Source organism: Streptomyces adelaidensis (assembly GCF_016598475.1).
Taxonomy (GTDB): Bacteria; Actinomycetota; Actinomycetes; order Streptomycetales; family Streptomycetaceae; genus Streptomyces; species Streptomyces adelaidensis.
On record NZ_JAEMUX010000004.1, the window covers coordinates 57,672 to 115,342 of the forward strand.

The window sequence follows — 57,671 nt, forward strand, 5'->3', positions numbered from 1 at the left end:
GGCTTCGCTGCTTGCAACGGTGTTGTTTACTGCGCGTATAGTTTCATTGTGAGCAACTACAGTCTTGACACAGAAACGTCCAACTCGCAGTCCGGCGGGGTGCAGTCGGTCGACCGCGCCATCAGCGTCCTGGAGATTCTGGCGCACCGCGGGGAGGCGGGGGTCAGCGAGGTGGCGGCCGAGATCGATGTTCACAAGTCCACCGCGTTCCGACTGCTGGGCGCCCTGGAGGCGCGCGGTCTGGTGGAGCAGGCGGGTGAGCGCGGCAAGTACCGTCTCGGGTTCGGCATCGTGCGTCTGGCCGGTGCGGTGACGGGACGTATCGACATCACACAACAGGGCCGCCCGGTCTGCGAGAGCCTGGCCGAGGAGCTCGGCGAGACCGTCAACATCGCCGTGCTCCAGGAGCACTACGCGGTCAACCTCTACCAGGTACGCGGCCCGGGCGCCGTCACGGCGCAGAACTGGGTCGGCCAGCTGACCCCCCTGCACGCCACGTCCAGCGGCAAGATCCTGCTGGCCCACCTGCCCGCCAAGGACCGCACCGCGCTGCTCACCTCGTCCGGCCTGAAGAAGGTCACCTCGCACACCATCACCGCGAAGACCAAGCTGGAGAAGAACCTCGCCGAGGCCCGCGAGCGCGGCTATGCCTGGGCGCGGGAGGAACTGGAGCTGGGCCTCCATGCCATGGCCGCCCCGATCCGCAACAGCGAGGGAACGGTCGTCGCCGCGCTGAGCGCCTCCGGGCCCTCGTACCGGCTGACCGAGGAGCGTCTGCATGAGCTCGCTCCGCTGCTGCTCAAGGGCGCGGAGGAGATCAGCCACCGCTTGGGCCACGTGGGCTGAACCGCCTCCACTACGACTGCCGGGCGCCCAGGCGCTCGTTCACCCAGTCGTGGAAGGCACCGATGTGGTGCTCGCTGGGCACCAGCACACCCCCCTTGGCATACAGCCGGGAGCTCATGCCGGGCTGGGTGCGCTCGCAGGCGTCGAAGTCCTGCCGGTTGACCCGGTCGAAGAGCTCCACGGACCGGCTGACGTCCTTGCCGCCGTCGACGACATGCGGGAGGTAGAGCCAGTCGCACTCGACGATCGTGCGGTCGACGGCCACCGGGTACATACGGTGGAAGATCACATGGTCGGGGACGAGGTTGATGAAGACCTGCGGCTTGACGGTGATCGCGTAGTAGCGGCGGTCCTGGTCCTCGGCGACGCCCGGAATACGGTCCAGCCCCTCGGAACCGTCGACGGTGAACCCCCGCACCTCCTCGCCGAACTCCGCGCCGTGGCCCACGTAGTACTGAGCCGCGTAGCCGTCTGCGAACTCCGGCAGCACCTCGGTGAGTTCCGGGTGGATGGTGGCGCAGTGGTAGCACTCCATGAAGTTCTCGATGATCAGCTTCCAGTTCGCCTTCACGTCGTAGACGATCCGCTTGCCGACCGAGAGGTTGTCGATGTCGTAGCGCTCGATCAAGTCGACGTCCCCGAGGCGGCTGACGATCTCGCCGATCACGTACTCCTCGAAGGAGGGCGGGTTCTCCGCCAGGCAGATCCAGACATAGCCGAGCCATTCACGGACGGCCACACTCACCAGGCCGTATTCGGTGCGGCCGACGTCGGGCATCTTGGTGAGGTTGGGCGCCGCGACGAGCTTGCCGTCCAGCCCGTAGGTCCAGGCGTGGTACGGGCACTGGAAGGCCCGCTTGACCTCGCCGCTCTCCTGCGTGCACAGCTTGGCGCCGCGGTGCCGGCAGACGTTGAAGTAGGCGCGGATCGAGTTGTCCCGGGCCCGGGTGACCAGGATGCTCTCGCGGCCCACGTCGACCGTCCGGAAGGCGCCGGGTTTCGCCAGGTCGGACGAGCGCACGGCGCAGAACCACATGTTCTCGAATATGTGTTCCTGCTCCTGGGCGAAGATCCCCGGGTCCGTGTAGGAGGAGCCGGGGAGGGTGGCGATCAGACTGTCCGGCAGGCTGGTCGAAGTCACAGGGCACTCCTCGGGGAACGTCATGGAGGGGTCATTCACGCGCCGGGAAGAGCGACTCCGGACGGCGTTGTGCAGGGAGCAACGCTGCGCGCCATGGGCAACGGCAGCATGGGGTGCCCGATGGGCGGTGTCAAGGTGTGGCGGGGTCAAGATGTGCGGGGTCAGGTGTGCGGGGTCAGGCTGTGGCGGCGGCGAGCTGCTTGCGCCAGCGGGTGAACAGCCTCGGCTGGTTCATCCCGAGCACGGCGACGGGATGCCCCGCGCGCCGGTAGACGGCCAGGATGTCGCGGTCGCCCGCGGCGCCCTCCTCGATCGTCACGCTGTCGGCGCCGGCCGCGTGACCGGCAAACTGGATCTTCACGCCGTACTGGTCGGACCAGAAGTACGGCGGCCGGGGCACGCCCGGTTCCACCGCACCCCCCGCCAGCAGCGTCGCGACGGCCGCGTCGGGCCGTTCGCGCGCGCCGGTCCAGTGTTCGACGCGGCGATGGGCGCCGACGCGGGGGTCGTACCAGTTGGCGCAGTCACCGACCGCGACCACGCCGGCCAGGCTGGTGCGGCCGTCCGCACCGCACTTGACGCCGTTGTCGAGGGTGACGCCGGAGCCCTCCAGCCAATCGACGCAGGGCCGTGCGCCCACCCCGACGACGACGATGTCGGCGGGGACGCTGCGGCCGTCCTCCAGCAGGACGGCGTCCACGCGGTGCTCCCCGCTCAGCCCCTTGACGCCCACACCGCACAACAGCCGTACGCCGTGGTCGGTGTGGAGAGCGGAGACGATGCCGCCCATGGTTTCGCCGAGCGGGCCGGCGAGGGGCGTCGGGGCCACCTCGACGATTGTCACGTCGAGCCCGAGGGCGTAGGCGGTGGAGGCGACCTCGGCGCCGACGAACCCGCCGCCGATCACCACCAGCCGGCCGCCCCCGGCGAGTTCGTCCCGCAGGGCGCGGGCGTCGTCCAGGGTGCGCAGGACGTGCACTCCGGCCAGGCCTTCGGCGCCGGGCAGGGTGCGTGCCGCGGCGCCGGTCGCGATGACGATGCCGTCGGCGCGGACCTCCCGGCCGTCGGCGAGCCGGACGGCGCGGTCCGTGCGGTCGAGTGCGGTGGCGCGGACGCCGAGCAGCCACTCGGCCCGCAGGTCCTCGTCGTCGGACTCCAGCGCCAGCTCCGCCTCACCGATGGTGCCGGCGAGGAACTCCTTGGACAGCGGGGGCCTGTCGTACGGACGGTGGAGCTCGTCGCCGATGACGACCAGCCGCCCGTCGTAGCCCTGCTTGCGCAGTGAGCGCGCCGCCGACAGCCCGGCCAGCGAGGCTCCCACCACGGCCAGCGTCCTCACGCGTGACCCCCGGCGAGCCTGGCCGCGATGCACGGCGGCAGGTTGGGGGCGTCCGTGGACACCCGCACATAGACCATGCCGTCCTCGACCGCGACCTCATGGGTGCGGACAGGGAGCTTGGCCGGCGGGGAGTCGACGGCACCGGTCCTCAGGTCGAACTTCGAAGCATGCAGCGGGCATTCCACCTCACGGCCCTCCAGCCAGCCATCGGCGAGCGAGGCGTCCTGGTGGGTGCAGGTGTCGTCAATGGCGAAGATCTCGCCGTCGTCGGTGTGGAACACCGAGACCGGCGGATCGATGTCGAGCCGGTATGCCTCGCCTCGCGGGAGATCCGTGAGACGGCACGCGGGAATCATCATGACACCTCGGTGCGTATAACGAAACGGATTGCGGTAAGCGCAACAACAGTTTGAGGTTCGCCCCGAACCCTTGTCAAGGCATCCAGGAGACGGGGCGACGCATCATTTGTGGTTGCTCATCACGCAATGGGCAGCATGATGAGCAACAGCACATGCAGGGGCGGGCTGGGGTCAGAACCCGCGGTCGATCCACTCCTGGAGATGCGGGGCCTCCGCGCCGATGGTCGTCGCCTCCCCGTGCCCGGTATGGACGACGGTGTCCCCCGGCAGGGTCAGCAGCCGGTCCCGGAGGGAACCGACGATCGTCGGGAAGTCGCTGTACGACCTGCCCGTCGCCCCAGGGCCGCCCGCGAAGAGGGTGTCACCGCTGAAGAGGGCCGCCAGGTCCGGCGCGTACAGGCACACCGCGCCGGGGGCGTGGCCGGGGGTGTGCAGCACGGTCAGCTCGACACCGGCCACCGTGAGGACCTGGCCGTCGGTCAGGTCGCCGTCGGGCATCCGTTCGGGATGGGTCTGCTTCCACAGCGGCAGGTCGTCGCCGTGGAGCAGGATCGGGGCGCCGGTGCGCGCCGCGAGTTCGGGGGCGGCGTCGATGTGGTCGTTGTGGGCGTGGGTGCACACGACGGCCCGCAGGGTGCGACCGCCGAGGGCTTCGGCGATGGTGTCGGCGTCGTGGGCGGCGTCGATGACGATCACCTCGTGGTCGTCGCCGACGATCCACACGTTGTTGTCGACGTCCCAGGTGCCGCCGTCCAGCGAGAACGTCCCCGAGGTGACGAGATGCTCGATACGGGCGCCGGCCATCAGAGGACCACCACCGAGCGCAGCACGTCGCCGCCGTGCATCCGCTCGAAGGCCTTCTCGACGTCGTTGAGGGCGATGGTCTCGGTGACGAACGCGTCCAGGTCGAGGCGCCCCTGGAGATAGAGGTCGATGAGCATCGGGAAGTCCCGGCTCGGCAGGCAGTCGCCGTACCAGGAGGATTTCAGCGTGCCGCCCCGCCCGAAGACGTCCAGCAGCGGCAGCTCCAGCTTCATCTCCGGGGTGGGGACGCCGACGAGGACGACCGTGCCGGCGAGGTCGCGGGCGTAGAAGGCCTGCTTGTACGTCTCCGGGCGGCCGACCGCCTCGATGACGACATCGGCGCCGAAACCGCCGGTCAGCTCGCGGATCGCCTCGACCGCGTCGGTGTCCTTGGAGTTGACGGTGTGGGTCGCGCCCAGCTTCTTCGCGGTGGCCAGCTTGTGGTCGTCGATGTCCACGGCGATGATCTTCGCCGCGCCCGCCAGGCTCGACCCGACGACCGCCGAGGCCCCGACGCCGCCGCAGCCGATGACGGCCACGGTGTCGCCCCGGCCGACGTTGCCGGTGTTGATGGCCGCGCCGATGCCCGCCATCACCCCGCACCCCAGCAGCCCGGCGACCGCCGCCGACGCGGCCCGGTCGACCTTCGTGCACTGCCCCGCCGCGACCAGCGTCTTCTCCGCGAACGCGCCGATACCCAGCGCCGGTGACAGCTCGGTGCCGTCGAGCAAGGTCATCTTCTGCTTGGCGTTGTGGGTGTCGAAGCAGTACCAGGGCCGCCCGCGCAGACAAGCCCGGCACTGTCCGCACACCGCGCGCCAGTTGAGGATGACGAAGTCGCCGGGTGCCACGTCGGTGACGCCCTCGCCGACCGACTCCACGACCCCGGCGGCCTCGTGGCCGAGCAGGAAGGGGAAGTCGTCGTTGATGCCGCCCTCGCGATAGTGCAGATCGGTGTGGCAGACCCCGCAGGCCTCGACCTTCACCAGCGCCTCGCCAGGGCCCGGGTCGGGCACGATGATCGTCTCCAGGCTGACGGGGGCGCCCTTCCCCCGCGCGACGACAGCACGGACCTGATGAGTCATGGCCACTCCTCGATGGGTACGAACCGGAGTCCGACGTTGCTTATTACGGCACGCATCTCATGTGCCGCAACAAGCATCGGGCAGGGCGGACCCGTGGTCAAGGACGGGACGCGAGCGGATGCCCTGCGGGTGGGGCGCCGGGGGCGGCCCCGGCATCCGCCACCCGCCGGCGACGGGCCTCAGGCCGCGCAGGGCAGGCCGCTACGCTGGGATCATGCCCGCCACCCGCCGCACGGCCCGCCAGGCCGACCTGCTGGAACGACTCGTCGCACTGGTCACGACGGAGGGGTTCGCGGAGCTGACCCTCGACGACCTCGCCGAGCGGCTGCACTGTTCGAAGACGACGCTCTACCAGCTCGCCCGCAGCAAGCAGGGGCTGGTCGTGGAGGCGGTCAAGCACTACTTCCGGGGGGCGACCGAGGCGGTCGAGAAGCGGGTGGCGCAGACCGTCGCCCCGTCGGACCGTGTCCGGGCGTACCTGACGGCGGTGGCCGAGCAACTGCGTCCGCTCTCCCGCCGGTTCCTCGACGACGTGGCGGAGTTCCCGCCCGCCCGCGAGGTGTACGAGGCCAACACGAGGATGGCCGCGGAGCGGGTGCGGCAGCTGATCTCCGAGGGTGTCTCCGGCGGCGCCTTCCGGGACGTGCACACCGCCTTCGTCGGAGAGGTCGCCGCCGCCACGATGCGCCAGATCCAGCAGGGCGAACTGAAGGCGCGCACCGGGTTGACCGACGCGGAGGCGTACGAGCAGCTCGCCTCACTGATCGTGCACGCCGTCTCGTCCTGATATCCGGCGATCACCCCGGCCTTCTCGGCTCCCCGGGCCACCGCACCGAAGCCGACCACCTCTTCGCCGTACTGAAAATGATACGCTTGTACGTACCGCAGTATCGCTTCTAGTATCAAAGCATGGAGGTTGCCGTGCCTGCCACTCGCGCCCTGCCGACCGAGGAAGCCGTCGAGCTCATCCAGCTCACGCGCACGCTCGCCGCCAAGGAGCTCACCCCTCGGGTCGCCGACGCGGAGGCGGACGAGACGTTTCCCCGGGACGTCTTCCGCACCCTCGGGCGCAGCGGCCTGCTCGGGCTGCCCTTCGCCGAGGAGTGCGGCGGGGCGGGCCAGCCGTACGAGGTCTATCTCCAGGTGCTGGAGGAGGTCGCCGCGGTCTGGTCGAGCGTCGCCGTGGGCATCTCCGTGCATGCCCTGTCCTGCTTCCCGCTGGCGCGCTTCGGCACGGAGGAGCAGCGGCGCCGGTGGCTGCCGGACATGATCGGTGGCGAACTGCTCGGCGCGTACTGCCTGTCCGAGCCGCACGCCGGCTCCGACCCGGCGGCCATGCTGACCCGCGCGGTCCGTGACGGCGACGAATACGTCCTCAACGGTGCCAAGGCCTGGACGACGCACGGCGGTCACGCCGACTTCTACACGGTGATGGCCCGCACCTCCGACGAGCGCGGCCGCGGCATCTCCTGCTTCCTGGTCCCGGCGGACACCCCGGGGCTCAGCGCCGATCCGCCGGAGCGGAAGATGGGGCTGACCGGCTCGGCGACGGCCACCATGCGACTGGACGACGTCCGGGTGCCGGTCGAGCGGCGGATCGGGGCGGAGGGGGAGGGCCTGAAGATCGCGCTCGCCTCGCTGGACTGCGGCCGCCTCGGCATAGCCGCTGTCGCCACCGGGCTCGCCCAGGGCGCCCTCGACCACGCGGTGCGTTACGCCCGCGAGCGGGAGACCTTCGGCAGGCCGATCATCGAGCACCAGGGCCTGGCGTTCCTGCTGGCCGACATGGGCGCCGCGATCGAGTCGGCGCGGGCCACCGCGCTGTCCGCCGCGCGGCTGAAGGACCTCGGCCTCCCCTTCACGCTGGAGGCGTCGATCGCCAAGCTCGTGGCCACGGACAACGCCATGAAGGTCACCACGGACGCGGTACAGGTCCTCGGTGGATACGGGTACACCCGCGACTTCCCCGTCGAGCGCTATATGCGCGAGGCCAAGGTCATGCAGATCTTCGAAGGCACCAACCAGATCCAGCGGATGGTCATCTCCCGCGCGCTGGACCGGAACGACGGCGGTGCGCTCACCGTCCTCGGCAAGGGCTGACGAGGCGCGCGCCGTTGGAGGAGGCACGGGCTCGGCCCGAAAGGGTGAAGACCACCTGGCCTGCGGGAAGCCCCGCCCGCGTGCCGGCTCGGGGGCCGGGGTCAGACCGGCCGGGGTGTGAGGCGTTTGTGGCCCCTGCGGTCGTAGTAGCTCGTCATCGCGAAGCCGAAGACGAGGGCGAGGGCGGTACCGAGGGCGATCATGAGCCAGGAGCGGGTGAGGCCGGCGTCGCCGCGCGCGTCGAAGTAGAGGATGGCGCGCACGCCGTCGCTGAGCTGGCGCATGGGCTCGAAGTGGGACAGGAAGCGGTAGAAGTCGGGCACCGCCTGGAGGGGGACGGTGGCGCCGGACGACGGCAGGCCGAGGACGATGAAGACGAACATGGACACCAGCTGCCCGATCCCGCCGAAGGCCGCGTTGATGGCCTGCACACCGAGGCCGACGGCGAGGGACGCGCAGTAGGAGTAGATCCACAGCAGCGGCAGATGCGAGGCGTCCATGTCGAGGACGCCGACGCAGCACGCCATCACCAGTGAGGCGCTGAGGAGGGTGATGCCGGCGGTCATGGCCATCTTCAGCAGCAGCGTCTGGTTCCGGGTGATCGGCACCGTCGGGCGGCGGGTGTGCCAGGGGCCGATCTCGTTGTCGGCGTAGCCGAGGGCGGTGTCGACGCCGTTGCTGATGACGTTGCCGCCCATGAAGCCGGCCAGGACGAGCAGCAGCGTGTAGTAGAAGGCGCTCAAACCGAGGCCGCTGTGGGTGCCGATGGGGTGGCCGACCTCCGTGACGACCTCCACGGGGTCGGCGAGCAGCAGCCGGGAGGTGGAGTCGGCACCGGTGGCGGCCCGCGTGAGCCGCTCGCCGAGGTCCTGGGACGCCTGGTGCGCCGCCTTGGTGGTGATCTGGCCCGCCAGGGAGGAGCCGAGGCTGCCCTTGCCGGGGTTGGTGAGCGTGGTCATCGTCGGCCGCTCGGTGGCCCCGGTCGTGGTCAGCGCGGTGACGGCGTCGGTGAAGTCGGCCGGGACGACGAGTGCGCCGTACACCTTGCCGGAGTCCAGCTGGTCCTGGGCCTGTGCGCGGGTGAGGGTACGCCACTCGGCCTTGCCGCCCGCGCTGTCGGCGGCGATGGCGGCGGTGACCTGGGTGCCCAGGTTCTCGCCCTGGCCGGCGGGCGGCTTGCCGGTGTCACCGTTGACCAGGGCGATGGGCAGGTCCCGCAGGTCACGGTTGGGGTTGACGATGCCGCCCATGTAGAGCAGGGACAGCAGCAGCGCGAGCAGTCCCGTCAGGACGGCGGGTACCAGCCACAGCTGGAGGTGGGACAGCAGCGCGATGGCGCGGGCCTCGGAAACCGTGTCGGGACCGGTATCAGGACCGGTATCAGGACCGGTGTCGGTCATGGTGCTCCGTGGGTCCGGGCGGTGCGGGGGCCGCACTGCGTGGGATGGCGGCCGTGCCGCGACCACGGCACGGCCGCACGGGACACCAGCATGCGACGTTCCCGGGGGAAAGGCGCGCGCTGTTCCCTTCCGCTCCCCCCGTTGCAGTACGGCGTGCCGTCGGCGGCCATGACAAGCCAAAGGGGCAGCAGGCGCAGGCAGCCCCCCGCCTACTCTTGGCCCATGGACAGTGGATCTCGTGACACCTCCGCCCCGGGCACCGCCAATCCGCTGAGCCGGCTCTCGCTGGAGCAGCTGCGGCGGCGTACGAGCATGAAGTGGCGGACGTACCCGGACGACGTACTGCCGCTGTGGGTCGCCGAGATGGACACGCCCCTCGCCGAGCCGGTCGCGCGGGCGATCGTGGACGCGGTGGCACTCGGGGACACCGGTTACCCGGCCGGGACCGATTACGCCGAGGCGCTGGCCGGGTTCGCGAGCGGGCGGTGGGGCTGGGACGGCCTCGCGGTGAAGCGTACGGCGATCGTTCCGGACGTCATGCTGGGCATCGTCGAAATGCTCAAGCTGGTCTCCGGACCGGGCGATCCGGTCATCGTCAACTCCCCCGTGTATCCGCCGTTCTACCAGTTCATCCAGAACCTGGGCCGTCCCGTGGTCGAGGCGCCGCTGGGGCCGGACGGCCGGATCGACTTCGAGGTGCTGGAGGCCGCGTTCGGGCGCGTCACTGACGGCCGGAAGCGCCCGGTCCACCTGCTGTGCAGCCCGCACAACCCGACCGGCACACTGCACACCGCCGAGGAGCTGGCGGAGGTGGCGAGGCTGGCGCGGTCGTACGGCGTCCGGGTCGTCGCCGACGAGATCCACGCTCCGATCGTGGCCTCGGGCGCGACGTTCGTGCCGTATCTGAGCGTCCCCGGCGCGGAGGACGGGCTGTCGCTGATGTCGGCGTCCAAGGCGTGGAACCTGGCCGGGCTGAAGGCCGCGCTGGCCGTCGCCGGGCCCGACGCGGCCGCCGACCTCGCCCGCCTTCCCGAAGAGGTCGGCCACGGCCCCAGCCATGTCGGTGTCATCGCCCACACCGCCGCGCTGCGGCACGGCGGCGACTGGCTCGACGCCCTGCTCGCCGGGCTCGACGACAACCGACGGCTGCTGGCGGACCTGCTGGCCGCCCACCTGCCCGCCGTACGCTGCGCACCGGCCCAGGCCACCTACCTCGCCTGGCTGGACTGCCGGTCTCTGGGCGCGGACGGTGATCCGGCGACCCTCTTTCTGGACCGGGGCCGCGTCGCCCTGAACTCCGGCGCCGATTTCGGGACCGGCGGCGCGGGCTTCGTCCGGATGAACCTGGCGACCTCCCCCGAGCTGATCACCGAGGCGGTACACCGGATGGCCGCCGCTCTCGACTGACTCGTCGCGAGAATGCCTTCCGAACAGCCATACCTCAACCGGTCGACCGGTGGTGAACTCGACATCACCGTCATCCCCTCCCGAGCCGCGCCCGCAGCCGCCGCGTCGCCGAGTCCATGTGCGCGTGCATGGCGGCCCGTGCCGCCCGGGGGTTCTTGTCCCGCACGGCCTTCAGTACGGCGTCGTGCTCGCCGAGCCGTCCCTCGCCCGGCTTGCGGATGTTCTGCCGGATCCATACGGCGACCAGGGTCTCCAGCCGGGCCTGGAGACCGGCCAGGGCGCTGTTGTGGGAGGCCTGGGCCAGGGCGCGGTGAAAGGCCAGGTCGGCCTCCAGACAGCGCTCCGGGTCGTCGTGTTCGGCGGCCATCCGGGCCAGATGGGCCTCGAGGGCGGTGACGTCGTTGTCCGTCCGGCGCAGCGCGGCGAGTTCCGCGAGGTCGACCTCCACGCGCGCGCGAGCCCCCAGGAGTTCGTCCATGGTGTGGTCGCCCAGCATCAGTCCCCACTCCAGGACCTGCGGCAATAGGTCGGAGGGAGCGCCCCGGACAAAGGTGCCGTCGCCCTGCCGAATCTCCAGGAGTCCGAGCAGCGAGAGGGACTTGAGGGCCTCGCGGACCGCCGAGCGGCCCACCCCGAAGGTCGCCGCGAGCTCCCGCTCCGGCGGCAGCCGGTCACCGGCCCTGAGCCGGCCCGACGTCAGCAGATGGTCCAGCAGGCGGCGCGCCACCTCCACCGCGGGCGCCTGCGGCTCTTGTCGTTCGATGCAAGCCCGGCCATGCCCGCGGCCTCCCCTGTCTGGTCGTCCACCGGCGCGGCAGAACCGGCGCGCTCGGTCGACACGGTAACCGTCCGGGGCCCTCGTACCCTGTCGGCCTCGATCAATGGTTGGCAGGTAGACCAGTTGCGCCATCGTCGTCGAAACCAACGGACAGCACCAGTGCCGTCGCACCGACGGAGGAAGCCGCGAAATCCGGTGCTCCCGACGCGGCAGACGAGCAGACTGCCGAGGGGCGGTACGGCGCACATGAGATAGTCGATCGGCCCGCGCGCGGCTTCGGACGCCGGCGGTTTTCGGTCCCTGAGGTGGCGGTGCGGCTGTGCGTGAGGTGCCCGCGAAGAGGTCGTCCGCTCGCGGCGGACGATGATGGGGGGACCGGGAAAGGGGAGTGCCCGCGCCTTTCCACTCTCAACGTATAGCGCACCAGGGGGCTTGCGGCAAGGCCCCGGTCGTGGCGCACAATCACAGGCCGAGGCCACTACCTGCGGAAATGGGAGATTCACGAAGTGCGTGCCGGACCTGATGACAAGAACCCTCCGACGACCGGCGCATTCGACCTTCCCGACCGTCTCGCCGCCAAGGCCGACCCCCTGCTGATCGCTCGGGACGAGCGGCATTTCGCGGCCATCGCGGCGAGCCTCGAGGAGGCGATCGCCGAACTGTCCGACCGCCTCGATGCCGAGCGCCGGGCGCCGGGCGGCGCCGGCCGGGAGGCCATGGAGCGGGACATCGAGATCCACCGGCTGTCCGCCCGGCTGCGCGCCCTGCGCCGCTTCGGGCTGGACCTGTGCCTCGGGCACGTGGTCGGCGCGGACGACGCCGAGCCCATGTACATCGGACGGCTCGGCCTCACGGACAGCGCGGGCCGCCGGCTGCTCATCGACTGGCGCTCCCCCGCAGCCGAGCCGTTCTTCGCGGCGACGCACGCCAACCCGATGGGTCTGGCGAGCCGCCGCAGGTACCGCTGGACCCGCGGCCGGATCAGCGACTACTGGGACGAGGTGTTCACCGCCGACGGGCTCGAACAGCACGCCGCGCTCGACGACCAGTCCGCCTTCATCGCCAGTCTGGGCAGCAACCGGTCGGCCCGGATGCGCGATGTGCTCTCCACCATCCAGTCCGACCAGGACGCCATCATCCGCGCGGGATCCCGCGGCGCCCTCGTCGTCGACGGTGGTCCGGGCACGGGCAAGACCGTCGTCGCCCTGCACCGCTCCGCCTACCTCCTCTACTCCGACCCGCGCCTCGGTCACCGTCGGGGCGGCGTGCTGTTCGTCGGTCCGCACCAGCCCTACCTGGCCTACGTCGCCGATGTCCTCCCCAGCCTCGGCGAGGAGGGCGTGCAGACCTGCACCCTGCGGGACCTGGTCGCCGAGGGAGCCGGCGCGGCGATCGAGGCCGACCCGGAGGTGGCCCTCCTGAAGTCGTCCGCGAACATGGTGAAGGCGATCGAGAAGGCCGTCAGGTTCTACGAGGAGCCGCCCGCCAAGGGCATGACGGTCACGACCCCCTGGTCCGACATCCGGCTGAGCGCCGAGGACTGGGCCGAGGCCTTCGAAGCGGCGGAACCCGGTACGTCGCACAACGACGCGCGCGAGCAGATCTGGGAGGAGCTGGTCACGCTCCTCATGGACAAGCACGAGGGCGACGACGCCCCGCCCGCGCTGTTGCGCAAGTCGCTGCAGAACAACAGGGAACTGGTCGGCACCCTCAACCGCGCGTGGCCGCTGCTCGAAGCCGCCGATCTCGTCGGGGACCTGTGGTCGGTACCCGCCTACCTGCGGATGTGCGCCCCCTGGCTCGACCCCGACGACGTACGGAAGCTGCAGCGCGCGGAGCCGCAGGCCTGGACGGTGTCCGACCTGCCGCTCCTGGACGCGGCCCGGCAGCGGCTCGGCGACCCCGAGGCGTCACGACGTGAGCGTCGGCGCAAGGCCACCGTCGCCGCCGAACGCGAGCGCATGGCCGGTGTCATCGACAACATCATCGACGCCGATCCCGACGGCGAGGGCGCGGTGACGATGCTGCACGGCCAGGACCTGCGGGACACCCTCGTCGACGAGAGCGCACTGCCCACCGTCACACCGGACCTGCTCGCCGGTCCGTTCGCGCATGTCGTCGTGGACGAGGCACAGGAACTCACCGACGCACAGTGGCAGATGCTGCTGCTCCGCTGCCCGTCGCGGAGCTTCACCATCGTCGGGGACCGCGCCCAGGCCAGGCACGGGTTCACCGAGTCGTGGCAGGAACGGCTCAAGCGCGTCGGGCTCGACCGGATCGACGTGGCCTCCCTGAGCGTCAACTACCGGACGCCCGAAGAGATCATGGCGGAGGCCGAGCCGGTCATCCGGGCCGCGCTCCCGGACGCCAACGTCCCGACCTCCATCCGCAGCGGCGACGTCCCCGTCGTCCACGGATCAGTCGCGGAGCTGGACTCGGTCCTCGACACCTGGCTCGCCGGCCATGCCGACGGGATCGCCTGCGTCATCGGCGACCCCACGTTCCGGGCGACGACCCGCGTCCGGTCGCTGACCCCGGAGCTGTCGAAGGGGCTCGAATTCGACCTGGTCGTCCTCGTCGACCCGGAGAAGTTCGGCGAGGGCATCGAAGGGGCGGTCGACCGCTATGTGGCCATGACCCGGGCGACCCAGCGACTCGTCATCCTGACGAGTGGCTGATCGATCTCCTGAGTTCCTGATGAGGGCGGCTGCCGAACCCGGCAGCCGCCCTCGTCGTTTCCGGGGAGGCCGACGAGGCCCAGGTCGTCGGCGGAGGAGCGGGAAACGGTTACCCAACTTCGCCCAGTTCGACCGTCCCGTACGCAAAAGGCTATCCATGCACGACCATTGACCGGGCATCGCCCTCCTCACTAGCGTGGAATACGTTTACTAAACATGGCCTGTTCACGCTCCCCTCCCCGCAGAGCCGAAAGGAACGTCCGCCGTGGCCGAAGCAGTCCAGCGCAGATCCCTTCTCAAGATGGCCGCAGGCACCACAGCCGCGGGATGGCTGTGGCAGGGCGGCACCGCCCGGGCCGCCGATGCCTCGACCGCTTCCGGGGAGGGCGTTGCCGGCGGGCGCGGGCCGCTCGACACGCTCGTGCTCGGGAACACCGCGTCGGAGAGCGCGCACCGGCTGACCGCCACCCGCTCCGAGGTCGTCGCGGGCGGCCTCGACAAGGCCGGGCGCGTGCTCAACGCCCCCGAGACAGCGGGCTGTTGGGGCGGCACGCTGGCGGCGACGATGGCCTGCGGGGCCAAGGGCGCCACGTACGTCACCATCAAGCTGTGGGGCTCGGAGAGCGGCGCGGAGCTCGGCCGGCTCCAGCTCTTCGCCGAGGGCAGGCAGGTCGGCCACTACCACTTGGGCGCCGTGGACCCCCTCGACATCGCGAGCGACGATCCGCGTACCCCGGAGCGGTTCTTCTTCCACACGCTGCCGCTGCCCCTCGACCTCACCGAGGGCAAGAGGTCGCTCTCCCTGGAGATCCGGTCCATGGGGCGGATCGCCGGGTACGCGGCGACGGCCGACGCCTACTACAAGGCCATGGAGGGCCCGAGCCGCACGGTCTACCGTCTCTACACGCACGACGAGCCCTACTTCGACCCCGCCGCCGACGACGTCACCGGGACGCTGCCGGCCGCGCCGACCCGTACCTCCCCCGGCACCGCGATCATCGGCACGATCAACGACCGCATCCTGGCCAGGGCCGCGGCCGAGGCGGGCCGGACCAGCGCCCAACTCGACCTCTGGTACCTGGAGTTCCTCGCCCGCGCCTACGCCATGCCGGCGACGGCCGCGTACGGGAACGTCGCGGTGCCGCCGCAGATCGCCCGGAGCCTGGACGGCGTCCACTGGAGGTACCTCGCCGACCCGGCCGTGATGACGGGCTCCAGCCAGCAGTGGATGGGGCTCGGCCGGTCCGGTCTGGTCATGCTGGCGCTCGCGGACGTCCTGGAACCGCTGCTCGACGAGCCGGTCATCGGGTCGCCGTACGGTCTGGGCAACCCGGGCTTCGAGTTCGGCACGACCGGCTGGAAGTCCTCCACCTGGTCCGGCAGCGGTACCGCCTCCCGGGACACCACCGTCCACCGCACCGGGCACGCCGCCGCGAAGGTGACGATCCCGGTCTCGGGCACGGTCGGCTACAGCACCTCGGCGAAGATCCCGGTGGATCAGGGCACGTACACGTACGGAGCCTGGATCAGGACCGACGGCGTCGGCACCGACAGCGCCTATCTGGACGTCCTGTTCCACGACGCGAACGGCACCCTGGTCGGCACGGACAACAAGGCCCACGCCTCGGCCGGCACCCACGACTGGGAGCAGGTGACGGCCGCCCTCACCACACCAGCCACGGCCACACACGTCGTCATCAGCGTCCGGCTGTCGGGCGCGGGCACCGCCTGGTTCGACGACCTGACCTTGGTGGCACCCGCCGGCTCGTCGTACGCGCCCGTCGTGCGCCGGGACGCCTGGGCGAAGATGCTCCTCGACAGCCGCGAGTTCTGGCGGCGGAACTTCCCGCAGTACACCAACCAGGCCATCATCTGCGCCATCGGCCTCTATCTCGCCGACCGCGGCCTGGCCTGGCTCGGCTCCGACAAGGCCTGGGGCGAGGAGAAGGCCCGCGACTACCTCTACCAGTCCGTCGGCCTGGTCCCGTGGCTCGGCCCGGAGGACGCGGACGGCACACCGACCGCGCCACTGGGCGGCTCCTACTACCAGGTCACCAAGAAGGGCATATCCAAGGAGCTCGGCTACGCCGGCAGTTACGGCGAACTCCAGGAGTGGCTGTCACTGGTGTACGACGCGGTGACGGGCATAGGCGGCGTCGAGGACAGCACCCTGCGCGACCATCTGATCAAGATGGCCAAGGCGCGGATGGTCTTCCGCCACCCGTCCGTGGACCGCGACGGCTACCGGGCGATGCGCCTGGAGACCATGGTCGGCTGGCGTGACAGCGAGTACCCCGGCAAGGTCGCCTACGACGAGGACGCCAAGTGGGACGGCCACGCGATGAAGATGGCCGCGCTGATCAAGGACCCGGACCTCACAGCGTACGCGCGGCAGTCCCTCGCGGACGGCCAGGCGTTCCAGTCCCTCGCGGACACGCACGCGGCGGCGGTCTCCGCCCGCACCAACCTCAACCTGGTGAGCGCCGCGGACGACTACGCCTACATCAGCGGCGCCACCGGCAGCGGCGCGCGGCTCCCCATGACGCCCGGCGCGCCCGACTTCGTCTTCGCCGACGAGGAGAACGGCCTGGTCGCGGTCAAGCACGGCGAGGAGATCCTGTACGCGTCCCTGTACTGGCGGGCCCGCTGGGGCATCAACCGGCTCGCCCGCGTCCACCACATCAGCGCGGCGGGCGTGGAGCGTTCGGCCACGGTCTGGCAGGACGTGAAGTACGTCCCGGACGGGCGCGCCTTCACCGAACCCGACTGGGTCAACTGGGAGTTCACGGTCGGCGACCTCGACATCCCGGACGGCGGTTTCGACCCGCCCGGCGACGTCCTGCGCCAGGCGTTCGCCGGCCAGGTGCTGCCCCTGGCCAAGGCCCCGGCCGACATGCCGGAGCGCGCGCCGGGCGTGGAGACCCCGTACGCCGGACGCGCCTCCTTCTACCGCTGCGTGTACGGCCCGTACCTCATCGCCATGAACACCACCGAGGACCGCGTCCACACCCTCAGCACGAAAGGCTTCGGCGCGTCGACGAACCTGGCGAGCGGGGCGAAGGTGGGCGGGAACGCGGAGTTGCGTGTGAAGCCGGGGACGACCGTGGTGTTGCGGCGCGAGCGCTGAGGTGCCGGGGAACCGGACATCACTCGATGACGATGACCGATCCGCGCGCGGACCGTTCCCAGAGGTTCAGTCCCGCGCGGAGGAGTTCTCCCATCGCCGCCATCTCCTCGTCCGTGCAGGCTTCGTCGCCGCCGAAGATCTTCTCGTAGGCGTCGTCGTGGATCGGTCCCTGCGCGGGGAGCGAGGAGCCGGCCGGCCGGCTGTGGGAGAGATCGTCGAAGAAGTTCCACGCGTCCAGCAACAGCCCGGCCGGCACCGGGCCTCGGCGCGGGCCCTCGGCCCACTCCCGCACGGCTTCCAGATCGAGAGTGGCCTCCTCGTCCTGGACGAACGGCCGGCCATTGCGCTCACAGTGCTTCTGAAGCCCCTTGGTGTCCGGGGAGGCGAGCAGTCGTCCGTGGTCGTCGACGACGAACTCATCGGGGGCGTCGCCTTTTCCGGGCCGCCAGATCAGGACGAGGTAGCCGCTCCCGCCGGCGATGCGGTACGGGTAGTGATCAGTCATCGTGGGGCTCCCCCAGTGCCGTGGCGGCGGCGTGGGCGGCGCGGGGTCGGTCGAGCAGGTCTGTGCTGTCCGACCACTGGTCGACGCTTCCGACCAGTGGCGCTCCGCGGAGGTCCGGGTCGGTGACGGTACGGGCGAGGGCCTGGGCGAAGCGGTCGGCGCGCAGAACATGGCGATCACTCCTGACAACAGGACGCTGTACGTGGCGAACATCCACGACAACACCGTCACACCGGTCGACCTGGAAGCACGGAAGGCGGGGGCGGAGATCCCGGTCGGCCCCCGCCCGTTCAACGTCGTCGCCGCGCCGGACGGGAAGACGGTGTACGTGTCCAACTCCGGTGGCTCGACGGTGACCCCGATCGACACGGAGACGAACGACACCGAGCCGACGCTCCTGGTCTCCGGCCAGGCGTACGGCCTCGGCCTCTCACCCGACGGGCGGACCCTGTGGGTGAGCCCCAGCACCGGGGACCACGTCACGCCCGTCGACACGGTGACCGGCGCCCCGGGGACGAAGGTCACCGTCGGCAGGTCCGCCTTCGATGTCGGCCTGGACTGGAACGGCTCCACGGCCTACGTCACCACGGCCGACGGCAACAGGCTGGTGCCGGTCGACACCGCGTCCGGCGCCGCTGGGGCCCCGCTGACCACCGGCGCCTATCCGCTGGCGGTCGCGCTGACGCCCGTACCGGTTAAGTGATCAGCTGGCGGTACGCCGGATCCGTCCGGCGTACCGCTTCTCCAGCTCCAGGTTGCCCTCGAAGCCGCCGGGCACGTTGGCGGAGACGTACACCGGGGGGCGGTCGCCGGAGGCGAGGAGTTGGGCGGCGGCCTCGGCGATGGTCATCTGGATGAGCAGGACGCCGGTGAGGGTGGACAGGGCGCAGACCGCGCCGCCGCCGGGGAGTTCGAGGAGGGCGTCGCCGCGCGGGGCCGCGTTGTCGAGGACGACGTCGGCGAGGTCGGCGAGCTTCTTGCCGCTGGGGTGGGTGGCGGGCACGGAGCCGGTGTGGGCGAGGGAGGTGATGGCGAGGAGGCGGTGGCCGCGCTCCTTGGCGTGCAGGGCCATCTCGACGATGACGTTGTTGACGCCGGAGTTGGAGATGATGACGAAGAGGTCATGGGGGCGGGGGTCGGCGAGTTCGTAGAGGCGGACCGCTATGCCGGGCTCGCGTTCCAGGAGCGGGTCGTCGAGGCCGCTGGGGTGGTCGCCGCCGTACAGGACGAGGTCGGCCATCTGGAGGCGGTTGGTGGGGACGAAGCCGCCCGCGCGGCCGGCGAGTTCGAGAACCATGGCCTGGGAGTGGCCGGTACCGAAGGCCTGGACCACGCCGTCCTCGCGGACGCAGTCGGCGATCAGTTCGGCGGCGGCGCTCACCTCGGCGCGCGCGGTCTCGGTGAGGCGGGTCAGGACGGCCAGGCCCTCGCGCGCGAAGCGGTCGGCGCTCAGCCGCTCGGGCACGGACTCATTGGCGGACTCGACGGACACCTGAGACTCCCCACTGGTGGATTGAACCACCTCACATACACCTATCAGTGAATCACTGAATCACAGGCCCGGCATCAAGGGCAATGGCGCAGTTCACCCCCGGATGCGGAAGCGAAGCCCGGTCCTGGTATTCAGCTGCTGCCCCAACGGGTGGCTGGTACCTTCTTTGCATGCCCACGACCGATGTCACCACCCTGATCCGCACCGAGTTGCCCCGGCTGGCCGGCTCCCTGCGGAAGGTCGGCGAGCTGATCCTGGAGGATCCGGCCGCCGTCACCCACTGCTCGGCCGCGGAGCTGGGCCGCCGCACCGGCACCTCCCAGGCCACCGTCACCCGGTTCTGCCGTGCCATCGGCCTCGACTCCTACCAGCACCTGCTGATCGAGCTGGCCCAGGAGCGGGGCCGGGGCGAGTCCTCCGAGTGGGGCAGCGCCGAGATCGGGCCGGACATCTCCCCCGACGACAGCCTGGAGCGGGTCGTCCAGGTCGTGGGCACCTCCGATCTGCGGGCCATCCAGCAGACCATCGACCGGATCGACCTCGACTCGATGGAGCGCGCCGCCCAGGCCGTGGCCCGCGCCCGGCGCGTCGACGTGTACGGCGTCGGCGGCAGCGGCGCGGTGGCGCAGGAGACGGAGACCCGGCTGTTCCGCATCGGCTGCGCGGTGCGCGGCTGGACCGAGGTGCACGCGGCCACCACCTCCGCCGCCCTGCTCACCCCGGCGGACGTGGCGATCGGCATCTCCCACTCCGGCGCCACCCGCGAGACGATCGAGCCGTTCGAGCTGGCCAAGGAGCGCGGCGCCACCACCATCGCGCTCACCGCCGACCCGCGCTCGCCACTGGCCCGCGCCGCCGACGTACGGCTGATCGCCTCCTCCTCGGAGACCAGCTTCCGCACCGGCGGCATCGGCGCGCGCCACTCGGTGCTGATGCTCATCGACTGCCTCTACGTGCGCGTCGGCCAGCTCTCCTACCAGCGGGCGAGCGCCTCCCTGGCGCTGACCGACCACATCGCCGGAGCACACGCGGTGAAGTCCCGCCGGACCCGCTGAGCCGACCGGCACCGCTCTCCCAGCCGACCCCGATTGCATGGATGAACCAACCAAGATTCCTACGGATGGTTGATTGAACCACCCCTCGGTGCCAGGATGGGGCTCCGCCGAGTACTCGTAGGAGCCCCATGCGTGTCATCTCTGTCGAGTCGACCGAGCTCTTCGTCGGGACGGAGGACCAGCCGCGTCAGGTGGTCGCCGTCGAGGTCGGGCACGAACCGGGCCGGGCGGTCCGGCTGAGCGTGGAGGGCGAGGGCGTCCGCAGCGTCGGGGAGGCCGGGGAGACCGTCGTCACCGTCGGTGCGGACGGGACCGTACGCGCCGAGATACCCGTGGTCAGCGATGGTCTCGCCGTCGGCGACCGCCGTGAGATCACGGTCACCGCCGTCGACGGGGACGGGGACGCGGATGGGGGGCAACTGGCCCGGCAGACCGCCGAGTTCACGGTCGCCGAGCCCGGCTGGACCATGTTCATGGTCAGCCACTTCCACTACGACCCCGTCTGGTGGAACACCCAGGCCGCCTACACCGAGACCTGGGACGTCGCCGACGATCCCGCCCTCACCGGGCTGCCCGCCCGGACCTTCGACTCGCGCGGCCAGTCCGGCATGAGTCTGGTGCGGGCCCACTGCGACCTGGCCCGGCGCGACCCGGCGTACACCTTCGTGCTCGCCGAGGTCGACTACCTCAAGCCGTACTGGGACGCCTTCCCCGAGGAGCGGGCCTTCCTGCGCCAGCTCATCCGCACCGGGCGGGTCGAGATCATGGGCGGCACCTACAACGAGCCCAACACCAACCTCACCGGTGCCGAGGCGACCATCCGCAACGCGCTGTACGGCGACGGCTTCCAGCGCGGGATCATCGGGGCCTCACCGGAGACGGCCTGGCAGCTGGACGCGTTCGGGCACGACCCGCAGTTCCCGGGGCTCATGGCGGACGCGGGCGTCACCTCCAGCTCGTGGGCGCGCGGGCCCTTCCACCAGTGGGGGCCGACCCTGTCGGTGTTCGGCGAGGAGCCCCGCGACCCCCAACGCATGCAGTTCCCGGCCGAGTTCAGCTGGATCGCCCCCTCCGGGCGCGGGCTGCTGACCGCGTACATGGTCAACCACTACGGTGCCGGCTGGGCCATCGACAACGCGCCCACGCTGCCCGAGGCGGAGGCCGCCGCGCTCAAGCTCTTCCGGGGGCTGAAGAAGGTCGCGCTCACCCGCAACGTGCTGCTGCCGGTCGGCGGCGACTACGCCCCGCCGTGCCGCTGGGTGATGGGCATCCACCGCGACTGGAACGCCCGTTACGTCTGGCCGCGCTTCATCAGCGGCATCCCCCGGGACTTCTTCGCCGCCGTACGCGGCGAGCTGGAGCGGGAGGGGCGCACCGCGTCCCCGCAGACCCGGGACATGAACCCGGTCTACACCGGCAAGGACGTCTCCTACATCGACACCAAGCAGGCCCAGCGGTACGGCGAGGCGCTGCTCGCCGACGCCGAGGCCTGGGCGACCCTCGCCTCCCTCACCGCCGGACACTCCTATCCGGACGCGGCGCTCGACAAGGCGTGGCGGCAGCTGATCTACGGCGCCCACCACGACGCGATCACCGGCTCCGAGTCGGACCAGGTCTACATCGACCTGCTCACCGGCTGGCGGGAGCTGTACGACCTGGCCCAGGCCGTGCACGCCGACGCCACCCAGGCCCTCGCCGACCGGGTCGTCGCCCTGCCGGGCGACAGCCCCGACCTGGTCGTCTTCAACTCCGCGACCTGGCGGCGGGGGGACGTACTGACCGTCGCCGACCCCGGCCTGGTCCCGCTGGACCACACCGGGCTGCCGCTGCCGGCCGTGCGCGAGGACGGCGAACTGCGGGTCGTCGTACCGGACGTGCCCGGCATGGGCCTCAAGGCGCTCTCCCTCGCGGAGGGTTCGGTCGCCGGCTGGACGGCCGGTGAGGGAGCCACGATCCGCAACGAGTTCTACGAGGTGACGGTCGACCCCGCGCGCGGCGGCGGCGTCAGCAGCCTGCGCGCGCTCACCGAGGCCGGCGGCGGCCGGGAGTTGCTGCGCGCCGGGGACATCGGCAACGAGCTGGTGGTGCAGGAGGAGTATCCGAGGCATCCGCGCTTCGGCGAGGGCCCCTGGCACCTCACCCCCACGGGTACGACCGCCGCCCGCAGCCGGGACGTGACAGCTGACATCGATGTCGAGCACTCGGCGGCCGGCTCCCGTATCACCGTCCGCGCCGACCTGGGCCTTTTCCGGTACACCCAGCGGCTCACGCTGTGGGCGGGCGTCGACCGGCTGGACGTGACGACGACCGTCGACGGCTACGACGGCGCCGACCGGCTGATCCGGGTGCGCTGGCCCTCCGACGTACGCGGCGGGCTGCCGGTGCACGAGGTCGCGGACGCGGTGATCGGGCGCGGCTTCGGCTTCGTGGAGGTGGACAGCGAGCAGTTCCCGTGGACGCTGGACAACCCCGCGAACACCTGGTTCGGGCTCGGCTCCACGGCCCGCGTCGCCGTCCACGACGACACCGGGGCGCTGCTCGGGCACCGGTCGATCGGCGTCGCCGAGCTGGTCTTCAGCGGCTGGGACACCGCCGGCGAACTGGGCACCCCGCTCGCCGCGGCCCTGGTGCGCACGGGCGTCACGGCCACCTCGACGATCGCGGGCGGCCCGCGCTACGGCGACCTGGAGATCGACTCCAACCTGCCCGACATCCGGATCGCCGTCGGCGGCCCGGAACGCAACACCCTGGTCGCCGAGGCCCTCGGCTGGGACCCGGCCGCCGCCCGCGAACTGCGCCGCCAGCTCGCCGAGAACGGCCTCGCCGCCGTCTGGGTGGCCCCCCGCGCCTCGCTCCGCGAGGAATGGGTGCCCGGCGCCGACCTGCGCGACCTGGAGCGGCTGCCGCTGCTCGTGGTCGCGGGCGCCCGCCCCGAGGACGACGCCAAGGCCGTGGACGCGCTGATCTCCGACCTGGACGACGCGACCGTGCGGGCCACGGCGGCGGGGGGTGGCGAGGCGCTGCCGCCGGGTGACGCCTGGGACGGGCGGGGCTTCGCGATCCTCAACCGGGGCACGCCGGGCTGCGTGGTCACCTCCTCCGGCGACCTCTACATGTCGTTGATGCGGTCCTGCACCGGCTGGCCCTCCGGCATCTGGGTCGACCCGCCCCGGCGCACCGCCCCCGACGGCTCCGGCTTCCAGTTGCAACGTTGGTCGCACACCTTCGAGTACGCGGTCGTCGCGGGAGAGGGCGACTGGCGCGATCTGGGCTGGCCGCGCGCCGGACACGCCTTCAACCGCCCGCTCACGGCCCGGCTGCGGGAGCCCGAACATCCGCTGACCGCACGGCTGCGGGGGCCCGCCGGGACGCCGGCCGACCTGCCGAGGACCGTGGCCCTGCTGGCGCTGGAGCCCGAGGGCCGGGTGCTGCTGGACGCGCTGAAGCCGGCCGGGTCCCCTCTGGCCCGGGGCGGTACGGCCCCGGCGGACCCCGCGCGCGGGGTGGTCGTACGGGCGCACGAGGTGGACGGACGGCCGGTGCGGGCGCGGCTGACGGGGCCCTCGGCATGGGCGGAGGGCGGTCGGGCGGACGTACTGGAGCGGCCCGGCGAGGCCCTGGCGCCCGGCGCGGACGGTGTGCTGGAGCTGGACCTGACGGGTTTCGAGGTGGCCACCGTGCTGGCCTCGCCGGTCGGCGGACGGCCCGCCGAGGGGCCCGGCGTGGCCGCGTACGAGCCCGCGCAGCCGGTGCACACCCGGTACTGGCTGCACAACTCCGGGCCCGCGCCCCGGGGGAACATGCCCGTGGCCGTCTATCTCTCGCCGGCCGCGCTCACCGCCGACGGCCCGGTCACCGCGACGGTCCGCGTCTCCTCCGAGCTGACCGACACGCCCGTGTCGGGCACGGTCGCCCTGGACGTGCCGTCCGGCTGGACCGCCGAGCCAGCCGAACTGACGTACGCGCTCGGCCCCGGGGGCTTCACGCTCACCGAGGTCACCGTGACGCCCCCGCCGGACCCGCTGCCCGGCCGGTACCGGCTCGCCGCGCGGCTGACCTACGGCGGGCAGTCGTTCGAGGACGTGGTCGCGCTGGACGTGCCGGGCGGGGCGGTGGAGGGCGAGCCCGACGGGCGGACCGGGCCGAGTCTCGTGCTGGAACTGGGCGCCGCCCGGGTCGAGGTGCGCCGGGGTGAGCGTGTGCGCGTACCTGTCCAGGTCCGGAACACGACCCGGGGGCCGGTGAGCGGAACGCTCTGGGCGCTGTCGTCCTGGGGGACGTGGGCCGGCGTCGGACCCGGCTGCCAGGGGTTCACCCTCGCGGCCGGGGAGAGCGCGGACCACCTGGTCGAGGTGGACGGCTCTGCGGTGGAGCCGGGCTCGTACTGGCTGATGGCGAAGGCAGGCTGGCACGGCTGTGTGGCCTACACGGAGGCGGTCGTACTGGAGGTGACGCGATGAACTCCCCGGGCGAGCCCTCCGCGCCGGGCCGGCACGCGGTGCTGGTGGGTGGTGAAGTCATCCCCGAGGAGCGCGTGGAGGCCGTGTTGGAGGCGGTGCCCGCGCGGGATCGGGAGGCGCGGCCGCAGGGGCGGGCTCGGGCGGAGCGGCAGCGGCGGCGGTGGGCCACGCAGGTCGTGGTCGCCGACGAGCTGGCGCGCCGGGCCTGCGCCGCGCGCGGTCTCGCGCCGCCGGCCGGGGCGGCCCCGGCCGGGGCGCTCGCGGTGTCCGGGACCGAGGTCGCCGACCTGGGCAGCATCATCGCCGTGGCCCTCGCTCACTCCCCCGCCGCCCGGGCCCTGCTCGCGGCCCTGGAGACCGAGCAGAGGGTGCCGGAGATGGCCGTACGGGCCTACTACGAGCGCAATCCGGACCGTTTCCTCACCGCGGAGGCGCTGCGGCGGGGCGTCGATCCGTACGGCGGGGCGGGGCCGGGGGACTTCCTGCCGTACGACGAGATCCATGACGACGTGGTGCGGGAGTTGCGGCGGGCGATGGGCCGGCAGGCCTTCTTCGACTGGCTGGACCGGGCGCGGGCCGACGTGGAGTACGCGCCGGGGCACGAGCATCCGGGCGACCCGTCCCACCCTGACCACGAGCACCGGCACTGAACGCGCCGGAAACGGCCCGGAACCGAAAAGCAACACGGCAAGGCATTGACCTCCGATGAATTCTGGTCCACATTTTCATCAATCGGAGTCCTAGTTGGTGATTTGAACCAGCAGCCCGGCCCCCAGCAGCGTGGTCGGCGGCTGACTCATCGCAGGAGGCAACATGCGTGCGAGAAGACTGACCGGATGCGTGGCGGGCGTCATCGCCCTCACCCTGACCGCCGCCGGCTGCGGCCTGTCGGGCGGCGGCTCCGACAGCGGGGACGCCACCGCCGGCGGCTGCAAGGTCGACGAGGGCAACGTCGGTTCGGGGAAGATCACCGGGGACGTCAAGGGGAAGATCACCTTCCAGACGACCAATCTGAAGAAGGACTTCGGGGACTACTTCAACGGCATCATCAAGGCCTTCGAGAAGGCCCACCCCGACACCACCGTGAAGTGGGTCGACGACCCGGGCGACGCCACCTTCACCCAGCGCCTCGTCGCGGACGCGCAGGGCTGCACGCTGCCGGACGTGGTGAACATCAACGTCAACACGGCGATCGCGCTCACCAAGAGCGGTTATCTCCTGGACCTGGACAAGAAGGCCCCGGACGCGGGGAAGCCGTTCACCGAGTCGATGTGGAAGTCGAGCATGTACGCGGACTCCACCGACACCAAGGTGCACAGTGTGCTGCCCTGGTACTCCGGCGGCATCGCGCAGACCTTCAACATCGATCTGATGAAGAAGGCGGGCCTGGATCCCGCCAAACCTCCGACGACCGTGCTCGGCCTGTTCGACGACGCCCAGAAGATAGCCGAGGCCTCGGACGGCAAGTACTACGCCTTCCTCGCCAACCCGCAGCTGCGCATCCCGGCCGACTGGCAGCAGATGGACATCCAGGTCCTGACCCCCGACGGCAAGAAGTTCACCTTCGCCGACGACCCGAAGACCACGCAGTGGGTCGAGGCCATGACGAAGCTCTACAAGAGCGGCGGCATGCCCCGCGACTCGCTCTCCTCCACCCAGGACCCGGCCAACGTCTACGGTCAGGGCAAGCTGGTCTACGGCCCCACCAACCCCAACTTCCTGCGCTTCATCCAGCAGAACAACCCGAGCGTCTACAAGGAGACCGGGGTCGCCCGCTTCATGCTGGACGACCTGGGCCACACCGTGGGCGCCCCGCAGTACATCGGGGTCGCGTCCACCAGCGAGAACGCCGCCACCGCGCTGTCCTTCGCCCAGTTCCTGACCAACGCGAAGAACCAGCTGGAGTGGGCGAAGGACCCCAACGTGGTCATCTTCCCCTCCACCACGGAATCGTTGAACGACCCGTTCTTCCAGTCGGTCGAGGGCAGTGACCCCTTCGCCGAGGCCCGCAAGATCGTGGCCAGCGACCGCAAGACCGCCACAGCCGACGAGATCGCCCTCACCCCCGGTGAGCTGAACGCCATCTCGGCCCAGATCCAGCTGGCCATGCAGGGCAAGAAGAGCGCCCAGGACGCCCTCGACGAGGCCCAGAAGAAGGCCAACGAGCTGATCGAGCAGGGCAGCTGACCCTATGACCACCCTCTCTCCCCCCACCAAGGGATCGGGGGTCGCGGTTCCCCGCGACCCCCGTCCCGGGGAACCGAACGGCGGGCGCCGCCTGCTGCGGGCCATCAGGCCGGGCCCCTCCGCCGACGCGGGCGGCGCCGCGCTCTACCGCCGCTGGTGGCTGCCGTGGCTGTGGATGTCACCGGCGATCATCGGCGTCACCGTCTTCGGCGTGTACCCCTTCCTCAACACGCTGCTGCTGTCCTTCACCGACGCCAAGCCGCTCGGCGGCGCCGCGTCCTTCGTGGGCCTGGACAACTACACGCGGATGCTGGGCGACTCCGACTTCTGGCTCGCCACCCGCAACAGCGTGCTGTACGCGCTGATCGTGGTCCCTCTGATGGTGCTGCTGCCGCTGACGCTGGCCGTGCTGGTGGAGAAGAACCTGCCCGGCATCGGCTTCTTCCGCTCCGCCTTCTACACCCCGGTCCTCGCCTCCAGCGTGGTCGTCGGCCTGAGCTGGCAGTGGCTGCTCAGCGATCAGGGCCTGGTCAACACCTGGCTGCAGAAGGCCCACATCATCCGCGAGGCCATCCCCTTCCTCTCGGACTCCTGGCTGATCCTGATCTGCGCGATGGGCCTGACCCTGTGGAAGGGCCTCGGCTGGTACATGATCTTCTACCTGGCCGCGCTGGGGAACGTGGCCAAGGAACTGCACGAGGCCGCCTCGGTCGACGGCGCGGGCGCGATCCGCCGCTTCTGGCACATCACCATGCCCGGCGTGCGCACCTCGATGATGCTCGTCGGCACCCTCACCGGTATCGGCTCGCTGCGGGTGTTCACCGAGATCTACATGCTCGGCGGCTCCACCGGCGGCCCCGGCGGCGCCGACCGCACCCTCCCCTTCTACATCCGGGACGTCGCCCTCGACCCGCTCACCGGCAACGCCGGGTACGGCTCGGCCGTCAGCGTCGCCCTCTTCGTACTCACCCTGGGCCTCACGCTGCTCGCGCAGCGCCTGACGAAGGAGGACGAGTCATGACGACGGCCGTGACCGACCCGGCCTCCGCCGCTTCCGAGGCCTCGGAGGCCGCCGAGGCTCCCCCGGCGAAACGGCGGCGCCTGATGCCGCGCTGGCGGGACTACGGCCGGCCGCGCGAACTCATCGTCCGCTACCTGCTGTTGCTCTTCGTCCTCGGCATCACCATCGGCCCGCTGGTGTGGCAGCTGCTGTCGTCGCTGAAGGGCGTCGGCGAGGACGTGTTCGGCCCGAACGCCTCTCTCTTCCCCAGCGATCCGACCCTGCGCGCCTACCGCGAGGTGTTCGCCCAGGTCCCGGTGTGGACGTACATCCGCAACAGTGTGGCCGTCGCCCTGCTGTCGATCACGAGTCAGCTGGTCTTCTCCACGCTCGCCGGCTACATGCTCTCCAAGCCCAGCTGGAAGGGCAAAAAGCTGGTCTGGGTGCTGTTGATGGCGTCCATGATGTTCCCCTTCGAGTCGATCATGGTGTCGCTGTTCCTCAGCATCCGTGACCTCGGCCTGGTCGACAACGTGGTCGGTGTCTGGCTGCCCGGCTTCGTCGCCGCCATCAACGTCCTCATCATGCGGGCCGCGTTCCTCGCCGTGCCGCGCGAGATCGAGGACGCGGCGATGCTGGACGGGGCGGGCGAGTGGAAGCGGTTCCGGTATCTGTATCTGCCGTCCGCGTGGGGAGCGATCCTCGTCGTCACCATCAACACCTTCATCAGCGCCTGGGACGACTTCCTCTGGCCCCTGATCGTGCTGCGCACGGAGGACCACTTCACCCTCACCCTGGGCCTCTCCCGGCTGCAGTCCTCCTCCTTCGGCTACGACCAGCGGATCGTCATGGCGGGCTCGGTGATCTCCGTGATCCCGGTGCTGGTGCTGTTCGTGATCACACAGCGGTGGTTCTACAAGGGGGTGTCCTCCGGGGCGGTCAAGCTCTGATCGAGCACGAGCGGTACGACCGTGAGCGCCTCCCGCGCGGACCGCGCGACCCGGATCTCCACCGCCTCCGGCACCACCACGGACTCCAAGTCGGCGCCGACCAGCGACAGTTGGTCGGCGCCGAGGCGTATCGCGACCGTACGGCATTCCCCCGGGGCGAGATCCACGCCGCGGAACGCCCGCAGTTCGAGCGTGCGCGGCCACACGGGCGTACGCAGCCTGCGGATGTACAGCTGGACGACGCTGCGGCCGGGCCGCGTACCGGTGTTGGTGACGTCGACCTCGACGGTGCACCCGGCCAGGCGGGGCGGACCGTGGTCGAAGGCCGTGTACGACAGCCCGTGCCCGAAGGAGAAGAGTGGCCCGGCGTCGCCGTCGACGTAGGAGCCGTACTCGGTGTCCTTGTGGTTGTAGTAGGCGGGAAGTCGGTCCGCCGAGCGCGGGACGGAGACCGGGAGGCGCCCGACGGGTTCGGTGAGCCCGAGGAGCACCTCGGCGATCGCCCGGCCGCCCCACGGGCCCGGATACCAGGCGGTGAGCAGCGCGGCGGCCCGGTCCGCCGCCTCCGGGACGGCGTGCGGGCGGCCCTGGACGAGGACGACGACGGTGGGCGTGCCGGTGGCGGTGACCGCGTCCAGCAACGCGTGCTGGGCCTCCCCCAGCCGCAGCCCGGCGAGGTCGACGCCCTCACCGCAGGTCATCTCGGACACCACCGTCCGCGCGGCCCCGTTGGCGTCGAACTCCGTGTCGGGGGTACGGGCGCTGCTGCCGCCCAGCACGAGCACGGCCAGGTCGGCCGCGACGGCTTCGGCGATCGCGGCCGGGACGCCGCTGCGGTCGGCGCCGGTGAGGGCCGCGCCCGGTGTGTGGCGGACGTCCGTGCCGGCCGGGGCGAGGCGGCGTAGTGCGTCGAGGACGCTCTCGCCGGTGCCGGGGCGCTGCGGGGCGGTGTAGTCGCCGAGTTGGTGGGCGATGGTGGCGGCGTGCGGGCCGAGCACGGCGATACGGCGTACCGAGGGCCCGATGGGCAGGACGCCGGCCGGGTTGTGGAGGAGGGTGACGCAGGCGCGGGCGAGGTCGGTGCTCAGGCTGCGCCCGGCGTGCTCGGGGACGGACGCGCGTCGCGTGTACGGGTGCTCGAAGAGGCCGAGGCGGAACTTCAGGCGCAGTACGCGGGCGACGGCCGTGTCCAGGGCGGCCTCGCTCACCAGGCCCCGTTCGACGGCCTCCTCCAGGTGGGTGAAGCCCTCGTCCCAGAGGCTGAGGTCGACGCCGGCGTGCAGCGCGAGCGCGCCCGCGGACACCTTGTCACCGGTGATGCGGGCGAGGCGGTCCACGGCGAGCCCGTCGGCCATGACCAGGCCCTCGAAGCCCCAGCGGTCCCGGAGCAGTCCGGTGAGCAGGGCGCGGTTGCCGGAGCAGGGCACGCCGTCGACCTCGTTGTACGCGGCCATGACGGCGGCGGCGCCGGCCCGGACCCCGGCGCGGGCGGCCGGGAGGTGGATCTCGTGCAGTTCGCGCAGGCCGAGTTCGGACTCGGCGGAGTTGCGGCCGCCGACGGTGGCGCCCTGACCGGCGAAGTGCTTGAGGACGACGGGGGTGCGGTCGGCGGCGAAGTACTCGCCCGGCGCACCCTGCATGCCGTGCACCAGGGCCTCGGTGAGCCGGGCGGCCAGGTACGGGTCCTCGCCGAAGCACTCCTCGGTACGGCCCCAGCGTGGGTCCCGGGCGATGTCCAGTGCGGAGACGAGGGCGACGTGGCCGCCTCTGGCGCGCAGTTCGGCGGCGGCGTGGGCGGCGGCCCGCTCGTACAGGCCGGGGTCCCAGGTGGCGCCGACGGCCAGGTTGACGGGGAGGACCGTGCCGTCGAGGGCCATGTGACCGTGCGGCATCTCCTCGACGAACAGGGCGGGGATGCGGAGTCGGCTGCGTTCCAGGACATGGCGCTGGACCAGGTCGGCGAGGTCTGCGCTGTCCGTCGCGTCGGGTCCCGAGCCGTGGTCCACGCCGGACCAGGCGTCGGCGCGCATCAGGCCGTAGAGGGCGCCGAGGCCCGCGAAGCGCTCCGTCTCGGCGTACAGGGCCTCGGTGAGTGCGAAGTGCCCGTCCGGGGTGCGGCGGTAGGCGCCCCAGCCGTACATGCGCTGGTTGAGCTGGCCGGCCTTCTCGCGTGGGGTCATACGGGAGAGGAGGTCGCGGACTCGGGTGTCGAGGGGGGCGGCCGGGTCGAGGTAGGGGTGCGAGACAGTTGCCTGGTTCTGAGGGGACATGAAGTCGTCCTTCCTGCCTCAGCGGCCGGTGCGGTGGGCTCAGGTGGTGTGGGCTCAGATGGCGTGGTCGAGGCGGGCCAGGGCCACGGCGCCCGGGGAGCCGTCCGAGACCGGGGTGATCGCGAGGGCGAGGGGGGCCAGGCGTTCGGTCAGGGGGATCAGCAGGGGGCCGTCGGGGGCGAGGAGGCCGCCGGTGACGACGAGGGGTTCGCCGGGGCGCGGGGCGAGTGCCGCCACGGTGTCGGCGAGGCGGCGGGCCGCCTCGTGCAGAATCCGCGTGGCGACGGCGTCCTTCTCCTCTGCGGCGCGGACGACCAGGGGCGCGTGGTCGGCGAGCCGGACCGGCGGCCGGTCCATCACGGCGGGCAGCAGACGCTCGCGGTAGGCGGCGCGCGAGGCCGCGCTCCAGGGGGCGGCGTCCGTGCCGCCGTGGCACGGGGCCGCGTCCGTGCCGCCGTAGTCCTGCGGGGGAAGGATCTCCGTCGGCAGGCCGAGTGCCCGGCCGACCGTGAGGGCGAGCGCGGTGGGCCCGCTGCGGCCGTCGGCGGCCCGCAGGACCGCCCGTACGGCGGCGCGGCCGATCCAGAAGCCGCCGCCGTCGTCGCCGAGGAGCCAGCCGTCGCCGCCGGAGGTCGCGGCCGGCACCCGTGCGTCGATCCGGGCGGCGACCGCGCCGGTGCCGGCCACCAGGACGAGGCCGTCGGCGGGGTGGCCGGGGGCGGCGGCGAACGCGGTCTCGATGTCGCTGTGGACACCGACCTCGGCGGCGGTGACGCCCACCCGGGCGAGCGCGGCGGCCAGCGCCGCCTGTGCGCGTACCCGGCCGGGCTCGTCGGCGGCCTGTCCCCCGTGGCCGGTACCGGCGAACCCGCCCGCCACCGCGACCACCCGCCCGCGCAACGGTTCGGGCACGGCCCGCGCGAGGGCCTCTGCGAGGTGGTCGGCGAGCACCGGGCCGGGCACGGTGAGTGCGTTGCCCGGCCCGGACGTGCCCTCGCCCAGGGTGCGGCCGTCACCCAGGTCGGCCAGGACGGCACGGGTGCGGGTGCCGCCGGCGTCGATGCCGACCACCAGCGCCGGGGCGGCTCTGGAGAGCGACGCGGCCGACGCCCGGGCAGCCGGGGAATCCGCGGAAGCTTGGTTCAAATCACTATTCATTGTCGTCCATGGTGGTTGATACATTCGCCGGAGACAAGGTCCAACTCTTGAGGAGGCCGCCATCGACACGCCGCCCTCGCCCGCGCCCGCACTCCGCTTCGGAGTGAACTACACCCCACGCAGAGGCTGGTTCCACGCCTGGCACGACTTCGATCCGGGGCTCACGCGCGAGGACCTGGAACAGATCGCCGGGCTGGGCCTGGACCACGTCCGGGTCTTCCATCTGTGGCCCCTGCTCCAGCCCAACCGCACCCTGGTCCGCGCATCGGCCGTCGACCAGCTGGTCCGCCTGGTGGACCTGGCGGGCGAATGCGGCCTGGACGTCGTCGTCGACGGCGTGCAGGGCCATCTGTCGAGCTTCGACTTCTACCCGGAGTGGACGCGCGGCTGGCACCACCGCAACGTGTTCACGGACCCCGGGGCCATCGAGGCGCAGGCGCTGCTCCTGCACACGCTGGGCCGCGCCCTGACCGGCCATCCCCACCTCATCGGCCTCCAGCTCGGCAACGAGCTCAACAACCTGGTCGAGCACAACCCGGTGTCACCGGCCGAGGTGGACCACTACCTGGACACCCTGCTGGCCGCCGCGCGGGACGGGCTCGGCGAGTACGGCGGCCTGGTCACGCATTCGGCGTACGACGCCGCCTGGTACGGCGACGACCACCCCTTCACCCCCGAGGCCTCGGCCCGCAAGGGCGACCTGACCACGGTCCACCCCTGGGTCTTCTCCGCCGACTGCGCCCGCCGCTACGGCCCACGCTCCCCGCAGACGCACCATCTCGCGGAGTACGGCACGGAGCTGGCCGTCGCCTACGCCACGGACCCGGCCCGCCCGGTCTGGGTCCAGGAGACCGGGGCGCCCGAGCCGCACATCCCGGCCGCCGACGCCCCCGACTTCGCCCGCGCGACCCTCCGCAACGCGGCCGGCTGCGCACAGCTGTGGGGCGTCACCTGGTGGTGCTCCCACGACGTCGACCGCTCCCTGGCCGACTTCCCCGAACTGGAGTACACCCTGGGTCTCTTCGACTCCGCCGGCCGTCCCAAGCCGATCGCCGACGCCCTCTCCACGACGGTGGCCGAGCTCCGCACCGCCGCCGCCCCGTCCGTTCCCCGTACGACGGCCCTGGTCCTCGACTGCACCCCGTCCACCCGCTCGGTCTCCGGCCCGGGCGGCGCCTTCTTCGAGGCCTGGATGCGCCTGCGGGAGGAGGGCACCCGCCCGGCGGTGGTCCTGGCGGAGCGGGCGAAGGACACGGCGTATCTCGCGGCGAGGGGGATCACGGAGCTGGTCGAGGGGAGCGACGTGCGCATCCCCTGACGGCCGGAGGTCAGGGTGTCCGCCCCGTCAGGATCTCGGCCACCGCCCCCAGGTTGACCCGCCCCCTGCCGTGCGCGCACACCGCGGCGCCGGGTTCCGGCAAGCCGGTGGAGACCGGTAGCGCGTCCGGGCGTGCGGTCAGGAGCGCGTCCCGCAGGCGCCCCTGCCAGGGGTACAGCTCGGCGTCGCACACGGCGACGACCAGCGGCCGCCCGGCCGCGGCCCGCAGCGCCTGAGCCACGACGGCGCCGGTGTCGTCCGGTTCTCCGGCGACCGCCGTGCCCGTGGCCGTCGGGTCGAGGGCGCGGATCTCGGTCAGGAGGTCCTCGCCGCCCCAGTTGAGGGCGGGGTGCGGGGCCGGGAAGAGGTCGACGACATGGGCGCCCGGCACCGGTTCCGGCACGGGCCCGCCGCGCCGGACGGCCCGCCGCGCCGCCGCCGGCCCGGCGTCCGCGTCCCACGGCGCCGCCTCGCCCGGCCGGTACGGCACCGCGTACCGCAGCGCGAGCCGCCGTACCCGTGCCGCGGCCTCGGTCACGCGCTCCTCGGCCAGTTCGCCCGTCAGCAGGGCGTCGAGCACGGCGTCCCGGCAGGCGAGGGTGACCTCCGGATCCGGCACGGCGACGATGACCTGGTCCGCCCCGGCGGCGAGCGCGAGCCGGGCGCCGGCCGCCTCGCCGTAGCGGTCGGCGATGGCCTTCATCTCCAGCGCGTCGCTCACCAGGACGCCGTCGAAGCCGAGTTCGCCGCGCAACAGGTCGGAGAGGATGCGCGGGCTGAGGGTGGCGGGCAGGTCCGGGTCGAGGGCCGGGAACACCACATGGGCGCTCATCAGCATGGGCACGCCCGCGTCGACGGCGGCCCGGAAGGGCGCGAGATCGAGCCGGTCGTACGGCCGTGGGTCGACCGCGAGCTCGTGGTGGCTGTCCGTGACGGTCCCGCCGTGACCGGGGAAGTGTTTGGCGCAGGAGGCCACGCCACGCGCCTCGGTGGCCTCGATCCAGGCACGCAGATGCCGCGAGACCAGCTCGGGGTCGCCGCCGAAGGCCCGGGTGCGCACGATCGGGTTCTCGGGCCGGCTCTGTACGTCGGCGACCGGGGCGTACGAGGCCGTGATGCCGAGCGAGAGCAGATGTCCGGCGAGGGCGTCGGCGCACGCGGCGGTGAGCCTCGGGTCGTCGGCGACGCCGAGCGCCCAGGAGCCGGGCACCTCGGGGGCGCCGGCGGCCACCAGGTGGCCGATGCCGCCGCCCTCGTTGTCGATGGCCACCAGCAGGTCCGGGCGCAGTCCCCGTAGCGTGCCGGTGAGTTCGCGGACCTGGTCGGCGTCGCGGACGTTGCGGGTGAAGAGGATGACCCCGCCCAGTCCACGGTCGATGAGCCGTTTCAGGGTGTCGGGGACGGTCGTCGTACCGTCGAAGCCCGCGACGAGGCAGCGGTGGGCTGCCTCGTCGAGGGCCGCGGGGAGGACCGGGCCGAGCGGCCCGGCGGCGGAGTGTGTCACCCCTGGAATCCTCTGGCTGACCAAGCCTTAAGTCAACAGTTGGGTGGATGAATGATTCACCAAGGCGGGCAAGGGCGTCACGGGACGGCGTGATGCGAGGAGACCGCCCGCCGTGCGCGCACCCAGCCGAGGAGGACCGCCGAGCAGAGGGCGGCGAGGGCGCACCAGGTCGAGATGAACTCCAGTCGCCACAGGATCCAGCAGACCAGGGCACCGACGGCGGCCAGGGCCCCGAGCAGTACGAGGCGCCGGTCGCCCGAGAGCAGGAGGGAGCCGACCGTGGCGAGGAGGTAGCCCGCGACGAGGAGGCCAGGATGGGAGAGGCCGAGTGTGTAGCCGACGGTGCGGCCGCGGATCTCGGCGGTCACCGGACCGGTGGCCAGGGCGTGGGCGAGCAGCGCGGCCGTCGCGACTCCGACGCCGAGCAGGACGGTGAGCCGGGTCCGGACACGGGGCGGGGCCGCGCACCACACGCCCACGGGCACCCAGACGGCCAGCAGCGGCAGCGCGATGACGGCCCAGGCGACGGTGGCCGGTCCGCTGCCGCCGCCCGAGGACCAGACCGCCGACTCCACGATCTGATGCGCCCCGAGCAGCAACGGCAGCGCCGCGAGCGGCAGATCCCGGCCGTCGCGCACCTGCGCCACACAGGCCACCCCGACGACTCCGACGCAGACACCAGCCACGAGATCGGCCGTCGCACTCCAACACATCACGCCACCACGGGGTCGACCGCCGTAGGCATCTGGCTCCCTGACGTCTGACAGCTGAATATCGGGCATCGGCATCGGCATCGGCATCGGCATCGGGCAGGGCATCCGACATCTGACGGATCTGCGGTTTTTGCAGTATTCACCGGATATGTCGCGCACGCCGCTCACGCTCTGCCGTGCGGGCCAACCGGGCCAACCGGGCCAACCGGGCCAACCGGGGGCACGCCGCCACGGAGGACGGTGGCAGTGCCTTGGCCCGCCGTCACCCCGTACGCGGCAGGCCCGTGGCGGCGGGCGGCATGTTGAACGGGGTGACCACCTGGATCGGCGACGGCAGCATGGGCCCGTCGTCCGGCAGCGCCTTGTGGGCGCGCATCACGGTCTGGCAGGCGCGGCGTACGTCCTGGCGGAGGTCGTGGTGGAGGACCGCGGACAGGCGGCGCTCGCGGAGCAGCCGGGTGTTGTCGTGGTCGAGGTCATGGGCGATGAACACCGCGCAGGTGCGACCCAGTTCGCCGAACGCGTCCAGGGTCGCGAGGTTGCCGCCGCCCATGGAGTAGACGGCGACGATGTCCTCGTCGCGTCGGAGCGCCGCGCGGACGAGGTCGCCCTGGGTGGCGTCGAGGCCGTCGCTGTCGGTGACCTCCACCAGGGAGCGTCCGGGGTGGGCGAGGCGCATCGCGCTGCGGAAGCCCATCTCGCGCTCCTCCTCACCACGGAACGAGCCGCGGCTGATGGTGGTCAGCACATGGCCGGGCCGGTCGCCGAGCCACTGGCCGACGAGGTACGCGGCGGTGGTCCCGGCCGCGCGGTTGTCGATGCCGACATACGCGACGCGGGCACTGCCGGGCAGGTCGGTGACGAGGGTGACGACGGGGATGCCGGCCGCGGCCAGCCGGTCGACCGCGGCGGAGATCTCCGGCAGGTCCGGAGCCTTGAGGAGCACACCCTGCGAACCCCGCCGGGCGATCTTGTCCAGGGTGGCGACCGGTTCGGCGGCGGTGCCGGTCTCACGGAAGTGGAAGCGGGAGCGTACGACGGCGGGGTGCAGGGAGGGCAGTTCCGCTTCGAGGGCGTCGCGTACGGCGGTCGTGAAGCGTTCGGGGGCCTGCATCACGATGTCGATCATGAACGTACGCCCGCCGATGCGGACCTGGCTCCGCTGGCGGTCCAGGTCCTCGACGGCCTGCCGTACCTCCCGGGCCGTGCTCTCCCGCACCATGCCCCGGCTGTTGAGGACGCGGTCGACCGTGGCCGTGCTCAGGCCTGACTGACGGGCGATCTCCTTGATCGTGTACGGGTGTCGCATCGCTGATTTCCCAGGCTCTGTGATGTCTTTTTGATGTGTTTCCGCGCATTGAATGATGGATTCGAGGTCATCAGACTGGCAGAAGGACAAGGGCTGCGACATAGGAAGGGAGCACGATGTCCCCCATCGATGCGGCGTCACGGACGGCGGCAGGGACGACGGCACGGACCGCGCCAGGGACGGCGTCACGGACTGCGGCAGGGACCTGGCTGACCGAGGAGGACTGCGATCTCGACGCGTTCCGCGCACTCGTCGAGCAGCGCACCGAACTCGCCGACCACCCCTCGGCCGAGCGGGTGGAGCAGAACGTTCCGCTCTACGACAGCGATCGGCTCCGCGCGCTGACGGCCACCCCGCAGGGCCGTCGGAGCGTACAGACCGAGCTGATCCGGGCGCTGATGGACGGCCCCGGCGTCGTCGTTCTCAAGGGCGCGTTCACCGACCCGGCCGTCGTGGACCGGGCGTCCGCCGCCTTCCGGGCGCTGATCGAGGAGGAGCGCGCCGCCGGCACGGCCCGGGGCGACCACTTCGCCAAGCCCGGCGCCAACGACCGCGTCTGGAACGCCCTGGACAAGGTGGCCGTCCGCGCGCCGGAGGTGTTCGCCGACTACTACGCCAACGACGTCCTGGCGCTGATCGCCGAGGCCTGGCTCGGCCCCGCCTACCAGGTCACCTCGCAGGTCAACGTGGTCAACCCCGGCGGCGCCGCCCAGAGTCCGCACCGCGACTACCACCTCGGGTTCCTCTCCCAGCGGCAGGCCGCCGCCTACCCCGCGCACGTCCACCGCCTCTCCCCCGTCCTCACCCTCCAGGGCGCGGTCGCCCACTGCGACATGCCGGTCGAGTCCGGCCCGACCCTCTACCTGCCCCACTCGCAGAAGTACCAGCCCGGCTACCTCGCCTGGCGACTGCCGCGGTTCGTCGAGTACTTCGACGCCCACCACGTCCAACTCCCCCTGGACAAGGGGGACGCGGCGTTCTTCAACCCCGCGCTCTTCCACGCCGCCGGCCACAACCGCTCGACCGGCATCCGGCGCATGGCCAACCTGCTCCAGATCTCCTCCGCCTTCGGCCGCGCCATGGAGACCGTGGACCGCGAGGCGATGGCCAACGCGCTCTTCCCCGTCCTGCTGCACCGCAAGGCCGAAGGCGCCCCGGAGGACTGGCTGCGCCGCGTCGTCGCCGCCACCGCCGAGGGCTATCCCTTCCCCACCGACCTCGACCTCGACCCGCCCGTCGGCGGCCTCGCCCCGCCCTCCCAGGCCGACCTGCTCTGGCAGGCAGTCACCGAGAACTGGGCCCCGGCCCGACTGCGCCGGGAACTCGAAGCGGGGACCAAGCGCCGGGGCCTCTGACCCGTCCGGTCGTCCGGCGGCGTTGTCAGTGGGTCCCTCTAATGTGGTGATCGCTGCTGAACATTGCGTGTATCCGCTGGTCAGCGCTGACTTCACGTGGGGTGTGGGCCGCAGAGCCCGCAGGTCGGAAGGGGTGGGACGTGCGCCGCTGGGAGTATGCCGAGGGGGACTCCTCGAAGTTCTGGGAGGCCGTACCGGACGGTGTCATCGTCACCGTCCGGTACGGGCGTTGCGGCTCGGAGGGCCGCACGCAGGTCAAGGAGTGCGCCTCCCCGGAGGAGGCCGCCGAGCATCTGCGCAAGACCATCGCGGCCAAGGAACGCAAGGGCTATCGCGAGGTCGGCGAGGCCACGGATGCGGCGGCCGGTGACGCGGTCGCTCCGCTCTCTCAGGTCCCTGTCGCCCCTCCAGCCGCACCGATCCTCGACGAGGACGCCTTCGTGCTGCCGGCCGCCTGGCACCGTCATGTGCATCCGCGCCGGGGTGGCGTCAGCCGCAAGCCCGCGCGCCCGGTCAAGGGCGCCGCGGCCACGGCCGAGCAGCGGCTGCGCGCTTCGGCCGACTGGGTACGGCAGTTCCTGGACAGCCCGAAGAGCGACGCGGACCTGGTGCGGGCCGCCGAGGCCCATCTCGCCGGTACGGCCGACCCGTTGGGCGCGGCCGTGCTGGCCGTCACGTCCGACACGGCGTGGTCCGGCGCGGCCTGCGCCGATGCCTGGGTGGAGGCGCACGGACCGGTCTTCGCCGCCCGGGCGACCGTCGCACTGTTCGACGTCAACGTGCATTTCGTGCAGCGTGGCCAGCACCGCTCCGATCCCCACGTCGAGCGGGCACCGGACGGCGGCTTCACACACCACGCATGGCGGGTGCGCGGCGTCGCGGACCGTGTGCGGGCACTGCTCGCCGCCGCCGACGAGGGCACGTACCGCGCGGTGGTCTCCGCGCTCACCGGGACGCGGGACAGCGCCCGCCGACGGATCGTCGTCTCGTACCTCCTCCCCAGTGAGACGGAATGGCTCTACGAGTGCGCGGGCGGCCCCGAGGCCGACCGGCCGCGCGACAACACACTGCGTTCGATGCTGTTCTGTTCGTTCAACGACCCCGAGCAGGTACGGCAGTTGGGCGGTGTGGCCGGTCTGGGCCACAACGGATGGCCGATGCCGACGGTCGCCACCGTCGCCGAGGGCATCGGCACGGCGGTGGCACCGCTCGTGGCGGAGCAGCTCAGGAGGTCGTACGTCTCGTCGGGCGACCTCAAGAAGGTGGGCTCGGTCCTGGTGGAGATTCCCACCGACGAGGCCTTCGCCGTGCTGCTGTCCCGGCTGGACGACAAGCGGATGCAGCCCCTCGTGGCGAAGGCGGCCCACCGCTGCCCGAGGCGGGCCCTGCGCATGCTCGCCGAGGCCGTGGCCGCGGGCGGGCCGAACGTCGATCACCTCAGGCACGCGCTGCTCGTGCACGCGACCGCCCACCGGGACCTGGCCGAGGAGGCGCTCGCCTCCCTCTCGCCGGGGGCGGCGGCCCTCGTCGAACCGCTGCTGAGCCCACCCGACCTGATGCCGGACGCCCCGGCCTCGGCCCTCCCCGAACTGCTCACGAGCCCCCCGTGGACCCGGCCGCGCGAAGCCGCCGAGGTCCGCACGATCACCGGGCTGGTCGTTGCCGACGAGCCGCGGATCGGCTGGCTGCCCGAAGAGCGACAGACCTGGGCCGACACCCAGTCGTGGGAGCGGGACTGGGCCGCGCGCAACGAGTGGCCGGACGATCCGGACGCCCTGCTGGAGCTGGTCCGCGCGAACAGGCTCGGCTCGGTGGGCCTGTTCCTCACCCAGCCCGAGGATCTGGTCCGGCCGCTGCTGGACGAGTGGGAGCCGACGAACGTGTGGGACGGCGACGCCGTACTGCGGCCGGTCGTCGCCAGGTTCGGCACGGACGCCCTGGCGCTGGTGCTGCGCCTGGCGCCGAAAGCGCCCGCGTCGCTCGCGCCGCTGCTGCTGCCGTATGCGAGCGTGGCGACGGCCCGGCTGGTCGCGGAGTGGGCCGTGCGGCTGAAGTCGGTGCGGGGGACGGCCCGTTCGTGGTTCGGGCGGCATGGGGCGGCCGCCGCGGCGCTCCTCGTTCCGGACGCCGTGGGCAAGGCGGGCCCCGGTCGCCGCCATGCCGAGCAGGCGCTGCGCACCATCGCGGCCCTGCACGGCGAGCAGGTCGTGCTCGCGGCCGCCGGGGGGTACGGCGCCGAGGCCGCGGCGGCGGTCGGGGAGCTGCTGTCCGCCGATCCGCTGCGGACGGCCCTGCCGGCGAAGCTGCCCGAGCCCGTCGAGTGGGCGGAGCCGGTGCTGCTGCCGCAGATCCTGGTGCGCTCCGGTGGCGCGCTGCCCGCCGAGGCCACCCGGCATGTGGTCACCATGCTCGCGCTGTCCCGGCCGGGCGAGCCGTACCCGGGGCTGGCCGTGGTTCGGGAGCTGTGCACACCGGAGTCGCTCGCCGAGTTCGTGTGGGCCCTGTTCGAGCAGTGGCGGCTCGCAGGTATGGCGAGCAAGGAGAGCTGGGCGCTGACCGGGCTGGGCCCGCTCGGTGACGACGAGACGGTACGCAGACTGACGCCCCTGGTGCGGGCCTGGCCCGGCGAGGGTGCGCACCAACGCGCGGTGGACGGACTGGACGTCCTGGCCGCGATCGGCACCGATGTGGCGCTGACGCATCTGCACGGCGTGGCGCAGCGGGTGAGGTTCAAGGCGCTCAAGTCGCGTGCGCGGGAGAAGATCACCGAGGTCGCGGAGGGGCTCGGGCTGACCGGCGAGCAACTCGTCGACCGGCTGGTCCCGGACTTCGGCCTGGACGCTCGGGGCACCACGGTCATCGACTACGGCAGCCGTACGTTCACGGTCGGCTTCGACGAACAGCTGCGCCCCTTCGTGCAGGACCCCGACGGCAAGCGCCGCAAGGACCTGCCGCAGCCGGGCGCACGGGACGACGCGGAGCTGGCGCCCGCCGAGCGCAAGCGGTTCATGGCGCTGAAGAAGGATGTGCGGACGATCGCCGCCGACCAGGTGCGGCGGCTGGAATCGGCGATGGTGCGGGGCCGTTCGTGGTCGGCCGACGAGTTCCGCGAGCTGTTCGTCGGACATCCGCTGTTGTGCCACGTGGTACGGCGCCTGGTGTGGCTGAGCGACGCCGACGGGTCGACGACCTCCTTCCGGGTCACGGAGGACCGTACGTTCGCGGACGTCGGCCACTCCCCCTTCGCCCTGCCCGACACGGCGACCGTACGGATCGCGCACCCGTCGCAGCTGCCGAGCCGACTCGACGCCTGGGCCGAGCTGTTCGCGGAGCACGAGATCCCGCAGCCGTTCCCCCAACTGGGGCGGCAGGTGTTCGAGCTCACGGCGGAGGAGGCCGACGGCTGGCGGCTGGAACGCTTCGAGGGCCGTACGGTGACGACGGGCCGCCTCGTCGGTCTGGAGCGGCGCGGTTGGCGGCGCGGCCAGCCGATGGACGCCGGTGTCGAGCGCTGGCTCTCCAAACAACTCGCCCCGAACCGCTACGCCGTGATCGCCCCCGACCACGGCATCGCCGTCGGCTCCTTCGACCCCGCCGAGCAGCAGAAGCTGGAGCACATCTGGCTCGACACCAGGCCGGGCGACTTCTGGCCGAGGAAGACCTACAGCACGCGCTTCAGGGACCTCGACCCGGTGGCGGTGTCCGAACTCCTCGCCGACCTGACGGAGCTGACCGAGCCGACGGCAGAGTAAGGGCGGCGAAGACAGCGCCAACGGCAACGGCGGAGAGGGGGGAGCCGGCTTCCAGTGACAGATGCTGTCGCGAGGGGTTGACGGCGGTGCGTGTGGCGGTCATCTTCGAAAGCGCATCGTGATGGGAGCGCTCCCATCCGCCTGCCGCTACCACCCTCTCCGTTCGCCGAAGGGATGGCCCCATGGAAACGCCTCGCCACTTATCCCGAAGGACATTGGTCGCGGCAGCCGCCGCGGGGCTCGTCACCGCCGTCGCCTCCCCCTCGCAGGCGGTCGGCGCGCGGGGGGCGCGGTTCCACACGGTGGGCCGGGTCGAGGAGGCCGCTGACGGGAGTGTTCGGTACAGCTGGCCCGGTGTCTGTTTCGAGGGGCGGTTCCGGGGGACGGGGGTCGGCGTCGTCCTTGATGACACGGACAATGATTACGACGTGCAGGTCGACGGGACGACCGTCGCCACCCTCGTGACGCCGGGCCGTACCGTCTCCTGGGTCGACGGGCTCGGCGACGGCGGGCACAGCGTGCGGGTCGTGAAGCGGACGGAGAGCCCGTGGGCTGCGGGCCGGTTCGGGGGGTTCGTCGCGGCTCCCGGTGGGGCTATTCTCGCGAGACCCCGGGCGCGGAGCAGGCAGATCGAGTTCATCGGTGACTCGTACACCGCCGGATACGGCAATGTCTCCGAAACCCAGGACTGCTCCGGCAACGGCGGGGTCAACCGGAACAGCAACGCCGATCTCGCGTTCGGCGCGCTCACCGCACGGAAGCTCGACGCCGACTACCAGATCAATGCCTTTTCCGGCCGTGGAATGGTGCGGAATTACAACGGCGGCGAGCCCGGCACCGACTTTCGTACCTACTACGACCGGGCCCTGCTGAACATCGAAGGTGACGTCTGGCGAAAGCCGGCGAGCTGGCGGCCACAGGTCGTCGTGGTGGGGCTCGGCATCAACGATTTCTCGACGCCCCTCAATCCCGGCGAGCGCTGGACCACACCGGACGAGCTGGTCACCGCCTACGAGAGTGCCTATCACGGCTTCCTCGACAAGCTGCGCGGCCGGTACGGGCCCAGGACGTTCGTCGTGGTCGCCGCCGCTCACCTCTGGAACACCACCGCGTTCGCGGAGGCCACGCTGCGGATCGTCGAGGAGCGCGGGCGGCGGGGCGACGCCCGGGTCAGCCACTGGTACTACGACGATCCGGGGCTGGATCACCTGGGCTGCGACTGGCACCCCTCGCTCAACGACCACCGGATCATCTCCGGGCTGCTGGACGACCACCTCGCGGGGCTGCCGCTGCGCTGGTAGCCGGCCGCCGGCGTCCACCGCGGCTTGGGGCTGTCCGACGACCTCAGGCCGTCAGGGGCTGCCCCGGCTTCAGTGCGTCGAGGAGGCCGACGTGGTGCAGTTCCGCGACGGGGGCCAGGAGGTCGGGGTGGCGGAGCAGTGCGGCCGCCCGCCGGGCGAGGTCGTCCGGCCGGAGGAGACGGCGGAAGTCGGCGGCGGAACCGGCCGCCGTGTAGGGGGAACCGGCGAGGGTGGCCACCGCGGTGCGGGCCAGCCCGGCGTCGGCGAGCAGGCAGGCCGCCCAGCTGGCCACGACCTCGTCCACCCAGGTCCGCCACGCGTACTCGTCCGGTGTCGGGGCGTCGTCGGAGCCGGTGATCCAGTCGAGCCGGGCCGATCCGCCGGGCCCGGCCACGCCGACGAGCGCCGCGTCCATCGGGGTCGGATAGCGCAGCCAGGCCGCCACCGTGACTGCCTGCCGGGCCTGTGCCTCGCAGAGCGCGTCGTCCAGCGCGCCGCCGCCCGCCGGGTAGGCGCGCGTGAGCCATTGGGTGGTCGCCGCTATGAGCGGGGAGAGATCTGCGAGCACTGAGCCATCCGTGGGTTCTGGGGGGGGAATGCGTTGCAAAACGTAGCCGGTGTGCGTCGGCCCCGGAAATGGCGCAGGCCACGGAATGGACGTGTCCTCGGCCACATCGCGCTGCGGGACGGACTCACCGGGCGTCGATACGACGAATTCGGGTTCGGCGGGGTTTCACTGACCTCCGCAAGGTCCAGCCCGGAGCGAACGGCCGGGACGCGCAGCTGAGGAGCGACGGAAATGGGACACGGCGCAGACGTCATCGAGGAACTGAAGACCGACCACCGAGAGGTCGAAGAACTCTTCGGGAAAAACGAGGAACTGCCTTCCGGAAACCGCCGGCGCAAGGAATAGGCCGACCTGATCACCCTTGAGCTGGTCCGGCACTCCGTCGCGAAGGAGGCGTACCTCTACCGTCGAGACGCTGAACGACGTCGGCGACAAGGTCCGCCGCGCGGCAAGGACTCCTGAGCCATCCAAAGGTGTACATCCCACGGCTGACACGCCGGCGGGAAATCCATCGGGGGCCCGATGCTCTCCGCCCGTGCCGCCGGAAAGGTGAAGTCATGGGTGAATCCAGAACACTGACGAAGCGTCATGGGCGTCATTGGCGTGACGGGCGCGATGGGCTCGATCGGCGTGATCGGCGTGATCGGCGTCATGGAAGTTTCCTGACCGGCCGGCTGGCTGCCCTGGCCGCCGCCCTCTGTCTCACCGCGACCAGCGCCGCCCTGCTGCCCGCGTCCTCGTCCGCCGCGACGGGCGGGGGCGGCGAGGCGGTGGCCGAGGGCGGGTACACGGCGCGGATCAGTCGGACCGAGTACGGCATCCCGCACATCCGGGCGCGGGACTTCGACGGGCTCGGATACGGCTACGGCTACGCGTTCGCGCAGGACAACGTGTGTGAACTCGCCGACCAGATCATGACGTTACGGGGTGAGCGGTCCCGGTTCCTCGGGCCCGACGGGGAGGCCGGCGAGGGCTCCAACCTGGCCAGCGACACGTACCACCAGGGGCAGTCGCGCGCCGGCACCGTACGGCGGCTGCTCGACCGGAAGGCACCGGCGGGGCCGACGGCGGAGCTGCGCCGGATGGTCGAGGGCTATGCCGCCGGGTACAACCGCTATCTGCGGGACACGGGCGCCGACGAGCTGCCGGAACCGCGCTGCAAGGGCAAGCCCTGGGTCCGGCCGATCACCCCGCTCGACCTGTGGAGCATCGTGTACGACGTCAACGGGGCGACCGGGGCGGTCCCGCTGGCACCGGACATCGGCGACGCGAGGCCTCCGACGGCGGGCGGCACGAACACGGAGGCCTCCGTGGCCTTTGTGGCCTCCGCTCCAAGCCTCCCGGCACTCGGCGCCGACTTCGGCAGCAACGGCTGGGCGCTCGGCCGCGAGGTCACCCGTAGCGGCAACGCGATGGTCCTCGCGAACCCGCATCTGCCCTGGACCGAGGGCGGATTCCGCTTCTACCAGGTGCAGTTGACGATCCCCGGCACCCTGGACGTAGCCGGCGCCGGCATCTACGGCACCCCCCTGGTCCTCATCGGCCACAACCGGAACCTCGCCTGGACGCACACGGCGAGCGACGCCCAGCACGCCTCGCTGTACGCGTTGAAGCTGGTGCCCGGCGATCCGACCAGTTATGTGGTCGACGGCAGGACCGAGCGGATGGGACGCCGTACGGTCCCGGTCACCGTGCGCGACGCGGACGGCGGGCTCACGACCGTCGAACGGACCCTGTACACCTCGCGGTTCGGCGCGGTCCTCTCCTCGGGGTGGACGACCGAGACCGCGTACGCCCTCCGTGACGCCAACGCCGACAATCTGCGTTCCATGAACACCTGGCTGGCCATGGGCAAGGCCCAGAACCTCGAGCAGCTGCGCGCCGCCCAGGACACCTATCAGGGCATCCCCTGGACGTACACCCTCGCGGCCGACACCGGCGGCGGCACGTACTTCACCGACTCCTCGGTCGTCCCGCATCTCACCGACGCGCAGTTGGAGCGCTGTGCCGTCGGCGAGGAGGGCGGAGCCGGGGAGGGGCCCGCCGCGCTGGACGGTTCGATGTCGGCCTGTGCCTGGGGCAACGCCCCGGACGCCGTCGTGCCGGGCATCCAGGGCCCGTCCGGACAGCCGAGGCTGAGCCGCGCCGACTACGTCGCCAACTCCAACAACGGGCCCCGGTACACCAATCCGAAGGCGCCTCTCACCGGCCTTCCGGGCACGTACGACACCGACACCAGGCTCGGCCGGCGCGCCCAGCTCGGCCTCCGGATGGTCGGGGAGCGCGTGGACGGCACGGACGGACTCGGCGCCCCGGGGTTCACCCTGAGCACCCTGCGCGAGTCGATGCTGGGCAACCGCGTCCTGTCCGCCGAGACGGGCCGCGACGACGTGGTCGCCATGTGCCGCGCCCACCCCCGGCTGACGGCCACGGACGGCACGGAGATCGACGTACGGCAGGCCTGCACGACCCTCGCCCGCTGGGACACCCGTGCCGACACCGGCAGCCGGGGCGCCGCGCTCTGGATGACCTTCTTCGAGCGTCTCCTCAGGGCGGGCCCGCCCGACACCTGGCTCCGCGTCGCCCACGACCCGGCGCAGCCGCTCACCACACCGCGCGGCATCAAGGGCGACGACGTACGGGTCCGGCGCGCCCTGGCCGACGCCGTCCAGGACTTCGCCGCCCGTGACCTCCCGGTCGACACCGAGCTGGGCGCCGTACAGAAGTGGGCCGGCATCCCGCTCTCCGGCTGCACCGGCGAGAAGGGCTGCTTCAACGTCCTGAGAGCGGGCCCCGACTCGGGCACCGGCACCCCGCCCGCCGACGCCTTCGGCACCAGCTTCCTCATGGCCGTCGAACTGACCCCCGACGGCCCCCGCACCCACACCCTCCTCACCTACGGCCAGTCGGCGAACCCGGCTTCACCCCACTACACCGACCAGACCCGCCTCTACTCCCGCGAGGAGTGGGTCCGTGAGCGCTTCATCGAGGCGGAGATCGCGAGCGACCCGGCGTTGAAGGTGACGACGCTGCGCCGCTGACCGGAACCGATCCGACCCGACCTGACCCGATCGGATCGGATCGGATCGGATCGGATCGGATCGGATCGGATCCGAGCCGAGCCGGGCGTGCCGGTACGCCCGGGTCGGCTCGGTTCCGTACGGGGATCGCCTACCGTTGCCCGCCATGAGGATCCTGATCATCGGCGGCAGCGGGTTCCTGGGCGGCGAGCTGGCGCGCCGGGCCAGGGCGGCGGGGCACGAGACGGCGGCGACGTACGCCACGCGGCCCGGCACCGCCCCGGACGTCCCCTGGCATGCCCTCGATGTCCGGGACCCCGCGCAGGTGACCGGGGTGCTGGCCGAGGTGTCTCCCGAAGTCGTCGTCAACGCGTCGAGCGGGCAGTCCGACTGGGCGGTCACGGCCGAGGGCGCGGTCCGGGTGGCGATGGCTGCCACCGAGCGGGGCTGCCGCCTGGTCCATGTGTCCAGCGACGCCGTGTTCTCGGGCGACCGGGATCGCTACGACGAGACGTGCCTCCCCGATCCCGTCACGCCGTACGGTGCCGCGAAGGCCGCGGCGGAGACCGGGGTCCGGTTGTCGGCCCCGCACGCGGTCGTGGCACGTACGTCGCTGATCATCGGGGACGGCCGCGCCCTGTCCGGGCATGAGCGCCAGGTGCACGACCTCGCGGCCGGCACCGTCGACGGAGCGCTGTTCACCGACGTCGTGCGCTGTCCGGTGCAGGTGGGCGACCTGGCCGCCGCACTGCTGGAGCTGGCGACGTCCGGGGAGAGCGGTGTGCGGCATCTCGCCGGGCCGGACGCCCTCACCCGTCATGAACTGGGCGTCCTCGTCGCCCGCCGCGACGGCCTCGACGCGTCCCTGCTGCCGGCCGGCCGCCGCGCCGACGCCTCCCTCCCAGGGGCACGAAGAGGAGCCATGGACGTCCGGCTGGACTGCCGGGTGACGCGGCTGGGGCTGCGCACCCGGCTGCGTGGTGCTCGGGAGTTCCTGGCGGAGCGGGCGTGAAGGGCAGGCCCACGGCATGAAGGTGCCTTCGCCGGAGTAGGTGACGCCGGGCCGGACACCGGTGTACGCCAGTGACGTGGCCCATACGGCTCACTTGTCACCCACGGACGAACTCCGGTCCCGCAGGACTCAACTCCCGCAAAGAGAAAGGCGATCGCTCCGGTCGGCCACGAAGGCGCTGCCATATTCGGAAGCCACTTCGGAGGTGGCTGTGACACTAGAGGTGACGACATCCCGGGCGAGGCGAGTGGCGGAGCGGACGACGACCCGCGCGCCCGACCCGACCGCCGGACCAGCCGGTCAACCGACCGCCGGACCAGCCGGTGAACGGAACGCCGACCGGACCGCCGACCGCATCACTGATCTGGAAGCCCGCCGGGCCAAGGCGGTCGCTCCCGGTGGGCCCAGGCGGCGCGGTGAGTACGGCGCCCGGGAGCGGATCGATCTGCTGCTGGACGCGGGCTCGTTCACGGAGACGGGTCTGTTCGTGCGGGCCCGGCCCACCGGGGACGGCGGCCGGCGCCCCTACGGCGACGGCGTGGTCACCGGGCACGGCACGATCGACGGGCGCCCCGTCTGCGTGTTCGCCCAGGACGCCACGGTCTTCGGCGGCAGCATGGGCGAGGCGTTCGGTGAGAAGACCATCGCGTTGATGGACCTCGCCCTGAAGACGGGCTGTCCGGTGATCGGGCTCAACGACGGCGGTGGCGCCCGTATCCAGGAGGGCGTCACCTCGCTCGCCCTCTACGCCGAGCTGGTGCGCCGCAACGTGCGGGCGTCCGGGGTGATCCCGCAGATCTCGGTCGTTCTGGGGCCGTGCGCCGGCGGGGCCGCGTACTCGCCCGCCATCACCGACTTCACCGTGATGGTGGAGGGCACCTCGCACATGTTCGTGACCGGACCCGACGTCATCGAGACGGTCACCGGTGAGCGCACCAGCGCCGAGGAACTGGGCGGCGCCCGCACCAGCAACACCGTCAACGGCAACGCCCACTTCCTCGCCGCCGACGAGGTGGACGCCCTCGACACCGTACGGGACCTGCTGTCGTACCTGCCCGTCAACAACCTGGAGCGGCCCCCGCAGTACGCGCCGGGGGCCGCGCCCGACGGGTTGTGTCTGGACGCGGTGGTGCCGGACCGGCTCGGGCAGGCCTACGACATGCGGGACATCCTGCGGGCGGTCGTCGACGAGGGTGAACTCCTGGAAATCCAGGAACTGTTCGCGCCGAACATCATCTGTGCCCTGGCCCTCGTCGAGGGCACCTCGGTCGGGATCGTGGCCAATCAGCCGCTGCACGCCGCCGGGGTCCTCGACATCGACGCCTCCGAGAAGGCCGCGCGGTTCGTGCGGTTCTGCGACGCGTTCGGCATCCCGCTGCTGACCTTCGCCGACGTGCCGGGTTATCTCTCCGGCGTCCGCCAGGAGCAGGCCGGCATCATCCGGCGCGGCGCCAAACTCCTGTACGCGTACGCCGAGGCGACCGTCCCCAAGGTCACGGTGGTGGTGCGCAAGGCGTACGGCGGCGGGTACGCGGTGATGGGCTCCAAGCACCTGGGCGCCGACCTCAACTTCGCCTGGCCCACCGCGCGCATCGCCGTCATGGGCGCCGAGGGCGCGGTGGGGGTGCTGCACCGGCGTGAACTCGCCGCCTCGGCCGACCCCGAGGCGCTGCGCGCCCGCCTGGTCACCGCGTACGAGAGTACGTACGGCACGCCGTACCTCGCCGCCGAGCGCGGCTACGTCGACGCCGTCATCGCCCCGCGCGACACCCGCGCCCACATCTGCCGCGCCCTGCGCGCGCTGCGCGGCAAGCGCGCCCCGATGCCGGAACGCCGCCACGGCAACATCCCGCTCTGAGCCCCCTCCGCGTGCTTGGGCCGCGCCAAGCCCTCTGACCGCAAGCCGTCCCCGCGACGTCAGGAGCCTGCCCCATGGACAGCCGCCGCCCCCCGCTCGCGCCCACGTTCCGTAGTCTGCCGGAGTACGTGCGGCACTGGGCCGAGACCACCCCCGACCGCCGCGCGTTCACCTTCGTCGACCATCCCGCGCCGCACTCGCGCGGTGTCCACCGCACGCTGACCTGGCGCCGTCTGGACCTGCGGACGCGGGCCGTGGCCGCCCGGCTGGCCGCCGAGGCGGAGCCCGGGGCGCGGGTCGCGGTGCTGTGCCCGCAGGGGATCGAGTACGTCACCGGCTTCCTCGGGGCGCTCGCCGCCGGCCTGGTCGCCGTACCGCTCTATCCGCCCGGTCTGCGGGGCCACGGCGACCGGCTGTCGGCGGTCCTGGCCGACGCGCGTCCGGCGGTCGTCGTGACGACGGGCCACGCCCTCGCCGAGGTACGGGAGTTGTGCGCCGGCCAGGCGCTGAAGGTCGTCGCCGTGGACCAGGTGCCCGACGCCGCCGCCGCCGGATGGCAGCCATCGGTACCCGACGACACCGACGTCGCGTATCTCCAGTACACCTCCGGCTCGACCCGTACCCCGGCGGGTGTGGAGATCACTCACGCCAACGTCGTCGCCAACGCCCGTCAGGCGCTGGGCGCCTATGGTGCCGACAGGCATCCGGTGACCTTTGTGGGCTGGCTGCCGCTGTATCACGACATGGGGCTCGTACTGAGTGTCGCGGCGCCGGTGGTGCGGGGGCTGTTGTCGGTGCTCATGGATCCGGTGGCGTTCCTGCACGAGCCCGTGCGCTGGCTGCGGCTGCTGGCCGCGCACCCTCGCGCGCTGAGCGCGGCGCCCAACTTCGCCTACGACTACTGCGCGTCGGTGGTCACCGAGGCGCAGAAGGCCGGGCTGCGGCTGGACGGTGTCGCCGCGCTGATCAACGGCAGCGAGCCGGTCCGTCCCGGCACCGCCGACCGTTTCCATGCCGCGTTCGCCGCGCAGGGGCTCGGCCCGCAGACGCACTGCCCGTCGTACGGGCTGGCCGAGGCGACCGTGTTCGTCAGCGCGGCGCGACCCGGGGAGCCACTGCGCCGCTTCGCCCTCGACCGTGACGCCCTGGCCACCGGGAAGGCCCTGCCCGCGCGGCCCGACGACCCGAGAGCCGTGCTGCTGGCCGGCTGCGGCACTCCGGCGGGCCAGCGGGTGCGGATCGCCGACCCGGTGACCCGGGTCGCGCTCGCCGAGGGAGAGGTCGGCGAGATCTGGGTGCGGGGTCCCAACGTGGGGCGGGGCTACCGGAATCAGGACCGGCAGACCCGGCGGGTCTTCGGCGGCGTCTTCGCCGACGCCACGGCCGGTGCGGGTGCCGGCGCGGGTGCGGGTGCGGGTGCCGGTGCGGGCGAGTGGTTGCGCACCGGCGACCTGGGGACGGTCCTGGACGGGCAACTGATCGTCACCGGACGGCTGAAGGACCTCATCGTCGTCGACGGACGCAACCACTACCCGCAGGACGTGGAGGCCACGGCCCAGGACGCGCACCCGGCCGTGCGACGCGACCGGCTCGCCGCGTTCGGCACACCGGGCGGCTCAGGGGAGCGGGTGGTCGTCGTCGCGGAACACGTACGGACGACGCCGCTCGCCGACATCGACGTACCGGCGCTGGTGCGGGCCGTCCGCGCGGCGGTCTCGGCCCGGCACGGGCTGCGGCTCGCCGACGTCGTCCTCGTCCCGCCAGGCACCGTGCCCCGTACGTCCAGCGGCAAGGTGTCGCGGGCCCGGACCCGTGAGCGGTATCTGGCGGGGGCGTACGCGGTGGGGAGTGCGGGATGAAGGCCGTGGGCGAGGGCCGGGAGGGCGGGCCGCCGGGGCGCAGGGTCGGCGGGGGCGAGGAGAGTGCGCTGCGCCGGATGATCGCCGAGCAGGTGGCCGCGTGGAGCGGTACGGCCGTCGAGGACGTGCCGATGGACCGGCCGTTCGCGGATCTCGGCATGTCCTCGCGGGACGCGGTCGTGCTGGCCGGGGAACTGTCCCGGGCGACGGGCCGTGAGCTGCCCGCGACACTGCTGTGGGAGGCGGCCACGGGCGACGCCCTGGTGGCGCGGGTGTGCGGTACGACGGCGGGCGCCGCGCCTGTCGTCCGCGAGGCGCGTCCCCGGGTCGGGCCCGGCGAACCCGTCGAGCCCGGCGTGACCGGCACCGTGGGCGAGCCCGTCGCCGTCGTAGGGGTCGGCTGTCGGCTGCCAGGCGGTGCGCACGGCGGTGTGTGCGGCCCGGCGGACTACTGGCGGTTGCTGACCGACGGCGTCGACGCGATCCGGCGGGTCCCGGCGGACCGGTGGCGGGACTTCACGCCCTACCCGCCCGCCGACGCGCTCCCGTACGGCGGCTATCTGGACGACATCGCCGGGTTCGACGCGGACTTCTTCCGGGTCACCCCGCGCGAGGCCGCGGTGATGGACCCGCAGCAGCGGATGCTCCTGGAGGTCGTGCAGGAGACCCTCGACCACGCCGCCGTCCCGGCCGCCTCCCTCGCTGGGACCGCCACCGGGGTCTTCGTCGGGGTGTCCGCGCCCGAGTACGGGCAGCTCACCGGCGCCGACCCGGCGGCCGTCGATCCGTGGGCGCCGGCCGGCGGGGCGTTGAGTGTGGCGGCGGGACGGCTGGCGTACGTCCTGGACACGCGCGGGCCGAGCATGGCCGTCGACACCGCGTGTTCGTCGTCGCTGGTGGCGGTGCACCACGCCTGTGTCAGTCTGCGCACGGGCGAGAGCGATCTCGCGATCGCCGCCGGGGTCAATGTGCTGCTCTCGCCGACCGTCACCGTCGCGTTCCGGCGGGCGGGCGCCCTCGCGCCGGACGGGCGGTGCAAGCCGTTCTCGGCGGCGGCCGACGGCATCGGACGGGGTGAGGGCTGCGCGGCCGTGCTCCTCAAGCGGCTGTCGGACGCCGAGCGGGACGGCGACCGGGTACTCGCCGTCGTCCGTGCCACCGTCGTCAACTCCGACGGCCGCTCCAACGGTCTGATGGCCCCCAACCCGGCCGCCCAGCAGGCCCTTCTGACGACCGCCTACGCGCGCGCCGGTCTCTCCCCCGCGCGCGTCGACCACGTCGAGGCGCACGGCACCGGCACCCCGCTCGGCGACCCGATCGAGGCGGGCGCGCTCGGCGCCGTCCTCGGCGCGGGCCGCGACCCCGACCAGCCGCTGCTGCTGGGCTCCGTCAAGGGCAACCTCGGCCACCTGGAGTCCGCCGCGGGCATCGCCGGCCTGGTGAAGACGGTGCTCGCCCTCCACCACGATCTGATCCCGCCCTCACTGCACTGCGTCGAGGGCAGCGCCCTGGACGGCCACGTACGGCTGCGGGTCGTGACGGAGGCCGAGCCGTGGCCCCGGTACGGGGGTACGGCCACCGCCGGGGTCTCCGGGTTCGGGTTCGGCGGCACCAACGCCCACGCGGTGCTGGAGGAGTGGCGGCCCGGCGCCCTGCTGCCGCCCCCGGCCGACGCGCCCCCCGCCCGCCTCCACCTCCTCTCCGACGCCGACACCGCCCGCGTCCGGGACACCGCCGCCCGCCTCGCCGACTGGCTCGGTACGCCCGAGGGCAGCGCCGCGCACCCCGCCGACGTGGCCCGCACCCTCGCCGGGCGCGCGGGGAGGGGACCGGTACGGGCCGCCGTCGTCGCCGCTGACCGTGCCGAACTCGCCGACGGGCTGGGCGCGTTGGCGGGCGAGCGCCCCCACGCACGGGTCGTGACCGGCGACCGTGATCTCGTCGGGCGCGGCCCGGTGTGGGTCTTCTCCGGGTACGGCAGCCAGTGGGCCGGCATGGGGCGCCGGCTGCTGGCCGAGGAACCCGCGTTCGCCGCGGCTGTGGAGAAGCTCGACGCCCAACTGGCCCCCGAGTGCGGTCTGTCCCTGTACGACCACCTCGCGGCCGGCGGCGACCTCGACCGTCTGGAGGTCGCCCAGCCCGTCCTGTTCGGCCTCCAGGTGGCGCTCGCCGAACTGTGGCGCGCGTACGGCGTAGAGCCCGTCGCCGTCATCGGTCACTCCCTCGGCGAGGTGGCCGCCGCGGTGTGCGCGGGCGCGCTGGAGGTGCCGGACGCGGCCCGCGTGGTCGCCGTACGGGCCCGGCTGCTCAGCGGGCTGCGCGGCGGGGCGATGGCGGTCGTCGACCTCGACGACGACGAACTCGACTTCCTGGAACGGGACTTCCCCGGCGTGCATGTCGCCGTGCACTCCTCCCCCGGCCAGAAGGTGGTCACCGGGGAGGAGGAGGCGGTGGCCCGGCTCGTGCGCCGACTGGAGGGGGAAGGGCGGGCCGCACGTGCGATGCGGGTGGTCGGGGCGGGCCACTCCCCTCAAGTCAAGCCGCTGCTACCGGAGTTGGCCGACTCCCTGGCGGACATCCGGGGTGTCCTGCCCCGTATCCCCGTCTACTCCACCGTCCTGGACGACCCGCGCGGCGAGGGTGTCTTCGACGCCGCGCACTGGGTGGCGAACCTGCGGCGGCCCGTCCGGCTGGACCGTGCCGTCGCCGCTGCCGCCGCCGACGGGCACACCGCCTTCGTCGAGCTGTCGCCCCACCCGGTCCTGACCCGGGCCATCACCGACACCGCCCCCGGCGCCCTCGCCGTCGGCACGCTCCACCGCGACGCCGACGGCTCCGCCGGATTCCTCACGCGGCTGGGCACCCTCTACACCGCCGGCCTGCGCCTGCCGCTGCCGCCCGGCCGCGTCATCGACCTGCCCGCGCCGCGCTGGCGGCACGTCCGGCACTGGTGGACGGACGGGCGGGGGGCGGGAGGCGCGGGGACGGACCCGTCGAGGGTGCCGGTGGACGCGGCGGGCGCGGGGAAGGCGGTGGGCGCGGTGGAGGCGGTCCACGGCTCGGCGGGGGGCGATGCGGTGGCCGAGGACGCCTCGGTCTCCGCCCGTCTCTGCCACCACATCGCCGCCGTCACCGGGCATCCGCCGACCCGCGTCACCCCGGCCACCGCCTTCGCCGAACTGGGCCTCGACTCCCTGATGGCCGTCCGCATCCGCGCCGCCCTGGAACGCGAGTTCGACATCGAGCTGCCCCTGCGCGACCTGCTGGGCGCCGCCACGGTCGAGGACACGGCGACGCGCATCGAGCGGGCGATGCCGGTACGGACGCCTAGCGCCCAGTCGCCTTCGCAGGCCGCACCCGCGACGGCCGAGGACGACCGACAGGCACCACCGACGAGGCCGGCTCCGGCCGGAGACATCCAGCTCGCGCCGCCCACCAAGGCGTCGGCCCGGGACACGCCGTCGGGAACCCCCCGGCCGCCGGACGAGGACTCCCCGCCGCGCCCACCGCGAGCGATCGGCGAAGCCGCCCTCCCCCAACCGCCACGAACCATCGGCGAAGCCGCGCAGCCACAGCCACAGCCGCCACCGGCGATCGGCGCGAACTCCTCACCGCATACCGAGAGGACGCCGGGCGAGGGCTCCCCGCTCCGGGCCCCTCACACCACCGGCTCCCATCCTTTCCTCCGCTCCCTCCACCCCACCGGCACCCGTCCCCCGCTCTTCCTCGTCCACGCCGCCGGCGGCACGACCGACGTCTACCGGGCCCTCGTGGAACGGCTCGGCGCGGAACGGCCCGTGTACGGGCTGGAGCGGCTCGCGGCGGCCCGTACGGTCGCCGAGAAGGCGCGCCGGTACGCCGAGGCGGTCGCCGCCGTGCATCCCGACGGGCCCTGTCTGCTGGGTGGTTGGTCCTTCGGTGGCTTCGTCGCGCAGGAGACCGCGCGGCAGCTCACGGCCGCCGGGCGGGACGTGCGGCTGGTGGTGCTCATCGACTCCGTACGGCCCCTCACCCGGCCCGATGTCACGCCGGGCGACCGGATCCGCGCCCACTTCACGGGCTTCGCCCGCCATGTCGCCGACGCGTACGGGGTCGAACTGGAGTTGCCGTACGACGAGTTGGCCGCGACCGAGGACGACGGTGAGCGGATCGACGTCGTGCTGCGGGCGCTGCGGGAGGCGGCCGAGGTGCCGCGGGCCGCCCTCGATCATCAGCGGTCCTCCTATCTGGACCTGCGGATCGGCGAGGCCCACCGGCCGGGCCGCCACGACGGGCAGGTGGTCCTGTACCGGGCCGGCGAGAGCGCGCCGCACACCGTGCGGGACCCCGCGTACGAGCGGGACGACGAGGCGCTCGGCTGGGACGAGGTGTGCCCGAACCTGGCCGTCGTCCGGGTCGTGGGGCACCATCTGTCGCTGCTCGACCCGCCGTACGTCGACGAGATCGCCGCCCATCTGCGGTGGGAGCTCGCCGACGAGAACCGCTGAACCCGAGCCGAGGAGAGCCGCCATGTCCGACCCCACCACCGCGATGTCCCGACGCGCCGTCACCAGGACGGCGGCCGCCGCCTCTCTGGCCGCCCTGTTCGACGCCGCCGCCACCGGCACCGCCGGAGCGGCCGCCATGACGCGAGCGACCACGGGCCGGGCAGCCACCACCGGAGCCGCCGCCACGCGAACCGTCACCACACCGACCGTCACCCAGCTCGGCCCCCGCACCCTCGACGTCTCCCTCCCCTCCGCCGCGCTGGGCCGCAGTGCGCCGGTGCGGCTGGTCCTCCCCTCCTCCTTCGCCACGCAGCCCGGCCGGACGTACCCCGTGCTGTACCTCCTGCACGGCGCCCACGACGACTACACGTCGTGGACCCGGGAGACGGACATCGTGGCGTTCACCGAGGGCCGGGAGCTGATCGTGGCGATGCCGGACGCGGGGCCCACCGGGATACCCACCGCCTGGCGCAGCGGCCCCGACTACGAGACGTTCCAGCTCAGCGAGGTCCCGGCGCTGCTCACCCGTGACTACCGGGCGTCCGGCGTCCGCGTCGTCGCCGGTGTCTCCACCGGCGGCTACGGGGCGATGGCGCACGCCGCTCGCCATCCGGGGACGTTCGCGGCGGCGGCCTCGTACAGCGGCATCCTCGACACCACCGCCCCCGGCGTGCCGACTCTGATGGACGCCATCGTGGCCCGCGAGAACCTGGCGGCGCTGTCCCTGTGGGGCAACCCGATCCTGAACGCGCTCACCTGGCGCGACTTCAACCCCAGGGCCCGCGCGGCGGGGCTGCGCGGCACCGCCCTGTACGTGTCCAGCGGCAGCGGGGTGGTGGGCGGCAGCGGCGACTGGCTGCCGGAGGCACTGGAGAGCGCGCTGTGGCCGTCCGCCCACGCGTTCGCCGACACGCTCGCCCTGCTGGGTGTCCGGGCGACCACCCACTTCTACGCGGGAGGGGGACACAGCTGGGCGTACTGGAAGCGGGAGTTCGGCGCGTCGTGGCCGATGCTCGCCGGTGCGCTGGGGGTGCCGGCGTGAGGCCGGTACCGTCCGGGCACGGAACGGAGCGCCAGGGACGTGCGTCCAACCCAGGACTTGTCCCTCGCCCCACGGGCACCGGCCCTCGGGTGAGCCGCTTCCGGGTGAAAGGAGGGTCCGCCGTGGCTGCCCCCACACCGCCGCACGGCGTACCGGACGGTCCCGGCACTGCCTCTGTCGCCACCCCTGTGCCGCCCGAACTCGCCAAACTGCTGCGCGATCAGCTGGCGGTCGTCGCCGACGAGGTGGAGGAGGAGGTGCGCAGACAGGTACCGGAGTACTCCCGCCCGGCCGACGCGACGTATCGCGCCCGCCTCAGAGCGGGGGTCGTCCAGGCGCTCACCCTGTTCGTCGACCACATCGCCGATCCGCGCGGCCAGGGCGCCGCGATCACCGCGACGTACTACGAGATCGGGCGCGGCGAGGCCCTGG

Annotated in this window: 39 protein-coding genes and 1 pseudogene (1 of these 40 only partly in view); 25 read left to right on the plus strand and 15 right to left on the minus strand. The window is 72.3% G+C overall.

What is annotated here, in order from left to right:
* Positions 1-99 precede the first annotated feature (99 nt).
* Entirely contained in the window at positions 100-846 is a 747-nt protein-coding gene (locus tag I8N67_RS03160; RefSeq protein WP_200301111.1) for an IclR family transcriptional regulator, read from the plus strand.
* A gap of 10 nt (positions 847-856) precedes the next feature.
* Here the strand turns inward: I8N67_RS03160 and I8N67_RS03165 are convergent, their stop codons facing one another.
* From I8N67_RS03165 to I8N67_RS03185, 5 genes are all read right to left on the minus strand, one after another.
* The gene (locus I8N67_RS03165; protein WP_200301005.1) at positions 857-1,987 is read right to left on the minus strand and encodes an aromatic ring-hydroxylating oxygenase subunit alpha; all 1,131 of its coding nucleotides are present in this window, start codon (positions 1,985-1,987) and stop codon (positions 857-859) included.
* Between the two features lie 175 nt (positions 1,988-2,162).
* Positions 2,163-3,326 (minus strand): NAD(P)/FAD-dependent oxidoreductase, encoded by a 1,164-nt coding sequence (locus I8N67_RS03170; RefSeq protein WP_200301006.1) that lies wholly within the window; start codon positions 3,324-3,326, stop codon positions 2,163-2,165.
* Positions 3,323-3,685, minus strand: a complete 363-nt coding sequence (locus I8N67_RS03175; protein WP_200301007.1) for a bifunctional 3-phenylpropionate/cinnamic acid dioxygenase ferredoxin subunit — start codon at positions 3,683-3,685, stop codon at positions 3,323-3,325. The genes I8N67_RS03170 and I8N67_RS03175 overlap by 4 nt, the downstream gene beginning before the upstream one ends.
* A gap of 171 nt (positions 3,686-3,856) precedes the next feature.
* Positions 3,857-4,489 carry an MBL fold metallo-hydrolase gene (locus I8N67_RS03180; RefSeq protein ID WP_200301008.1) on the minus strand — a complete coding sequence of 211 codons (633 nt, stop codon included), beginning with the start codon at positions 4,487-4,489 and terminating at the stop codon, positions 3,857-3,859.
* On the minus strand, positions 4,489-5,574 hold the full coding sequence (locus I8N67_RS03185) for an S-(hydroxymethyl)mycothiol dehydrogenase (protein WP_200301009.1): 1,086 nt from the start codon (positions 5,572-5,574) through the stop codon (positions 4,489-4,491). Before I8N67_RS03185 ends, I8N67_RS03180 begins: the two co-directional genes overlap by 1 nt.
* Before the next feature lie 214 nt (positions 5,575-5,788).
* Between I8N67_RS03185 and I8N67_RS03190 the strand changes: the two genes are divergently transcribed.
* Positions 5,789-6,361, plus strand: coding sequence for a TetR/AcrR family transcriptional regulator (locus I8N67_RS03190; RefSeq protein WP_200301010.1), 573 nt, complete (start codon positions 5,789-5,791; stop codon positions 6,359-6,361).
* A 134-nt stretch (positions 6,362-6,495) separates the two neighbouring features.
* Positions 6,496-7,674 carry an acyl-CoA dehydrogenase family protein gene (locus I8N67_RS03195; RefSeq protein ID WP_200301011.1) on the plus strand — a complete coding sequence of 393 codons (1,179 nt, stop codon included), beginning with the start codon at positions 6,496-6,498 and terminating at the stop codon, positions 7,672-7,674.
* Between the two features lie 101 nt (positions 7,675-7,775).
* On the opposite strand, the gene I8N67_RS03200 is transcribed toward I8N67_RS03195, so the two are convergent.
* The gene (locus tag I8N67_RS03200; RefSeq protein ID WP_200301012.1) at positions 7,776-9,074 is read right to left on the minus strand and encodes a YhgE/Pip domain-containing protein; all 1,299 of its coding nucleotides are present in this window, start codon (positions 9,072-9,074) and stop codon (positions 7,776-7,778) included.
* 222 nt (positions 9,075-9,296) lie between these two features.
* Here I8N67_RS03200 and I8N67_RS03205 point away from each other — a divergent pair, with 222 nt between their 5' ends.
* The gene (locus tag I8N67_RS03205) at positions 9,297-10,481 is read left to right on the plus strand and encodes a MalY/PatB family protein (RefSeq protein WP_200301013.1); all 1,185 of its coding nucleotides are present in this window, start codon (positions 9,297-9,299) and stop codon (positions 10,479-10,481) included.
* Positions 10,482-10,551: 70 nt separating this feature from the next.
* Here the strand turns inward: I8N67_RS03205 and I8N67_RS03210 are convergent, their stop codons facing one another.
* Positions 10,552-11,214 carry a FadR/GntR family transcriptional regulator gene (locus I8N67_RS03210; RefSeq protein WP_200301014.1) on the minus strand — a complete coding sequence of 221 codons (663 nt, stop codon included), beginning with the start codon at positions 11,212-11,214 and terminating at the stop codon, positions 10,552-10,554.
* Between the two features lie 551 nt (positions 11,215-11,765).
* On the opposite strand from I8N67_RS03210, the gene helR reads away from it, so the two are divergent.
* The gene (gene helR, locus I8N67_RS03215) at positions 11,766-13,937 is read left to right on the plus strand and encodes an RNA polymerase recycling motor ATPase HelR (RefSeq protein ID WP_200301015.1); all 2,172 of its coding nucleotides are present in this window, start codon (positions 11,766-11,768) and stop codon (positions 13,935-13,937) included.
* Positions 13,938-14,202: 265 nt separating this feature from the next.
* On the plus strand, positions 14,203-17,064 hold the full coding sequence (locus I8N67_RS03220) for a Tat pathway signal protein (protein WP_200301016.1): 2,862 nt from the start codon (positions 14,203-14,205) through the stop codon (positions 17,062-17,064).
* 19 nt (positions 17,065-17,083) lie between these two features.
* Here I8N67_RS03220 and I8N67_RS03225 read toward each other — a convergent pair whose 3' ends face one another.
* Positions 17,084-17,569 carry a hypothetical protein gene (locus I8N67_RS03225; RefSeq protein ID WP_200301017.1) on the minus strand — a complete coding sequence of 162 codons (486 nt, stop codon included), beginning with the start codon at positions 17,567-17,569 and terminating at the stop codon, positions 17,084-17,086.
* Between the two features lies 1 nt (position 17,570).
* Here I8N67_RS03225 and I8N67_RS03230 point away from each other — a divergent pair, with 1 nt between their 5' ends.
* Positions 17,571-18,272, plus strand: coding sequence for a YncE family protein (locus I8N67_RS03230; protein ID WP_307835133.1), 702 nt, complete (start codon positions 17,571-17,573; stop codon positions 18,270-18,272).
* Here the strand turns inward: I8N67_RS03230 and I8N67_RS03235 are convergent, their stop codons facing one another.
* Positions 18,273-19,061 carry a sugar isomerase domain-containing protein gene (locus tag I8N67_RS03235; protein ID WP_200301018.1) on the minus strand — a complete coding sequence of 263 codons (789 nt, stop codon included), beginning with the start codon at positions 19,059-19,061 and terminating at the stop codon, positions 18,273-18,275. It lies immediately after the preceding gene.
* A 170-nt stretch (positions 19,062-19,231) separates the two neighbouring features.
* On the opposite strand from I8N67_RS03235, the gene I8N67_RS03240 reads away from it, so the two are divergent.
* The 6 genes from I8N67_RS03240 to I8N67_RS03265 all read left to right on the plus strand — a co-directional run bounded on the left by I8N67_RS03240 (position 19,232) and on the right by I8N67_RS03265 (position 28,713).
* Positions 19,232-20,116 (plus strand): MurR/RpiR family transcriptional regulator, encoded by an 885-nt coding sequence (locus I8N67_RS03240; RefSeq protein WP_200301019.1) that lies wholly within the window; start codon positions 19,232-19,234, stop codon positions 20,114-20,116.
* Between the two features lie 128 nt (positions 20,117-20,244).
* Positions 20,245-24,576, plus strand: coding sequence for a glycoside hydrolase family 38 N-terminal domain-containing protein (locus tag I8N67_RS03245; protein WP_200301020.1), 4,332 nt, complete (start codon positions 20,245-20,247; stop codon positions 24,574-24,576).
* Positions 24,573-25,226, plus strand: a complete 654-nt coding sequence (locus I8N67_RS03250; protein ID WP_200301021.1) for a peptidyl-prolyl cis-trans isomerase — start codon at positions 24,573-24,575, stop codon at positions 25,224-25,226. Before I8N67_RS03245 ends, I8N67_RS03250 begins: the two co-directional genes overlap by 4 nt.
* A 163-nt stretch (positions 25,227-25,389) precedes the next feature.
* On the plus strand, positions 25,390-26,763 hold the full coding sequence (locus tag I8N67_RS03255; protein WP_200301022.1) for an extracellular solute-binding protein: 1,374 nt from the start codon (positions 25,390-25,392) through the stop codon (positions 26,761-26,763).
* A gap of 4 nt (positions 26,764-26,767) precedes the next feature.
* The gene (locus I8N67_RS03260; RefSeq protein WP_200301023.1) at positions 26,768-27,784 is read left to right on the plus strand and encodes a carbohydrate ABC transporter permease; all 1,017 of its coding nucleotides are present in this window, start codon (positions 26,768-26,770) and stop codon (positions 27,782-27,784) included.
* Positions 27,781-28,713, plus strand: coding sequence for a carbohydrate ABC transporter permease (locus I8N67_RS03265; protein WP_372443618.1), 933 nt, complete (start codon positions 27,781-27,783; stop codon positions 28,711-28,713). The genes I8N67_RS03260 and I8N67_RS03265 overlap by 4 nt, the downstream gene beginning before the upstream one ends.
* Here the strand turns inward: I8N67_RS03265 and I8N67_RS03270 are convergent.
* Both I8N67_RS03270 and I8N67_RS03275 read right to left on the minus strand, forming a co-directional pair.
* Positions 28,677-30,983, minus strand: coding sequence for a glycoside hydrolase family 3 N-terminal domain-containing protein (locus tag I8N67_RS03270; RefSeq protein ID WP_200301024.1), 2,307 nt, complete (start codon positions 30,981-30,983; stop codon positions 28,677-28,679). The genes I8N67_RS03265 and I8N67_RS03270 overlap by 37 nt on opposite strands.
* Positions 30,984-31,037: 54 nt before the next feature.
* Positions 31,038-32,129: a BadF/BadG/BcrA/BcrD ATPase family protein gene (locus I8N67_RS03275; protein WP_372443619.1), complete on the minus strand. Its 1,092-nt coding sequence runs from the start codon at positions 32,127-32,129 to the stop codon at positions 31,038-31,040.
* 73 nt (positions 32,130-32,202) lie between these two features.
* On the opposite strand from I8N67_RS03275, the gene I8N67_RS03280 reads away from it, so the two are divergent.
* A complete protein-coding gene (locus I8N67_RS03280; protein ID WP_200301113.1) occupies positions 32,203-33,459 on the plus strand; it encodes a glycoside hydrolase 5 family protein in 1,257 nt (418 codons plus the stop codon).
* A gap of 10 nt (positions 33,460-33,469) precedes the next feature.
* Here the strand turns inward: I8N67_RS03280 and I8N67_RS03285 are convergent, their stop codons facing one another.
* The 3 genes from I8N67_RS03285 to I8N67_RS03295 form a co-directional block, all read right to left on the minus strand.
* Positions 33,470-34,963: a glycoside hydrolase family 3 N-terminal domain-containing protein gene (locus I8N67_RS03285; RefSeq protein WP_200301026.1), complete on the minus strand. Its 1,494-nt coding sequence runs from the start codon at positions 34,961-34,963 to the stop codon at positions 33,470-33,472.
* Positions 34,964-35,040: 77 nt separating this feature from the next.
* On the minus strand, positions 35,041-35,676 hold the full coding sequence (locus I8N67_RS03290; RefSeq protein WP_200301027.1) for a DUF6629 family protein: 636 nt from the start codon (positions 35,674-35,676) through the stop codon (positions 35,041-35,043).
* A 262-nt stretch (positions 35,677-35,938) separates the two neighbouring features.
* The gene (locus I8N67_RS03295; protein WP_200301028.1) at positions 35,939-36,985 is read right to left on the minus strand and encodes a LacI family DNA-binding transcriptional regulator; all 1,047 of its coding nucleotides are present in this window, start codon (positions 36,983-36,985) and stop codon (positions 35,939-35,941) included.
* A gap of 116 nt (positions 36,986-37,101) precedes the next feature.
* Between I8N67_RS03295 and I8N67_RS03300 the strand changes: the two genes are divergently transcribed.
* The 3 genes from I8N67_RS03300 (at position 37,102) to I8N67_RS03310 (ending at position 43,393) form a co-directional block, all read left to right on the plus strand.
* Positions 37,102-38,340, plus strand: a complete 1,239-nt coding sequence (locus tag I8N67_RS03300; protein ID WP_200301029.1) for a phytanoyl-CoA dioxygenase family protein — start codon at positions 37,102-37,104, stop codon at positions 38,338-38,340.
* A gap of 140 nt (positions 38,341-38,480) precedes the next feature.
* Positions 38,481-42,092: a DUF4132 domain-containing protein gene (locus I8N67_RS03305; protein WP_200301030.1), complete on the plus strand. Its 3,612-nt coding sequence runs from the start codon at positions 38,481-38,483 to the stop codon at positions 42,090-42,092.
* 182 nt (positions 42,093-42,274) lie between these two features.
* Positions 42,275-43,393 (plus strand): SGNH/GDSL hydrolase family protein, encoded by a 1,119-nt coding sequence (locus tag I8N67_RS03310; protein ID WP_200301031.1) that lies wholly within the window; start codon positions 42,275-42,277, stop codon positions 43,391-43,393.
* Between the two features lie 43 nt (positions 43,394-43,436).
* Here I8N67_RS03310 and I8N67_RS03315 read toward each other — a convergent pair whose 3' ends face one another.
* Complete coding sequence (locus I8N67_RS03315) at positions 43,437-43,961, minus strand: hypothetical protein (protein ID WP_200301032.1); 525 nt, start codon at positions 43,959-43,961, stop codon at positions 43,437-43,439.
* Positions 43,962-44,192: 231 nt separating this feature from the next.
* Between I8N67_RS03315 and I8N67_RS03320 the strand changes: the two are divergent.
* From I8N67_RS03320 to I8N67_RS03355, 8 genes and pseudogenes are all read left to right on the plus strand, one after another.
* Positions 44,193-44,366, plus strand: a pseudogene (locus I8N67_RS03320) (hemerythrin domain-containing protein); the annotation flags it as partial.
* Between the two features lie 152 nt (positions 44,367-44,518).
* Positions 44,519-47,002: a penicillin acylase family protein gene (locus I8N67_RS03325; RefSeq protein ID WP_234044937.1), complete on the plus strand. Its 2,484-nt coding sequence runs from the start codon at positions 44,519-44,521 to the stop codon at positions 47,000-47,002.
* Between the two features lie 145 nt (positions 47,003-47,147).
* Positions 47,148-47,993: an SDR family oxidoreductase gene (locus I8N67_RS03330; protein WP_200301033.1), complete on the plus strand. Its 846-nt coding sequence runs from the start codon at positions 47,148-47,150 to the stop codon at positions 47,991-47,993.
* Between the two features lie 355 nt (positions 47,994-48,348).
* Positions 48,349-49,851, plus strand: a complete 1,503-nt coding sequence (locus tag I8N67_RS03335; RefSeq protein WP_200301115.1) for an acyl-CoA carboxylase subunit beta — start codon at positions 48,349-48,351, stop codon at positions 49,849-49,851.
* 74 nt (positions 49,852-49,925) lie between these two features.
* Positions 49,926-51,710 (plus strand): fatty acyl-AMP ligase, encoded by a 1,785-nt coding sequence (locus I8N67_RS03340; RefSeq protein WP_200301034.1) that lies wholly within the window; start codon positions 49,926-49,928, stop codon positions 51,708-51,710.
* Entirely contained in the window at positions 51,707-56,197 is a 4,491-nt protein-coding gene (locus I8N67_RS03345) for a type I polyketide synthase (protein WP_200301035.1), read from the plus strand. Before I8N67_RS03340 ends, I8N67_RS03345 begins: the two co-directional genes overlap by 4 nt.
* Positions 56,198-56,219: 22 nt before the next feature.
* Positions 56,220-57,239: an alpha/beta hydrolase gene (locus I8N67_RS03350; protein ID WP_200301036.1), complete on the plus strand. Its 1,020-nt coding sequence runs from the start codon at positions 56,220-56,222 to the stop codon at positions 57,237-57,239.
* A 122-nt stretch (positions 57,240-57,361) separates the two neighbouring features.
* A protein-coding gene (locus tag I8N67_RS03355; protein ID WP_200301037.1) for a PucR family transcriptional regulator crosses the window boundary here: on the plus strand, positions 57,362-57,671 show its 5' end (the start). 971 nt of this gene lie beyond the right edge of the window; only the first 310 of its 1,281 coding nucleotides appear in the window; it begins with the start codon at positions 57,362-57,364; the stop codon falls past the right edge of the window.

What these genes read in the sequence shown, in the direction of transcription:
- I8N67_RS03175 (WP_200301007.1), bottom strand. Translation starts at nt 3,685, where the DNA reads ATGATGATTCCCGCGTGCCGTCTCACGGATCTCCCGCGAGGCGAGGCA.
- I8N67_RS03180 (WP_200301008.1), bottom strand. Translation starts at nt 4,489, where the DNA reads ATGGCCGGCGCCCGTATCGAGCATCTCGTCACCTCGGGGACGTTCTCG.
- I8N67_RS03185 (WP_200301009.1), bottom strand. Translation starts at nt 5,574, where the DNA reads ATGACTCATCAGGTCCGTGCTGTCGTCGCGCGGGGGAAGGGCGCCCCC.
- I8N67_RS03190 (WP_200301010.1), top strand. Translation starts at nt 5,789, where the DNA reads ATGCCCGCCACCCGCCGCACGGCCCGCCAGGCCGACCTGCTGGAACGA.
- I8N67_RS03200 (WP_200301012.1), bottom strand. Translation starts at nt 9,074, where the DNA reads ATGACCGACACCGGTCCTGATACCGGTCCTGATACCGGTCCCGACACG.
- I8N67_RS03205 (WP_200301013.1), top strand. Translation starts at nt 9,297, where the DNA reads ATGGACAGTGGATCTCGTGACACCTCCGCCCCGGGCACCGCCAATCCG.
- I8N67_RS03225 (WP_200301017.1), bottom strand. Translation starts at nt 17,569, where the DNA reads ATGACTGATCACTACCCGTACCGCATCGCCGGCGGGAGCGGCTACCTC.
- I8N67_RS03240 (WP_200301019.1), top strand. Translation starts at nt 19,232, where the DNA reads ATGCCCACGACCGATGTCACCACCCTGATCCGCACCGAGTTGCCCCGG.
- I8N67_RS03245 (WP_200301020.1), top strand. Translation starts at nt 20,245, where the DNA reads ATGCGTGTCATCTCTGTCGAGTCGACCGAGCTCTTCGTCGGGACGGAG.
- I8N67_RS03250 (WP_200301021.1), top strand. Translation starts at nt 24,573, where the DNA reads ATGAACTCCCCGGGCGAGCCCTCCGCGCCGGGCCGGCACGCGGTGCTG.
- I8N67_RS03255 (WP_200301022.1), top strand. Translation starts at nt 25,390, where the DNA reads ATGCGTGCGAGAAGACTGACCGGATGCGTGGCGGGCGTCATCGCCCTC.
- I8N67_RS03260 (WP_200301023.1), top strand. Translation starts at nt 26,768, where the DNA reads ATGACCACCCTCTCTCCCCCCACCAAGGGATCGGGGGTCGCGGTTCCC.
- I8N67_RS03265 (WP_372443618.1), top strand. Translation starts at nt 27,781, where the DNA reads ATGACGACGGCCGTGACCGACCCGGCCTCCGCCGCTTCCGAGGCCTCG.
- I8N67_RS03270 (WP_200301024.1), bottom strand. Translation starts at nt 30,983, where the DNA reads ATGTCCCCTCAGAACCAGGCAACTGTCTCGCACCCCTACCTCGACCCG.
- I8N67_RS03290 (WP_200301027.1), bottom strand. Translation starts at nt 35,676, where the DNA reads ATGTGTTGGAGTGCGACGGCCGATCTCGTGGCTGGTGTCTGCGTCGGA.
- I8N67_RS03295 (WP_200301028.1), bottom strand. Translation starts at nt 36,985, where the DNA reads ATGCGACACCCGTACACGATCAAGGAGATCGCCCGTCAGTCAGGCCTG.
- I8N67_RS03300 (WP_200301029.1), top strand. Translation starts at nt 37,102, where the DNA reads ATGTCCCCCATCGATGCGGCGTCACGGACGGCGGCAGGGACGACGGCA.
- I8N67_RS03310 (WP_200301031.1), top strand. Translation starts at nt 42,275, where the DNA reads ATGGAAACGCCTCGCCACTTATCCCGAAGGACATTGGTCGCGGCAGCC.
- I8N67_RS03325 (WP_234044937.1), top strand. Translation starts at nt 44,519, where the DNA reads ATGGGTGAATCCAGAACACTGACGAAGCGTCATGGGCGTCATTGGCGT.
- I8N67_RS03330 (WP_200301033.1), top strand. Translation starts at nt 47,148, where the DNA reads ATGAGGATCCTGATCATCGGCGGCAGCGGGTTCCTGGGCGGCGAGCTG.
- I8N67_RS03340 (WP_200301034.1), top strand. Translation starts at nt 49,926, where the DNA reads ATGGACAGCCGCCGCCCCCCGCTCGCGCCCACGTTCCGTAGTCTGCCG.
- I8N67_RS03345 (WP_200301035.1), top strand. Translation starts at nt 51,707, where the DNA reads ATGAAGGCCGTGGGCGAGGGCCGGGAGGGCGGGCCGCCGGGGCGCAGG.
- I8N67_RS03350 (WP_200301036.1), top strand. Translation starts at nt 56,220, where the DNA reads ATGTCCGACCCCACCACCGCGATGTCCCGACGCGCCGTCACCAGGACG.